This window comes from Paenibacillus sp. VCA1 (assembly GCF_031583795.1).
Taxonomy (GTDB): Bacteria; Bacillota; Bacilli; order Paenibacillales; family Paenibacillaceae; genus Paenibacillus_AQ; species Paenibacillus_AQ albilobatus.
Genome location: NZ_JAVLSX010000008.1, coordinates 57,672 through 115,342 on the forward strand (window position 1 = coordinate 57,672; position 57,671 = coordinate 115,342).

Below are 57,671 nucleotides of genomic sequence, written 5' to 3' on the forward strand. Positions count from 1 at the left end.
TTCTTTTATTTGTCATCCCTTTGCAGCTCCTGCTTATTTTCGATAACTACTATGCGATGAAAGTCGTTCGCGAGCAAGTCGCCAACTCCAATCGGCATTTGGCAGCCTTATACATGGATCAAATCGACAGGAATTTGGAGGAGATCGATAAGTATTTGCGGACTATGGTCGCTTTTGAGAACGATTTGATTGTGCTGGACAGGCCTGCTGACGTGAATATGGACGAATATTTTTTGGCGAAGATCAATCTGTTCAATAAATTGGAAAGGGATATTCATACATACAAAGAGATGGATTATCTATTCGTTTATTCATCCGTCAATGAAGAGCTCATCACGAATCAGCCGCCCGAGGCGACGATGGCTGAACTGAAAATGATCCGGCAAGGCATGATTCAGATGCTTCAGGAGAGAAAGGGCTTGCAGAAGCAGGCGTTCGAGAAATGGTTTCCTTACAACATGAACGAAGAGTACTATATCGTGAAAATACAAAAAATCGGAGATGTATATGTCGGGGGATGGGTGAAGGCATCGAAGCTGATGATACCGCTCAGCTTGCTGGACGTCCGGCCGGAAGGGAAATCAGTACTTGTCACAGAAACGCTCAAACCGATGAGCGGCAATACACCAATCGATAACAACAATGATTATTTGCAGGTCAGCACCCATTCCAAGCAGGGGAAATTCTCCCTGTTGTTTTTGATCCCCTACAGTGTCATCTTGGAACGTCTCCCGCTTCTCCAGCGTCTTTGGTACCTGCTGATCCTGGGAGCCCTCATTATTCTTCCGATTTTTTATATCTTCCTGCGGCATATTATCCTGCTCCCGATCAACCGGATCGTAAAAGTCATGAGACGGGTACGCGACGGGAATCTGGAGCAGCGGGTCGAGCCATATCCCGTTTCCTATGAGTTTGAACTGATGAATGATGTATTTAACAGCATGGTTTCGGAGATCAAAGCATTAAAAATCACGGTCTATGAAGAGCAGCTGCTCATTCAGAAGGCAGAGCTTAAACATCTGCAGCTGCAAATCAATCCGCACTTTTTTTTGAATGCGCTGAATACCATCTACAACCTTGCCCAATTCCAAAACTATCCATTGATCCAGGCCATGTCGGAACATTTGATCAACTACATGAGATTTATGTTTCAGAATAACCTGAAGTTCGTCACGCTGGAAGAAGAAATCGCTCATACCCGCAACTACTTGCAGATCCAGGCGCTGAGGTTCGAGGATGCGTTTACTTATCAGATTAATAGCGACGAATCGCTTTCCCAAGCCTTAATACCTCCGCTCATGATACAGACCTTCACAGAGAACACGATTAAGCATGCGGTTACGATGGATGAACCGATCCGGTTAAACGTAGACATAAAGCTTAGCGGGGATCAGGAGCCCTATCTATGCATCGTGATTCAAGACACGGGTAAAGGATTCTCTGAACAAGCGTTAAGTGAATGGCAATCAGAAGACGAATCAGCCCATGGTGACAACGGGCATATTGGCATATGGAATTCCAGGCGTCGATTACGGTTGATTTACGAAGACAGGGCAAAGTTGATCCTATCCAATCACCCGGACGGGGGAGCGAGGGTTGAGGTTTGGCTCCCGTTCCAGCTGGGAGATCTATCGGAGGAGGGATGGCATGTATCAATTGCTGATCGTTGACGACGAGATCCATGCGGTGAGGGCCGTACAAGCTGCAGTGGATTGGGCAGAGCTGTCGATCTCCCGTATCCATGTGGCCCATAATATCAAGCAGGCCATGGGGATATTTGCTGAACATCCGATTGACATTATGATTTGTGATATTGAGATGCCCCAAGGCAGCGGGATTGAATTGTTGTCATGGGTTAGGGAGCGACATTTGCTAACGGAATCCATATTTTTGACATGCCATTCGAACTTTGCCTATGCGAAGGAAGCGATTCAACTCGGAAGCCTTGATTATATACTGAAGCCCGTCAAGATGAATGAGCTGCGAGCCGTCGTTTTGAAAGGCGTAGAGAAAGTGAATGAAAAAAGGGAGCAGCACATCAGCAAAGCAGAAAGCCAATATTACGCCAAGCTTTGGCATACGAACCGTTCCATCTTAATGGAGCGGTTCTGGCAGGATGTGCTGAACCAGCGGGATGCAAGCCCGAAGCGGATACGGGATGTTCTGCAAAGCAGAAACCTTCCCATCCGGGAGACGGATTCCTTCCTGCCGATTTTGATTTTCGTTCAGCGCTGGGCGGAGAAGCTGAATACCCAAGATCGGAGGCTTATGGAATATGCAGTTATGAATGCCGCGGACCATATGATTCTGCGCGGAGATGAACAGGGCCAATTGGTACGGATCACCAGCGATATGTTTGTGGCGATCCTGCCTGAAGGGACACGGGCAGAAGACCACGCGAAGAATATTGAACAGATGTGCAAAACTTACATCGAGTCATGCAACCGGTATTTCCGCTGCGATATTTCGTGTTATGTGGGTGAGCAGGGGATGATCCATGAGATGGCAGCCCGCTATAATCGCTTGATCTGCTTGAAAGAAAGCAACTTGAACCGGAATAATCACGTTTTTTTCGTGAGCGAGGGCATCAACACCGCGCAATCCGTCGCCGTCATCCAAATGAACGTCTGGTTAAAGATGCTCGAGCAAGGTGCATATGACGCCGTTTATTCCGAATCGGAACGTTATTTGAACTCGCTGAAGGATGTCGTTGGATTGAATGTAGAGGTTCTGCGGCAATTTGTGCAGAAATTCCTGCAAAAGCTGTATTCCTTTATCCAGTACAAAGAATGGCAAGCCTATGAGGTTCTGGGGGAAGCGATAGCTACGGAGCAGTTGTCCCGGGCTGTACGTTCTGTGACCGATCTGCATGCTTGGGTGAAGTATGCGTTGGATCAGACCACTCAGTTTTGTTATGGAGCCGAGGATACGAAGCCGTTAATGGATCGAATCATAGCCTTTATCAAGGAGCATGTGGATCAGGCGATTTCAAGAGAGGATATTGCCCGACATGTCAATTTGCATCCGGATTATTTGTCGAGACGGTTCAAAAAAGAGACAGGCAAGTCCATTGTGGAATTTATTGTGGAAGAGAGAATTTCCATGGCCAAGGAGCTGCTCGTAACAACCCATATGTCCGTCAGTGAAATTGCACTATGTGTAGGGTACTCGAATTTTTCGTATTTCTCCAAGATCTTTAAGCAAGAGGTAAAAATGAATCCACAACAGTACCGCAAATCCCACAGGTCAGAATTGTAATAATATGAGGTCAGTATCGTGGTGGTTCAGCCGGAGCGCTGTTAGCTACAATGGAGCCAGTCAATGAAACAACAATACGCTGACGGAAAGGAGGAACACCACCATGTCTTCGCGGGTAAGAGGCATGAGCTTAAAGAAGCTAAAGAAATACAAAATGCTGTATCTTATGCTGATCCCAGGAGTCGTCTATTTGCTCATTAACAATTACGCCCCCATGTTCGGCATCGTGATTGCTTTTAAGGACGTTAACTTCGCCAAGGGGATTTTGAACAGCGATTGGGTCGGGCTCAAAAACTTTGAGTATTTGTTCAAAACAGAAGACGCCTACATTATTACGAGGAATACCATTTTGTACAACCTGGTGTTTATTGCCCTGAATCTGGTTGTCGCCGTGGCACTCGCAGTACTATTGTACGAATTGAAAAATCGTTTCTTACCCCGGCTTTATCAAAGCATTATATTGCTTCCGTATTTAATATCTTCCGTTATTATCGGTTACCTTGTTTATTCGCTGCTCAGTATGGAAACGGGACTTATCAACAATACGATTCTCCCGCTCCTGGGACGGGACGGTGTCATGTGGTACAACGATCCCAAGTATTGGCCCTACATTTTAACCCTGGTCAAAATATGGAGTACAGCAGGGTACTTGAGTATCGTTTACTTTGCGGCCGTCGTCGGAATTGATCACGAGTACTATGAGGCGGCGACGCTAGATGGGGCCAATAAACTGCAGCAAATTTTCAAAATCACCATTCCTCTCATCACGCCCGTTATTATTATCATGACTCTGCTCCAGATCGGCCGTATTTTTTATTCGGATTTTGGTCTATTCTATCAGGTCCCGCTTGACTCGGGCGTCCTGATGCCCACCACCAATGTGATCGATACTTACGTATACCGGGCCCTGATCAAGAACGGAGACATCGGCATGTCGTCAGCTGCAGGGGTATACCAGTCCATCGTTGGATTTATCATCATTCTCATTTCTAACTATGTCGTTAAAAAAATCAATCCCGACAATTCACTGTTCTAAAAAAGGAGTGAGATCACATGATGTCCAGGAAAACGGAGCAGTGGGTGATTAACATCGTTTTTATCGTAATCTCATCCCTTTGCCTGATTCCTTTCATCCTGCTTGTCGCATCCTCCGTTTCGAGCGAGGCTTCGATTATCCAAAACGGCTACACGTTGTTTCCGACGGAATTCAGCCTGGAGAGCTACCGTTATTTATTGAAGGAACCGGCTATGCTGATCCGGGCCTATGGAATATCGATTTTCATAACCGTCGTCGGGACCGTTACAAGTTTGATCGTGATGACGTTACTGGCTTATCCGATCTCAAGAAGAGATATGCCGCTGCGAAATGCAGTTTCTTTCTTTATCTTCTTCACGATGCTCTTTCATGGGGGACTTGTTCCAACCTACTTAATGTATACAAACGTCTTCCACATTAAAAATACGCTGTTTGCCCTCTTGATTCCCGGATTACTTGTAAGCGCATTCTTTGTGATTCTGATCCGGACCTTTTTCACCATGAATATTCCGAACGAAGTGATCGAGTCCGCCTATATGGATGGTGCCAGCGAATTCAAAATTTTTGCCCGAATCGTTCTTCCGTTGTCTACTCCCGTATTGGGCGCGGTTGGCTTGTTCCAATTGATCAATTACTGGAATGACTGGTTCAACGGGCTCATCTATATCACGGACAGCAAGCTGTACAGTATCCAAGTGCTGCTCAATACGATTCTGTTGAATGCGCAATACTTGGCCAGCAACACGAATTTTGTGGAAGACATGGTCGCGGCCGATGACATACCTAATCATGGTTTGAAAATGGCGATTGCCGCCATCGGCGTGATCCCCATTCTGGTGACCTACCCGTTCTTTCAAAAATATTTTGCCAAGGGGCTTACCGTTGGTGCAGTCAAAGGCTAAAGCAGTCATCCGTCTATCATGGATCGCAAATGATTACAATGGGAGGGGCATATATATGCGTAACAGGGCAGGTATGATGTTATGGATCATGACAATGTTGACTTTGCTGCTGGCAGGCTGCGGCAAAGAATCGAATACGAATACGAAGGATGCGGTTGCGGGAGAGGAGGGTGCCGCCGTAACCGGTGACGGGAAGCTGCCGCCATATGAGGTAAAGCTTGTCTTTTATGGACCGGCTCAGAAGGATTTGGAACTCGTTGAAAAAGAGATGAGCAAAATTACGCTCGAAAAAATCAATGCGACCGTGAAACTGGAACGAATTGAACCGGCGGCCTGGGATCAGCAAACCATTCTCATGCTCACCGGAAATGAGCAAGTCGATTTAATCGTGACGGGAGGCACGGATTTTTCAAGACAAGTCGCGCAAGGGCAGCTGCTGCCGCTGGATGATCTGCTTCAAAAGCATGGTCAAGACATCACGAAAGCCTTCCAGCCGGAAATACTCGAAGCTACCAAAGTTGACGGCAAAATCTATGCCATTCCAAGCATCAGGGATTTTGCCTCGAATACCACCGTGATGATGCGCAAGGATCTGCTTGATAAATATCATCTCGATGCAAGTAAGGTGAAGACGCTGGACGATTTGGACCCGATTCTGGAGACCATTCACAAACACGAGCCCAATATTACGCCGCTAGGCAAGCCAGGCGCCTCGGCTTCTATCGTGGATCGTGTTTTGGAAAATAGCTGGGACATTCTGGGGGACTACATTGGCGTGTTGGATGATCTGGACGAACTCAAGGTCGTGAATTTATTCGAAACCCCGGAGTACGAGAAGCTGATAAAAACGGCCAGACGTTGGTATGAAGCGGGTTATATCAGCAAGGATGCGGCGACGAGCAAGGAAACGGCGGTCGATTTAATCAAGGCGAACGTCGGTTTCGGAGTCATTCAAAAAGGCAAGCCAGGTGTGCTGGCGCAGACGGAACAACGTGTTGGTACGAAGCTTGAGATGATCAATCTGGGCAAGCAAATTACAAGTACAACCAATATTACGGCGATTATGCTCGGCATTCCGGCCAATTCCAAAGATCCGGAACGTGCCATGATGTTCTTGAACCTTCTGAACTCGGATCGGGATCTGATCAACCTGATCGACTGGGGGATTGAGGGCAAGCACTACGTGAAGGTCGGCGAAAAGCAAATTGATTTCCCGCCTGGCGTCAATGCGACAAACAGCGGTTACAACATGCGCCAAGGATGGATGTTTGGCAATCAGCTTCTGTCCCATACTTGGGTCACAGACAATCCGGATCTGTGGGAGGAGATGGATCAATACAATCGGGAATCCAAAAAATCCGCAGCCCTCGGTTTCACCTACAACCCGTCGCCGGTGAAAACGGAATTGGCAGCGATTACAAACGTCGTTCGTCAATTCCAAAGCGGCTTGGAGAATGGTGCTCTGGATCCGGAAGTCAATCTGCCTAAATTCAATGCTGCCCTTCGCGCTGCCGGCATTGACAAGGTGATAGCAGAGAAGCAGAGGCAATTAAATGAATGGGCGAAAAAAAAAACAATAAGACAGGGAGTTGAGCTAAAGTGAAGATATCGATTGGAGGATATTCGTTTCAAAACACATTTGTACAAGGTAAAATGGACGTTTTTGGCTACCTGGAAACGGTAAAATACCGTTACGGTCTGAACGTTGTTGATCTGTATAACGGTTTCTTTGTGGATAAAAGCGGGCCTGTATGGGAATTGGCGGATGATGATTATCTTCGCAAAATTCGCGAAGCCTTGGATGAGAAAGAATTGACCGTCGTTAACTTCGCCGTTGATACGGCTTCCTTATGGGATCAAGACGAAGAGAGACGCGAGCTGCAATATCAAAATGCGTTAAAGCATTTGCGTGCAGCGGAAATACTGGGTGCTCAGACGGTGCGAATCGACACAGGCGGCTCGTATTCGAATGATCCCAATGGTGATTTCTTCGATATGAGTCAGGAACAATTTGAGCATATCGTACAAAGATATCAGGAGTATTGCCGGATCGCTGCCGATTTTGGCAGTAAGGTTGGCCCGGAGAATCATATGGGGCCGTCACTGAATCCTCATTTTCTGAAGCGGATCGCAGAGGCCGTGAATCATCCGAATTTCGGTGTTCTGCTGCATGTAGACCGCTGGAAGGTTGACCCTGAACTTGGAGATTCGATGATCGCGCCGTGGGCATGCCATGTGCATTTTGGAGGCAATACGCTGGCTGCGGAAGACCGGGCGATTCGAATTGCGCAAACGCTGCATGACAGCGGCTTTAAAGACTATTGGGCCGTTGAACATAATGCGCCGGATAACCAATATGTGGAGGTTGGGTGGGCCGTTGCCGCCATGAAAAAAGTATTGTCGAAAGTAAATTAACAGGGGAAGAATAGCTTTCGAAAAATTTGGGCTTAAAGGAGCGAATACCAATGGGTAAAATTCGAATCGGGATTGTCGGAGTCGGATTAATCGGCATCACGCATCTGAAAAACTATGCGGATATCGCGGATGCTGAGGTTGTGGCTGTCTGCGATATTAATGAAGAAGCCGCTCGACAAGTGGCCGGCGAATTTCAGATCAAGGATGTTTACACCGATTTTAGGGAGATGCTGAAACGCACGGACATCGATGCGGTCGATGTTTGCCTCCATAACAACTTCCATGCTCCTGTAACCAATGAAGCGCTTGAGGCAGGGAAACATGTCTATTGCGAGAAGCCGATCGCCGGGACCTATTATGACGGCAATTCGATGCTGGAAACGGCCAAAGCCTGCCATAAGATGCTTCATATTCAACTGAACACGCTGTATAGAAAAGAGACGAAAGCCGCCAAAGCACTGATCGAAGAAGGAAGCTTGGGCAAGCTTTATCATGCCAGGTCAACGGGGTTTCGGCGCAGAGGACGTCCATTTGTCGATGGCTATGGCACCAAATTTTTCAACCGGAAGGAAACCGCGGCAGGGGGCGCCTTACTTGACATGGGGGTTTATCACATAGCTCAGATGTTATACCTTATGGATCTTCCGAAGGTGAAAAGCGTATCCGGCAAAGTCTATCAAGAAATGGATATGGACGCGGCGAGAAGAGCGGAATCCGGGTTCGACGTCGAAGAGCTGGGTCTTGGATTTATCCGGTTCGAAGGCGGGGTAACGCTTGATCTCATCGAGGCGTGGTCCATACATATGGGAGGTTTTGAAGGGTCCAGCCTGGTGGGCAGCAAAGGCGGGATTCGGCTCCCTTCGTATTCTTCCATATCTCAGAACAGCGGCATGAGCTTTCATACGACCATCGCGGACATGGACCTGGACAGCAGCGTGAACCTGGACGATATGGAGCTTCGTTGGAGCAGGCTCAAGGCGGATTATGACGCTTACCGTTCTTCGCAACATCATTGGATCGCAGCCCTGCAGGGAAGGGTTCCCCTCCTGCCGACAGCAGAGATTGCGCTGCAAACCATGCTGATCAGCGAAGGCGTGTACCTGTCCGACCGGCTGGGACGCGAAGTAACCGCAGAGGAGATCATCACGCATTCTGCGTCGACCAATGTCAAATTGTAAGGGATGAAGGAATCATGTCGGATCAAATGATTAGCCGGAATATGCTTGGCATGCTGAAGGTGTTCAACTTTGTGCTTTATGGGGCTCTGGCGATTTATAGCACGTTCTTCGCGTTATATCTGAAGGATACCGGGTTTTCCAATGTGCAGATCGGACTTCTGGTAGCCGGCGGTCCGCTCATCGGGCTGGTAGCTAATCCATTCTGGGCGTATTTTGCAGACCGGTTTCGCAATAACAAGCGCATTCTGATTATTTGCCTGATCGGTAATTTCACATGCATGCAATTTGTATTTATGACGGAATCCTACACATTGATTTATAGTCTGATGCTGGTTTATTTCATGTTTCAGAGTCCGCTGTTCACGCAAAGCAACAGCCTGATCCTGAACGTCATCGAAGGAACCAATCGTAAGTTTGGGGAGTTTCGTGCGTGGGGGTCGCTGGGGTGGGCGCTGATTGCGGTCGCAGCCGGCCCGGTCATCGGTTGGCTGGGAATAAGCAAGCTCTGGATCGTATTCGATGCGATGCTGCTATTCGCCATTTTCTTTACCTTCCTGATGCCAAGCGGCAACGAAAGAGCACAGACCGAGAAGTTTACCAACAAAGGATATTTTATGGTGTTTCGAAATAAATATTTTTTGATCTTCGTTTGTTTGGGCGTGCTCATATCGATCCCCAATTCGATCAATTCGACCTTTCTCAGCATTTACATCAAGGGCTTGGGCGGCTCGGACACGGTTGTCGGTTGGTCCGCCTTTGCCACGGCTATTTTGGAAGTACCCGTATTTTTGTTGCTGGATCGGTATTTGAAGAAAAATTCGCGTACAATGCTGACCTGGTTGACCGTCATCTGCCTGCTTTTTTCGGCACGCTGGTTATTGATGTCCGTAGCGGTTTCAGCCATACAGGTGATATTCATCCAATTGCTGCATTCCATTACATTCGGAGGTTATTACTACATTGGCACCCAGCTTACGTCTCACCTTGTGCCCGGCGAATATCGCTCCAGCGGGCAGGCCGTTTACGGTCTGACATGGGGCGGTGTATCCGGCATTGTAGCAGGCATACTCGGCGGCTGGATGTTCGAGAATCTGGATGCTTCCGTATTGTACCGGATTTGTTGTGTGGGCACGATCTGCGGATTTATCGGTTTCTTCTTGTTACGGCATTCGTTCCGGACGAGGAAGAGTCAAGTGAACACACAGAGCGGACAATTTAATTAGTCGCCATATTGCATAGTGTCACTGAAAAAACGCCGTTATTTTGAGAGGCAGCGTCGTTGAAGTAACGGGCTAGAACAACAAATCAGCAAACTGAAGATGAGTCATATAAATGACAAAAAGTCCGCGAAGTTCGCGGACTTTTGTGCGCTTGGCAGCGCGCCGAATAAGGAGTGAAGGTCTGCAGCATACCGCGAGGTCCGTTTATTCATTCCTTTCAATTTCTAGCAAGTTTCGAAAAAATCCGAGCCATTATTGGCCCGGATTTTTCTTTTGGAATTCATTATTTAGAAATTTAGATTGGGTTTTTCTAAATGTTTCCCAGTGCTTGCGTCAATGATAAATGGAGTTTCCTCATATGTCTGTTTATAGATCTTTATGGACTCTTCTCTAGAAGGGGGGATAAGTACATCCGGATTATTTATCGAACCAATCTTTCCATTCGACGCTGCCAGGGCTACAGAACTTGTTGCAATGACGGAAATGGCTACTGACAAAATAACGATTGCTTTCTTTTTCATGAAAATCACCTCTGTCTTAGCTTTTTAAACTCAACGGTTCGATCATTTTGTAAGACAACAGTTGAGTGTTGGCATACAATATATAAACACCATGAACACCCAAAAAGTTACATTAATAATATAAAATGTCCAATAAATAATAATTGAGAGGGAAACAATTAAGGACATTAATAGGTCTTAACTACATCCACACAAAGACCATTTTTTGGCAATTCAATCAAAGTGAATATGGAAATTTTATCCCTTGCTGAGCTTCACCCAAGTGTAGCAATTTCAGTCGTCTGGTCAATGATAGGAAAAGGGAATTTGCAAATACAATGAAAAAATTGGCTATTTCACCAGATTATCCGCCTTATAACTCTGCACTGAAGAGTTATTTATCTTCGATAAGCTCAAAGTCAGGTTTCAATAAATAGCTCAATGGATAAAGCTCTGGTTTCGCTGAGATAAGACCCTTGATCAGAGCGATTTTCTTTTCTTCCGATGGGTAGAAGGTTACTCCGAGTGCCGCAGGTTCAACGAATTGAATAATGAGATAAGCGTCGTCCTTTTGGTTCATGGGACAAATTATATTATTTTCAGAAAATACCGAATCATATTCATCAAATAAGAAGATATGGCAGGTTTGATTTTGCCAAGCCGATTCGTATAGCCTGTATGATCGGCTTTCAATGAGTTTTATAAATTTCGTTGGAGACAACCCGATTTCATAGCCGGTAATATATCCGGAATTGTCAAAGTCGACCCCATATTCAGTTTCAAACTTCTCTTGTACATATCCGCTTCTAAACGAATAAGGGAGCATAGTCATGTTGTCGAGGTAGGTTCCCAGTTCCGGTTTTCTCTCAAAAGGGATTTGGATCTGGGAATTATCAATGGACTGATTTAATTTGAAGTTGGTTTGATGGGAGATTTTCTCGGATGGTGGTTGTAGATACACATAACCAATATGAGCATAGTCCGACTCCATGCAAGTAATCTTCATAAGAGCCTCCTTTATGAACTTAAACTCCAATAAGGTATATTTAGTTTCTTTCAGTATAAACAATAGTCGAAGGTTCGCCATCATCGCCTTTTAAGCTACGGGCAGGATAGTTAAATCGTTTCTCGAATATTTTATCAGTTGGATAATTTAATGAACGTTGTGAATATAACGTTGTCTGAATGATACTCAAATCTTATATGTGAGGGTGAATTCGTTTGAAGCAAGGACTTATTGTGTTTTTGAACGGAACTTCAAGTTCAGGAAAGACTAGTATTTCTATGGAACTGAAAAATCAGAAAGAGATTCCTTTTCATCATTTATCCATTGATGATTTTTTTCATAATTACAATGATTTTATCGATAATAAATTTCCGGATATTGAACCTACAAGAGAAGTGGATAATCAAGTTGTCGGACAAATCCTTTTTGATCCCATAATGTCAGTGTATTATGCAACAATTAAATTGTTTTCAGAAATGGGTCTGAATGTCATCGTTGATACCGTAATCGACAATGACAAGCGGTTTAATGATTATCTTGACGTGCTTTTTGACCATCCTACATTATTTGTAGGTGTACTATGCTCGAAAGAAGAACTCACAAGAAGAGAGCAAATAAGAGGAGATCGGGAGATTGGACTAGCAAATTCCCAGTTTAACAAAGTATATTGCTTTAATGAATATGACCTTGAAATAAATACTGAAGAGTTGAATCCAGCAGAATGCGCCGAAAAGATATTAAGTTTTATTAAGTCCGATCAGGATTACTCGGCATTTAAGAAATTAAGTAAAAGAGAGATTAGTGTTTCATAGAAGGCGAATCTACCAGATAACAATTAAAGACAAATCAGCAAGCTAAAGACGAGTAACATAAATGCCAAAAAGTCCGCGAAGTTCGCGGACTTTTGTGCGCTTGGCAGCGCGCAGACCCGTTTTAGTTTTCTTTAGCAGAACTGCCTTCGTCTTTTGTATCTTCTTTCTGTGATATTTTCATCGGTTTAATAAAGAATGACAATACTAAAGCAAAGAATGCCAAAACGGTGGAGAACGTAAAGGCAACGGAGACCCCATGAATCATTGGATTGGGAAGTTGTTGCTGAACGGCAGCCGTTGTATTGTTCGTCATAACCGTAACCAGCAAGGCTGCTCCAACGGAAGCGGCCAATTGCGTCAACGTGTTACTCATTGCGGTTCCATGTGGAATCAAATGGTCAGGCAGTTGGTTTAATCCGGCCGTCATGACTGGCATCATCATAAGAGATATTCCGAACATTCGTATGGCGTAAATCACCATCATATAGATGTATGGCGTTGAAGCGGTCATGTTGCTGAACAAGAACGTCGTACCTACTAAGATAACCGAACCGATAAGAGCCAACGGTCGTGCTCCAATCTTATCAAAGATCCTCCCGGTAATCGGCGACATAACCCCCATTACAATCGCACCCGGTAACAACAGCAAACCCGATTCCAGCGGTGTAAAGCCTCTTGCCGTTTGTACATAAAGCGGAAGAAAAAGCTCTACGCCGATCATCGTCACCATAACAGCCATACCGATGAATAAGGTCAATGAGAAGGTCCGGTTTTTTACTGCCCCGGATATGAGAGGGCATGGATTAAGCGGAAAGCCGGTAGCCAGATATACATCTCAGGAAATGGCGGAAGATATGATTGAACTGTTGAACCTTTTAAATATAAATTCTGCGATTGTGGTCGGACATTCCATGGGAGGGCGTGTGGCTGGACACTTGGCAGCGCATTACCCTGGACGCTTCAGGGCGGCAGCCATCATCGACATATCCGCGCGTGGCCCGGCAACGCCGAGCTCTTTGCTTCCGGAAGAAATTCCAAACGTGGACCCGTTCACCAAAGACTGGCCGTTGCCGTTCTCCAGTCTGCCCGAAGCCATGCAATTTATCAGAAATAAAACGGCTTCCGAGTATTGGTATCTCCAATCTATTAGCGGCCTAACCGAAACGACGGAGGGATATCGGCTTATGCATAGTCCGCAAGCGATGTCTGCCAACACGGCATATGATACGGCTTGGTTTGACTTGTTGCCGAATATACAGTGTCCCGTACTTTTGATCAGGGCGAAGGACAGCATGTGGCTTCCCGAGGAGGATTTTAAAAAGATGAGTTCTTTAATCCCCACATGCTGCTCTTATGAGCTGTCGGATACGGATCACTATGTATATCTGGCAAATACGAAGGAGTTTTATGAATGCATGAATGAGCTGTTGGAAGTGACAGTCGAAGTGCAGTTTGATTACGGGCCGCTATGGTATATGATGGAATAAATATGAAGATGATCAGGCAATAAATCTGTACACATAAGGAGATCAAACTATGGCCAAAAACAAATTACTAAGAATGGACAATGTAGGCATCGTTGTAGAATCCCTTGATGACGCCATCTCTTTCTTCGAGGAGATCGGCTTGAAGCTCGAAGGGCGAGCTACTGTCGAAGGTGAATGGGCTGGTCGCGTAACCGGGCTGGGTTCACAGTCTGTAGAGATTGCTATGATGGTTACCCCGGATGGCCACAGCCGACTCGAACTTTCGCGGTTTCTCACCCCACCTACGATATCCGATCACCGAACTGCTCCTGTAAATGCCCTCGGTTATCTACGCGTTATGTTCACGGTTGAAGACATTGACGAATTGGTATCCAGACTCACGAAGCATGGTGCTCAGCTCGTAGGCGAAGTGGTTCAGTACGGGGACTCGTATCGGCTCTGCTACATTCGTAGCAATGAAGGACTTCTAATCGGTTTGGCGGAACAACTGGGTAATAAATAAGTGACGTTTAAAAGAAGACTTAGTTGAAACACCGCATTCACGCCCCGGGTCTCGACTCTCGGTACCGGAACGAGGAAGTTGCCGGGACGCATCCGCACCGACTAACCGCATTGGGTCGGCAGCAAGCGGCTTTTAACTCGGTGGGACTTGGTGATGCATGAACTTTAACGGAAATCAATGCAAAACCAAATTAAAGGGACTCAACTAACGGGACACGTTTGTATACCTGTACCAGCATAAAGCAACTAAAAAAAGACGTTAGGGGAGATCAACTCAAAAAGATGAAAGCAACTACCGAAACACTTCTTCGTATATTGGGAGAACATCATCAGGAAGCCCACGGCATTCCGGAGGCAGACATCCGGGCCAAGGAACAAAGCCTGGGCTTTTCATTGCCGGCTGCACTGCGGGATTATTATAAGATTTTGGGACGATCACCGTATATCACCCAAAGATGCAATAACCAGTATGAACCACTTCCGTTAGAGGAAGTATTCATTCCTGATAACGATTTTTTTACGACGGATAAGGATTTTCTGGTTTTCTATCAGGTGGAGGAATCCGTGATCTATTGCGGGATTCGGATGCAGGATTTGCAGGAGGAAGACCCGCCGGTTTACCTATGCGCATGGAACTTGCCCGATTGGCAGCTGGAAAATCGATCGCTTCAACGTTTTCTGGCCGGCAAAGCACTTATTCAGTTGGGCGTTGAGGATCGGCTTCCGTATTGGGCAAATTTCGATGAGAGCATGTGGGGCATGTCGGACTATTGCAAATGCGTGCGTCTTGATCAGGAGAGTGAGATCGAAGAGGGTTCAGAGCTTAACGCATGGAAAATCTATGTGAAGGACGATGTGCTGATCGTGTTTGAGCTGGACGTATCCGAAGAGGGGACGGAGGAACCGTTGGCCGTATTTCTGGCGTCATTCCAGCGGTCGAGCATCGAAAACCTGCTGAACGAAATGGGGAGGGACACTAGCCTACCTTCGTTTCGAACGAATTTGTGAGAACTTTGATGAATTGACGGACGGAGCCAACTGGATGAGTTTTTACACAGTCCGAAATGCAAGGTGTATCGTAAAAGGAATTTTCATAAGGGACGGGCATGTGAATGAGTGCGGAAAAACAGCCATGGAAAGCACTTTCCATGGCCTTTTAGATATCAAGAGGGCCGCAGCAGTTTGAAGAAGGGACTCCATTATTTAAACTTTCCTGCTTCTAGAGATCCTTCTGCCAAAACTTCAACTATGATCCTCAATCACCGTAATTTTCCCATCCTTAAGCTCAAACACCGATTTCCCTTTTAGCTGCAGCGTTTCGCCGCTTTTTAACCCGTTAGGCAGATCGACGGCCAGCTTTCCTTCGTAATCAATCTGGATTTCTACTTTATCATCATTCATGCGATAATCCGTAATGGTCTGACGCCGACTGGAGAACATCTCGGTGGATTGTTCGGCTAGTTGTTTAAATTCTTCTTTTCCTTTCGTCTCCGTGTTCAGCTCGCCATTGGCAAAATTTCTGAAGACGATGTCTTCGTGCAGAAGGTTGAGCATCCCTTCGACATCCAATGAATTGTAGGCATTCAAGTACGCTTCAATGATTGCTTTAGTCTGTTCGCTATTCATGGGCTTCCTCCTTTCCGGATTTTTAGTGTTACAGTTACAATAAACACGGTTTAATGTAGTCTGATGTTAACTCCTTCAACATGTTTAACGCATCATTTTGCGACTTAAATACATTCCCCCATGAAGGAAAAGGAACCATGAAGATGTGCAGCGTTTTATGATCCAATGGTACGACGGCTTTGAATGCTTCCAAGGCCCCGCCCCTCCGGGTGCGCATATCGGCAGTATTAAATCGCATAGGCTCGAAGATTTCAGGCCCGAACATGATTTCCAGCGCTTGTTTTTTATAACTTTTGGCATTGGCTCCGCCGAGACATAAAATGATGTTTGCCTTTGAGGCGATAAACAGCGATTTTAGAATCTTGCTTCTTTGAACCATGTCATCATGAAAATGGCTGAACAATGGTTGTATGTATTTACTCGGTTTATAGGGTTTGGTTGGATGATTAAACGCGTCCAGATAAGGATTCTTTTTCAAGGATGCAGCTATGTTTCCATATTCGTTCGGGTCCCAGACGGACTCATTTTCTCTAGGAAGCGGCCTCCAGTCGGCCAATGCCGTTTGAATACCGTCTCGGGGTTTGTATAAGTCGTCGACGACAAAGCCTTTAATGGTTTCCCAAACGTCCGGGTTTTCTGTACCGCTTTGGTACCAATTTGTGGTGTTGCCCCGGTTCTCCAAATCCAAGCAAATCCGGGCCACGGCCGGGTTAAAAGCACCCCTAGCAAATCCCTTTTCTTGAACGGTCTCGTGATTCAGGAGGTATTTCTCTACTTTGCTTGCGCCGCCTTTTGAACTGGGTTCATAAAAGCCGTGCTTCCAATCCGTTCCGTGGATGCAATATTTGCGTTCCTCGTTAGGATCATCTTTTCCGTAAAGATTGACACGCGCTTTGACATTGGCCTCCACGCTGTACCCGCCCGTGCCTTCTTCATTTCCGAATACAATGATGTCTGCATCCGGGAAGTTCCCGCATCCCACATAAGAAAGCAGAATATCGTACTCCGGTTTAGATAACTTCCATTGGCTCATTGTATACCTCCTAATAGATGGCATGTACAAGAATCCACCAAATCATAGCATAGAAGTTTCTTCCGGCCTATCCTTGTAAACGTAAAAAACGAGTATTTTTTTAGGATGATTCATTCCCGTGCTTTTTCGGCAAAACCCGCATTCGCATCAGCTATGGCCGGATGTATTATTGACTGATGTGTGCACAGCCTATGAGGTAGGGCCGATCCCAAAAGACTGCGTCAATCGCAGCCTTCCAGGCCAGCCCTATTTAAAAATGACTTACGTTATATTCACCGCTCCAACTCAGAAAAAGACGGAACCCCCGGCACAAAACGCGGCTTTAACAGCTCCGTGCCCGCTGCGGCCGCTATGGATGCCACGCAAAGGAGCAATCCGGCGGCTGCCGCCATCGGCAGCGCGGTCCACTCGAAAACGGTGCGGCCTGCGACGGTCTGGATGGCTACGGCGGCGACGGCCGCGATCCAGGCGGCGCTGCCTACATGGAGAAGCATGCGCGCGCGCCGGGCTTCGGCGCTGGAACGCTCCAGCAGCCAGCCGAGCAGCGGCAGCACCTGCAGCGCATGGAAGCCAAGGCCATGCAGGACGATGATATTTCCAGCCGAGCCCGTAAAGCGCCCGTTCAGGGCGATCATCCACAAGCCGGCTGCAAAGCTGAGCGTCACCGACAAAAAGGCATAGCGGATGCCGAGGATCAGCAGCGGCCGTTTAGCCATTAGGCTGCGGCGGAAGAAGGAAACGGCGACGACGATCGTCACGATAATGAGAATGATGGATGCAAGGCCAAACGCTGCCCCGGCGATCGTATCGATGATGGAACCGGATTGCGAGAACCGCGGATTCACGCCCCGAAAATGCTGGATTGTCTCCACGCCGTAGGCATAGATCGTGATCGGAACATACACCCATCGGATAGCCGTCCGCGATCTTGCCTTAAAGCCGGACAGCGGCAGCAGGATGGCGATCGACAGCAAAAATATTCCAATCGCCGCATCGAACGAAAAGGCGCTGGCGATGTCGCCCTCCGGCGGCACAACCGATCCGAACATGCTCATATATAGACCGATGCCCGCGGCAAGCACAAACCCCACAAAACCAAGCCAAGCCAGCAGCCTTTCCTCCGCAAATAAGCGTCCGGCGCCCCGTAAAGCCACACGAATGAGTCCATTGTTTTCCATTAACCTTCATACCTCCTGATTTTTTTATTTATTAGTCAATAAAAATAATGCCTACAAAAAAGGCAGCCTGTAACTGCCTTGTTGTAATCCCGTTTTTGAACCAGGACGCCCACTTACGTTGGATCAATCTTGAAGCGTATCGTCCTTCATGCCCTGAAGTTCGTCGCGATAACAATCTTTGAAGCTAAGCATCTGAGGCAAATCCAGCACTTCCGCCACCGTAATCAAAAAGCCCATGCTCATAAACTGGCTTGCCGCGACTTCAGGCTCCGGCAAACCGGCTGTGGTAAACTTCTTTATTATCCAATTAAAAATAGTGGAGAACCGTTCACGCATATGCTCGCGGATCGCCGGTTCGGCGATCGTATACGATTGCATGACGAGCAGCGTTTCAGCACGGTAGGTGTGCATCAGGTTTTCGAATGCAATCCCCATCGTTTCCATCAGCTGATCGGCGGGAGCTTCTACCTGTGAAAAGGCATCGGCGATCCGGCCGACGGCCCGGTCGACGACGGCGATGAACAACTCTTCCTTGCTGCTGAAAAAATGAAACACGTACGGCTGCGTAACGCCAGCTTCCTTGGCTACCCGCGCCGTCGTCGTTTTGTAATACCCGAGTTCGGCGAATATGTCGACAGCTTTGTCTAAAATTTGTTCTTTGCGATCTTGCCGGACGACCATCTTTGTTGCCCCTTTATTTATTGGTAAATAAATAATATCTTCGATTTTCCCGGATGTCAATGATTTCTATTGTTCGTTTTTTATTTGACCCGCAGATCAAGTGATCCATGGATGCTTTGGGTGGACCCGCCATCGAAAAAGAACAAGGCCGACCCGGAAGGGGAAATTTCCCTTCAAGTCAGCCCTGTTTTGATTGCTCTTTTTATTATCCAAGAGACTTGTTTGAACCGACTCCCAAATTTAAAAGCCTCGTTTCTTAAGATGACTTCCCGCTAGGCAGCACCTTATTGAGCACAATCGCCGCAATCGACGCGGCCAAAATCGGCGAGCCCAACAGATATTGCACAAACGTAGGCAAAGAATGTAGGAAATCTTGCGGAATCATCACCAGAGCCAGGGTGAGGATCATCGGGATGGCGATGATGTACATTTCTTTTTCGGCGATTTTGACGTTTTTCATGACCTGAATGCCATTGATGGCAATGATGCCGCAGACGATGGTGAAAACGCCCCCGATGACGGCCGTTGGGATCGAAGAGATCAAGGCGGCCAGTTTGCCCGAGCAGCCAAAGATGACGAACCATACGCCAACCGCCAGGAAAACGCGACGGCTCGCAATGCCCGTGATGGAAATGATGCCGGCATTGGTGGAATAACCCGTCACCGGCGTCGAACCGAGCAAAGAGGCGATCAGGCAGCTGATGCCTTCCCCGATCACGCCCCGGTTGAGGTTTTTGTCCGTTAACGGTTTGTCGATGACGTTGCTGACGGCAAACCAAGTGCCTGTCGTTTCGGCCAGCAGAACGAAATAGATAATGACCATGGTGATGATCGCCGAGAAGTTAAAAGAGAATCCGAAATCGGCAAAAGGGAGCTGCGGCATGCTGAACCATTTGGCGTTGCTCACCGCGGAAAAGTCCAACACGCCCATCACATTCGCCGAAATGCATCCGACGATTAACGCCACCATGACCGAAATGATGCGGAAGATGGAACCTTTGTTGCGGAACAAGGAACCCAGGATGACGAAAAGAATGAGCACGGCGCCCGAAATAAGGGCAAGCAGCACGTTTTGGTTGATCGTCGCGTCCTTGGCACCGTAGATATTATCCCGGATCGCCACCGGCAACAAAGAAAGGCCGACAATAAAAATGATCGTGCCGCCGACGATCGGCGGAATAAACGTTTTGACGATTTTGTTGAAAATGCCGGTAAAGCCCAAAACGATCACTAAAACCGCGCCAACAAAGCCGGCGCCTAACACGGAATTCCAGCCCAATTGCCCGCCGCCGCTGGCGGCATAGATGCTGACGATCGCGCCAAGCGGAACATACGAAGGACCTTGGGCGACAGGCAGCTTCATGCAAAAATACGTTTGTACGATCGTGGCCAGCCCGGCCGCAATAAAGGTCGCTTGGATCAAAGCGCTGGATTGGCCGGAAGATAAACCGATCAACATCGCGATAAGAAAAGGCACGACATAGACGTCCATGGCGACGACGTGCTGCAAACCGAGGATGATCGATTTGCCGACCGAAATTTTTTCGTCGGGTGAAACGGTTAGCTGTGGAGCGTGATGTTGCGTATCTGCTTGTGTTTTCACTCAGGAGCGCACCTCGAATTTTTTGGATTGGTTCCCGCACATCGCGGTTTGTCTTGTCTTTAGCAGAAAAAACGTCAATCAGAGCACGGGCTCTATGTTTACCGCGAATGCACTTTTTCGCCTTGTACCCAGACTTCGCGGATATTTTCCGGCCGGGTCAGGTACATGATTTTTTGAAAAATGTCATGCAAATCTTCGTTTTCGTTAAAAATCGGCAGTTTGGCGGATGGCAGCTTGGTATCGATGATCTGCACGTCCCAGGCGTAGTTTTCTTGAATGCGGCCGATCGGCAGACTTAAGCTTTCACCGCCGCCGACCGTCGCCAGATAAAACGCCTCGTCCACCGTAATGCGCGATCCCGGTACGCCCCGATTGTTGGCAGAAAGGGCGGGGTTCACGCCATCTTCCAGCATTCTGGAAGACATGACGGCTTGTCTGACGTTATCGAACAGGCTCGGCGAAAAACCTCCCGAAATGTCGGTCCCAAGGCCGATCTCCACGCCTTTCGCGTGGAAATGGGCGACAGGAATGACGCTGTTGGCAAAATAGGCGTTGGATATCGGGCAGTGGGCAATCGCCGTTCCCGTTTCGGCAAACAAATCGGCGTCATCGTCGCTCAGAAAATTACAGTGGGCCATGACGGACTTGTCGCGCAGCAGCCCAAAATCATGCAGGGCAAAAGCATCGTTTTTCTGGAACCGGTCTTGCACGTAACCGTGGGCCCAGTCGCTTTCGCTGCAGTGGGATTGCACGTATGCGTCGTATTTTTTCGCCAGCTCCCCCAAACCTTGTAACGCCTCATCTGTGCAGCTTGGAATAAACCTTGGCGTCACGACGGGGAAAACGCCTTGTTTGGTCGTTTTGGACAACTCTTTGACGGCGAGAATAAATTCCTCCGTGTCGGCCAATGCCGTTTGGGTGTCGGCGTCGCGATAGGTTTCCGGATTTTGCTCCGGATCGTCCATGACGACTTTCCCGACGAGTCCGCGTTGGCCTTTGTCGGCGCAAATCTGGGCCAGCAATAAACTGGCTTCTTTATGAACGGTGGCAAAATAAAGGGCGGTCGTCGTGCCGTTGGCGAGCAGGGTACCGACCAAATCGTCGTAGACCTGCTGCGCAAAATCGATATCCGAAAACTTGGATTCCAGCGGGAAGGTGTAGGTGTTGAGCCAATCGTAGAGCGGAATGTCCAATGCCGTTCCGGATTGGGCCCATTGCGGCGCGTGAACATGCAAATCGACGAAGCCGGGCAGTATGTACTGGCCTTCGGCGAGCTGATGGAAGTTGTCTTTTCCTTCATATGCATCCAACAAAAGTTGATAATCGGCATCCGCCGGCGCTACGACCTTTTCAATCATGCCGTCCGGATTGACGCAGAACAGATGGTCTTTTAAGATTTCGATTTCTTTGGAGGATTTGCTAGAAAATGCCGTCCCTCGAAACAATTGCATATATTTATCCATATTTACCGCCTCAATGTTCGTATTTAGGTGATATGGTTGTTATTATATGCGTTTGAAAATGATAAGTCCATAGCAAAATACGAATGTTAATTTTACGGCATGCGACGATCGTCACCTTCTATTTGAAGGCGCTCAACATTGATTTGCCGATCCAAATTTTTTCTAATGGATGACATGATTTTTTTTGCAATATCCCTTTACAGGTATATTCCGAATATGGTATATTCTAAATAGAAAATAATTCCTTAAAAGGAGGTGAGGAGTCGCAATGAATGAAGAAGTAGCCTGAACGGAAATGTTAAAGATCCGTGAAGGCGATTCGCCGGATTACGTTCTTTTAGGTCAATGGCTTGAAAAGGCATCCAGTTCGCTCTAGTGACTGATCGGAGGGGATGACATGGACATTACAACTTTGAGCGCACTAGCGGATCCCACTCGATTACAGATCGTCGAATTGCTTCGTGAAGGCTCGCTTACAGTAGGGGAAATCGCAGACAGGCTTCATATTCGGCAGCCACAGGTGTCGAAACATTTAAAAGTATTGAATGAATCTCATATCGTCGAGGTGCGTCCAGAGGCCAATCGCCGTTTCTATAAATTACGTCCCGAGCCTCTTCAGGAGATGGAGAGTTGGTTGAAGACGTTCCACAGCTTGTGGGAAGACCGTTTGGATCGGTTGGATGATTATTTGCAGGAACTTCAGAAGGATCATTTGAATTAAGAAATCAAGGAGGAGTTAGCATGGCGAAAAATCAGGTTGAAAACAATGAATTGTTACTGACCCGTGTCTTTGACGCTCCACGTGAACTTGTATTCAAGGTATGGACGGATCCGGAGCACTTCTGCAAATGGTGGGGACCGAAAGGATTTTCGTTAAACGTCAGCAAGATGGATGTACGCCCGGGAGGATTATTTCTGGGCAGCCAGACATCTCCCGAGGGGCATGTCATGTGGGGCAAATTCGTGTATCAAGAAGTGAATGCACCGGAAAAACTGGTATATGTCCAATCTTTCTCGGACGAGGAAGGCAACACGGTTCGGGCGCCTTTTAACCCGAATTGGCCGCTTGAAATTATCAACATCCTGACGCTTACGGAGGAAAATGGGAAAACCGCCCTCACGCTGCGCGGCGGTCCGGTTAACGCAACCGAAGAAGAGCGCGCGGCATTTAGTGGCATGGCACCTATGCTGGAGCAAGGCTTTGGCGGGACATTCGATCAACTTGCCGATTACCTGGCCAGCCAGCAATAATATATTATTACATCGGAAAACACCCGTAGCGGTAGCTCCGAGTTCATTGGCACCGGCACCTTTGGTTGCCTGAGTTTCGAAACGAAGAGAAGAGCAGGTGTGTTGCGGCCTGGAGGCTGCATGCAGCTGCTCTTCTTTTTTTGTCCGGCGGTTGATGCGTGGGCTTCTGGTACGGCTGCAGGCGAACAAATCAGAGATGGTATAGCATAAAGGTTTCCATCATGCAGGCGGGAAAACAGCTTCAAGATTCCGTTCAAGTAGTACCCCCAACCGAGCCGCCATGTAGGAAGGAGGGTGAGGTTTTCCATTCTTGAACCACCATTCCACTACCCCTACGATAGCCGCTCCTAAAAATTGAAAATCAACATCCTCACCGTCAGTTAATTCTTGATTACTCCCTTCGGGCGTGTCATTCTCTTTTTTCTTTAACTCTTGGAGGAAAAACTCAAGAAATCGATTGCGGAAAAAAGGACTTCCTTTACTCGCTAGCAATGCCGAGAAGAATAAAGAATGACTTTCGAAATACTCGAACCATATCAACCCCATATCCATATAATCGGCGTCATCGTCTGTTGAATTACAGAGTTCCCGCATCTCGTCAATATGTTCTTCAATGAGCTTATCCAGAAGATCAAATTTATCCATGTAGTGAAGATAGATGGTTCTTCGGCTGACATCTGCCCGGTCGGAAATATCTTGTACCGTAATCTGGTCAAAATTTTTTTCAATCATCAGTTCAATCACAGCCATTTTTATTGCTTCCTGGGATTTGCGTATCCTTCGATCCACCTTTGACACTTGAGAAACACCAGCTTTCCTGAAAATAAATACACAATGATAAAGGATTTGTGAACTAATGCACGGAACCTGCCTTTTTAACAATTGTGGACTTTCTATTTCCGTTTACAATTATACATAGTTGCTTCTTAATATACTAATGTGCATTATATGTGCATATAAAGGGGATAGATTTGATCATGGTCACCAATCGAAGGGGAACATTCCAATGAAAATTGCGATTATCGGAGCAACAGGGGGAACGGGAAGGAAAGTGATGGAGCGGGCACTCGAATTGGGACATGAGGTTGTAGCCGTGGCTCGCCGACCGGAAGCCATTCCCCCCGCTGATCGGCTCAGCACCCGGCAGGGGGATGTACTCGACGCATCGAGTTTAGCCAAAGCTATTGCCGGTACTGATGTGGTCATCAGTTGCATCGGTCCAACAAAAACCTTCCCGCCGGGTACCTTCATGTCGAAGGGAATCCCGAATATGCTTGCGGCCAACTTCTCGCCGGGTACCGTCGTGTCGGAGGGAACTTCGAATATCCTTGCGGCCTGCCAGCGTACAGGAGTTAAGCGCCTAGTCATGCAGAGCGGCATTGGTCTGAGCGACGGGAAAGAACTTTCTACAGTCCATCGGTGGGCAATGCGCATTCACCAGCGCATCTTCTCGAAGGCGGTCAAGGACAAAGCCATTGCCGAGCGTGCGGTGCAACGGAGCGACCTGGATTGGGTTATTGTACGACCGGCAGGACTTCGTGACGGTTCTGCCACTTTGAAGTATATTGCAGGTCCATCAGCCCGCATCACTCCATTCCTGCCGATTACCTTCTCGGACTGTGCCGACAGCCTCGTACGGGCGGCGACAATTGAGCCAACCTGGGTCAGGAAGATCGTTAATGTTGGACGATAACTTCATCTTTTCCATTACATATTTTTGCATATATTTGCGGGTGGTATCAGCGACGCTGGTACTTCCCCATGTAGTGGTGGCTACGATAATTACAGACAATGGAGTGGTATCTTTGGATATCGTGAGAACCTCTCTATTCATTTAATGTTTGAATAAACTCCAAAATATGTTTTCTTACCTGTTCCGACTCGGCTTTTGTTAGTTTCTTCGGTTCTCCCGGTTGACCTTTTTTCATCGCAGGAGCAAGAATGGTTATTGGCTTATTCATCTTCTTTTTGTTTTCTTTTGGTTTTTCAAGTCCGGGGGTAAGCAGATTCTTTTCGAGTTCTGAATAAACGATTATACTTTCTATAAATTTACCATCCATATCGAAGTAATCTTCTAATATAGACAATCTAGTTCTTTCTAAATGATTTGATTTTTCAAAATAAGTTATAGAATTAACCTTTTTATACCCGGTTTTCACATATAGCCCCTCATGATTAGGAGTATCAGTAAAAACCTCTACGGAGAAAACTTCAACCGTTTCATGGACTTCTTTATTTGAACAACCCACTGTAACGATTGTCAGAATAAAACACAAAACCGCCATATATTTTTTCGTGTTTATTACCGTTCTCTCCCTCCTTGGAAGTGCCTACGGCGTATCTGAAAACGACATCCTAATTCTGCAATTAAGTTGGTTTTCTTTTGAGTGATATGTAAATTAATACTATTCCTAGTATTGCCGAGATCACTGCTATAGTAATAGGCATGGTTCCTATTTCCATTAGAGCAGTCTTGAAAATACCGTAGTCAGAGCTCCACCCTATACCTTCTTTTACCAAAACTTGGGAGTAAATAGCTGCAGAAATTAAATCGGAACCATAGATTATGGCACTGAACAACAAAAGGGTCAAACCAACGTATAATTTCTTCATTAATCGATCCCCCCCTAAATATTTCAATATATTGAATTATACCCCCGATTGTTGTCGTTCTTTTTGGCCTTAAACAGCGGTTGTTTTTGAAAGGCAACAAGAAAGGAGCTTTGAATCCGGAAAGGCTGATTTGAAAAGAAAACGGTGTTCTAGGATTTTTTGTTTGATTTTTTTTCGAAATAATCCCAAATATAATACACGACCCAAAATACTAACATGACAAGTACTGCAAGCGGTCTTAGTGTTTGGGGTAAAGTAAAAGCCAGTATGACTGCAATGACCAAAAATGGAAGGACAAGTATCCAATATTTTTTATCACGGTACATAAAATGATCCTCCTTATAAATTCACCTTAGGGGCTATTGTTTACTTTAAGTGTTTAAAGCCCTGCTGATGCAGTTGCTAATTTAACCGACAACAAGCCTGACAGGGGTACACTGTTCCTAGTGGTGATTGCAACATAGAATGTACCAGTTGACCAAGCTTTATTTCCAGGTACGGCCAATTGACCATGGGCAGGTACTGTAAACATCATTTTCTCTTGACCCGTAAGACTTTCTTTAGTGACTCGGACTATCATTTCTTCATTGGTATCATTTTTAACCCATACCTTGACCCATCCGTAGCCGGTGTCGATTAAAAAAGCTGGTTTTACGCCATCTCTAAGTTGAGTGTTATATATCGGGTTTTTAGTATCATATGGTGTAATTGCAGGTGGTGTAATTTCGCTCTTGTTTTGAGCGGTGACGCTTGGAGTAAGGCTTGGTACATGAGAAACTACATTGTCAGCAAATGCAGACACTCCGATCACCAATAGAGTAGCAGTCATTGCTGCAGTTGTTGCAAATACTACTAATCGTTTCATATTAGAAACAATCCTCTCTGTTAAAAAAGTAGATCGTAAGTATTTTTTTTAATTCAACCCCACAAGATACGATTTATTTGTTAGAGATTTCTAAACATTTTTTTTATTGAATAACATGTTTTTTCAAAAGATCAGCTCATTTTCTAAACAAAGATTCTATTACCGTTCCTCATTAAATTTGGGGCTCTTATATAATAAACAACAGAAAAGGGAGAAAGTAATATCCAAATGGTAGGATTATTCAAAACAATGAGGTGGCATTCGGAATCGCGATGCGGCGAAACGTAGCAGAGGGGGTGGCATTTTGAAAGGTAACGAGAAAGGAGCTTTTAATTCGGAAGGCTGTCCCCGGCATAAAGGAACTACTCAACACGCTCCGACATAACCCCGTACGGAATGTATTACAGGTGTTGGTTGATTTTTATCAGCAATTCTTTGAGCGTTTGCATCTCCGCTTCTGTCAGAGGTTGAACAATATCGTCCTCCACTTTTTGAAAGGATTCATGAAAGTCTTCAATTATTCCTATGCCTTTCGGCAGAACATAAATATTTTTTTGCCGTTCATTATTCGCCGGAATTTTACGCTCGATAAATCCTCTTTTTTCAAGGCCCTGCAGCATACTTGTTATGCTGGCGCCGCGCAGATGGAACCGATCGGCCAGATCCTTTTGAATTAATGCTTTATCCTGATTCTCATAAATATAGCTGATTATTTTGCCTTGATGAGCATTTAACCCCAGCTCTTTAATGCTTTCATCTGCTCTTTTCTTTAACTTAAGGCCAATAACCTGAAACATATCCAAAAAAGGTGTATCCTTACCGTTCATTTGTAGATCCTCCTACATCCAACGATTAGGTTTCTAACCGTTCATAAAACTAACTATACAAAGAGCCCGCTAGCCTGTCAATGCGCGTGTACGCGGCCAATGATGCAATGAAGTTAAGCCATGAATAGCAATAAACAAAAAGATAGATCATTGACAATTAGTTTTCTAACTGTTAGTCTTTAATCATTCCGAATTAGGAGGACAAATTTTATGACAAATGAAAAACAAAACCTTTCATCCGAAAAGATTACGGCTATTACTAATGCTTGTATTTTTGATGGGGAAAATGTCATCGATGCAAGAACGATTGTCATCAAAGGGGAACAAATTGCTTCGGTGGGAGGAGATATTCCGGCAGGCGCCACAGTGATCGATGCGGAAAATGCAACACTGCTGCCGGGGTTGATTGATGCGCATGTTCATACTTCCATCGGCGGATTACGGGATGCGTTAAAATTCGGTGTCACGACGGAACTCGAATTGAATGGTGATTTTACAAAAAGAGGCCGCGAGATACAGTTGAAAAATTTGCATGATATCGCGGACGTTCGTTCTGCGGGCAACGCGGTTACCGCTCCCGGGGGGCATCCTGATGAATTGCTGCCGGATGACGGCGAAATCCCTGAGTTTGTTATGAAGGAACTGCAGAAACTGTCAGAGGAAGAACGGGAAGCGATGCTTGCCGCCTATGCTCATGACCACGAAGAAGTGCCGCAGGTTACAACGATTGAAGAAGCGATCAAACATGTCCGCACCCAAGTGGAGAATGGCGCTGACTATATTAAAATCATGATTGAAGAAGGGACGGTCATGGGTGCGCCCGGATTGCCTGTATTAAGCGACGACATTTTAAAAGCGGCCGTGGACGAAGCCCACAAGTTTAATAAACAGGTCATTGCGCACGTATTGACCGCCCGGTCCTCGCAAACCGCGATCGATCTTGGGGTGGACGGACTGGGTCACCTGTTTATGGATCGGCCCGGGTCAACACCGGAGCTGGTACAATCCATCGCAAATGCCGGCGCTTTTGTTATACCATGCCTGGTATTAAATTCATCCATCATTGGCAATTCGGCATCGGAGTTGGCTGATGATCCTCGCGTGCATTCCAAATTAAGCCCGGAATGGATCGATATCCTGAACTCCAGCTTCAACACCTTTCCACAAGGAAGTATGGAGAACAGCTTTAAAAACGTAATGGATCTGCACCAGGCGGGAGTCGATATTTTGGTCGGCACGGATGTTTCACCGGTTCCCGTACCACAGCTTGGCGGTCTTGCCCACGGCGCCAGCGTTCATCATGAAATGCAATTGCTGGTTAAGGCAGGTTTCACTCCGCTGGAAGCACTGCGGTCGGCTACCTCTACAACAGCCCGCCGCTTTGAACTTCATGACCGCGGCCGTATTGCCGAAGGGACTCGTGCTGACCTCGTACTGGTCGATGGGGACCCCACAACCAAAATTTCGGATAGCTTGTCAATTAAAGCCGTGTGGCTCAAAGGTGTCCAGCAACCAATCAGCTAAATATTAAAAAAGTGAAAGGGATCACTTATGAAAACCGCCTTTTCGTGATCTGCACCTCAACGACGGATGGTGTCTAACTCTTGGGATGCACTTCATCGAAGGCGGTTTTATTTTTTCATATTCCATTCGTTCAGCCGATTGCGCCGTTAATTCAAAACGCCTTTCATTTTCACCAGATGATCCGTTTCCTGAATCAGATCACGCAGCATTCCAAGCGCCTGTTCTAAACCGGTTTGATCTTCCGTGACCAAGGTGATGATGTCATTGACTCTTTGAGCGTACCGGCTTGGCACCGTGGAAAAAGAATCGGCGATGGCCGCAGCTCCTTTTTCGTTCATCCAATACGTTTCGTTCAGGGCAAACAAAACCTGATTCAAGCAGGAGACGGCCCTGAAGCAGCATCCGGCGATATAAGATAAATCTTTTTTAGGAATGCCTTTTTTTCCGATCTCCAGCGAAAAGCTTGCTTCCCACAGAAATTTTTCGATGATCGCCTTTCGAAGCGCATGCGGGTAGGGGTTCATTCTGCTCTTCATTTCACCAACAAGTCCCGATGGATCCCATAACACCTTGCACAACGCTGCTTCAGCTGCATAAATCGCATTCAGGAATCCATGGGGATGCCCCGGCTGATAGTCGATCGTGAGATGTCCGGCGTGGCACTGCTCAATGACTTGGGACACTTTGCCGAGGTCGCGGTATAAAAAATCAACCGGCATTTGCTTCACCTGCAGCCAGCCGCCGCCATTGATCCAGGATCCCCAACCGCCGATGTCCGTCATGACGTTGTCTCGATGATCGTCGTCCAAATCCGAGGCTGCGCGGCGCAGTTGGGCAAGGTCCAGCCCTTTGCCGGGATCATAATAAATGCCGATATCGATATCGGAGCCGGGATGATGCGTTCCCTTCGCCCTTGAACCGCCCAATACCAGAGCTTGGACGCCGTCGACTTGCTTTAGAACTTTTACGATGTTTGAAATGATCGCTTGCGCATCCATGTTTTTTCACTCCGTTCCAAGATTGACTTTATCTCATCATAAACGATTTTGCTCTTTAGCAGATAGGTAGTAGATCGTTTAAAAAATACTGAATTCCCTAAAATTTTTCTTTCCCAAATTTGAACCTTTTTCCCATGTCTATGATCTTTGTTACATCCAAATCCTTGAAAATCAGCTACGCTTAGCATGTAATAGATTTCACAATGTTGCACGGGAGGCGTGGCAATGAAAAAAAGATTGGTGATGATTGGCAACGGGATGGCGGGAGCACGGTGCATCGAGGAGATTCTACGCCGCGACCGCGAACGCTTTGATGTGACGATGATCGGAGACGAACCTTATCCGAACTATAACCGCATCATGTTGTCACCTGTGCTGCAGGGCAAAACGACGTTCGAGGAAATTACGATCAACGATTGGGATTGGTATCAGTCCAATGACATACATTTGCTGGCAAATGAGCATGTGGTAACGATCGACCGGGAAGCGAAGCAAGTCACGACGGATCGGGGAAGCGTGGTGCCTTATGACGAGCTGATTATCGCGACGGGGTCCAGCGCGTTTATTCTGCCGGTACCGGGGCATACCCTCGAGGGTGTGATCGGCTTCCGGACGATTGACGATACGAAAATGATGCTGGAAGCGGCCAAACAGTACAAAAAGGCGGTGGTCATCGGGGGCGGACTTTTGGGCCTGGAAGCGGCACGCGGGCTGATGAACCAAGGGATGGAAGTGCATGTCGTTCATTTGCTCCCTTACCTGATGGAAATGCAGCTCGACCCGGCAGCCGCGAAGCTGCTGCAGCGGGACCTGGAAGCCCAGGGCATGAAGTTCCTGATGGAGAAAAAAACGACGGAAATCTACGGCGACGGCCGGGTGCAAGGGCTGCGATTCGAAGACGGCACCAGCGTCGAATGCGATCTTGTCGTGATGGCCGTCGGCATCCGGCCGAATGTCGCGCTGGCGCGCGAAGCGGGGTTGGCGGTGGGCCGGGGCATCCAGGTCAATGACGTCATGCAGACGACGGACCCGAACGTGTATGCGGTCGGCGAATGCGCCGAACACCGCGGCATCGCTTATGGATTGGTAGCGCCGCTTTATGAGCAGGGCGTCGTGCTTGCGGATCATCTGACAGGCCAACCGACGGAAGGGTACCATGGCAGTGTGTTGTCGACGCAGTTGAAGGTGGCAGGCTGCGACCTGTTCAGCGGCGGGGAAATTCATGCAGACGAAAATACGAAAGCGATCGTCGTTCAGGACGAATTTGCCGGAGCCTATAAAAAAGTGCTGGTCCGTGACGGAAAGGTCGTTGGCGTCGTTCTCTACGGGGATGTTTCGGATGGCAACAGGCTGTTCAATATGCTGAAGAAAGGAAGCGACATTCAGGAATATACGAGCGCATCGGTGCTGCATAAAGCCGGGGATGACGGCGGGATGGACGTGGCGGCGATCAGCGCGGACGAGACGATTTGCGGATGCAACGGCGTGACGAAAGGAAGAATCGTCGGCGCGATCCTCGAGCATGGATTAACGACCTTCGATGAAGTCAAATCCTTGACGAAAGCGGGCGGCTCGTGCGGCAAATGCCGAGGCATGGTCGAAGCGATCCTTGCGCATACGCTCGGCGATAAATTCGATGCCTCGGCGCAAAAAGCGGCCGGCATGTGCGGCTGCACCACGCTTTTCCGTGATGAAGTCGTCGCCGCAATCCGGGAGAAAGGGCTGCAGTCGCCAAGGGAAGTGCGCATCGTGCTTGGGTTTGCGCATGAGGAAGGCTGCTCGAAATGCCGTCCGGCTTTGAACTACTACTTGCGGATGCTGCGTCCCGAGACGTATGCCGACGACAAGGCTTCCCGGTACGTCAACGAACGGATGGAAGGCAACATCCAGAAGGACGGCACCTTCTCCGTCATTCCGCGGATGTATGGCGGAACGACGACGCCGGAGGATCTGATCCGCATCGGCGAAGTGGCGAAAAAATACGAGGTGCCGCTGGTCAAAATCACGGGCGCCAGCCGCATCGGCCTGTACGGTGTGAAAAAAGAGGATGTTCCTAAAATATGGGAAGAGCTGGAGATGCGTTCGGGGTATGCCTACTCGAAATCGCTGCGCAACGTGAAGTCGTGCGTCGGCTCGAGATTTTGCCGCTTCGGCACGCAGGATTCGTTAGGGCTTGGCATTCGGCTCGAGCAGGAAATAGAGATGGTCGATACGCCGCACAAAATGAAAATGGGCGTCACCGGCTGTCCGCGAAACTGCGCCGAGGTGCTGACGAAGGATTTTGGCGTGGTGTGCGTGGAGAACGGGTATCAGCTATATTTTGGCGGCAACGGCGGCACCGAAGTCCGGGAATGCGACAGCTTGACGACCGTAACGACGGAGGAAGAAGTGATTCGACTGGCCAAAGCCTATGTGCAGCTGTACCGGGAAACGGGCATTTACGGCGAACGCACGGCCCCTTGGGTGAACCGGATGGGCGCGGATTGGGTGCGCCACATGCTGGCGGATGAAGCGGAAATCGAGATTTTGGTTGACCGGTTCGAGGCGGCAAAAAGAACCTACCGCGAAGCCTGGAAGGCCGCGCTCGATAACGAGGAACGCCGCAGCATGTATACGGTGGAAAAACCATAACGGGGAGGGAACCGCATGAGCGCTACAAAGGAACTGGTGAAAGTGATGAAGCTGGAGGACCTGAAGCCGCTGATCGGCAAGGAGGTCCAGGTGCGGGACGAAACGATCGCATTATTCCGGTTGTCAAACGGCGAGGTGCGCGCCGTCAGCAATCGGTGTCCGCATAAAAACGGGCCGCTTGCCGAAGGGATCGTGTCGGGTGAGTACGTATTTTGCCCGCTGCATGATTGGAAAATCTCGCTGACGACGGGCGAGGTGCAAAAGCCGGACGACGGCTGCATCGCGACCTACGAGACCGCCGTGATCGACGGTTATGTCTATGTTGGGGGGCTGAAGCACCATGAAAAACACGATCTTAACCGTTGAAAACGCAGGCGTCGGCAAGGTTAACTTATTGAACCGGAGTTTTGGGAAATATCTCGTCTCCTCCATGCTGGCGGGCCTGTTCGTTGGCTTTGGCATCATCCTGATCTTTACGATCGGCGGATTATTGTCCCCGGCCCATGCTCCCGCCACCAAAATTGTAATGGGGGTCAGCTTCGGCATCGCCTTGAGTCTTGTTTTGATGGCCGGATCGGATCTGTTTACCGGGAACAACTTCGTCATGGTCGTCAGCACGCTAAACAAAAAGACGACCTGGCTGGATACGGTCAAAATATGGCTTTACAGCTATGTCGGCAATTTTGCCGGATCCATGCTGGTAGCGGCGATTTTCGTCTTTACCGGTCTTGCGAAGGGCGGCACGGCCGATTTCATCAACAGCGCGGCAAGCGCGAAAATGAATGCGCCGTTTATGGAGCTGTTCATGCGCGGCATTTTGTGTAATACGCTCGTTTGTCTCGCGGTTTGGTGCTCCATGAAGCTGAAAGAAGAAATCGCGAAGCTGGTCATGATTTTCTGGTGCCTGTTCGCCTTTATCACTTCCGGGTTCGAGCACAGCGTGGCGAACATGACGCTGCTGTCGATTTCGCTGTTCATCCCGCATCCGGAGACGGTTTCGTGGGCGGGAATGGCCGCGAATCTGATCCCGGTTACGCTCGGCAACATGGTTGGCGGCATTTTGTTCGTCGGCATCGCTTATTGGTATATTGCGAAGGATTAGGGGGCAGAGGAAACAGGATTGCTCCGTAGATAAAAAAACGCAGGCAAGCCGCCTGTCAGCCGACCGGCATATCGACAGTGAATCATTTGGGAGACATTTGATGACATTGATTTCGGGTTCATCTCTCCAGTAAACGGGGCAATCAGCTGGCCAAAAATAAACACCTCCTCATCCCGGACGGGTTACTTGCCAACCACGATCCGGCGATGAAGAGGTGTTTTTTCATTCAGTAGACGGTATATATTTTTTGTATCAGCAGCTTCTTATTTCATGTCCTGCCAGCTTTTGAAATCGTGAATGGCGAAGCCGCCGTAACTTGCGTAGTGCGCCAATTGATTATGGGCAGACTGGAGTTCTTTTTCCATCACCTCGTTGCTCATGGAAAAGAATGAGACCCGTGGACCCTCGGCGCTTTTGACCGTTTCTACAGCAACCACAATTTTCTTCTTGAGCGTGGAGGCTTCCCTCAGCATGGCCTGTGCATTTTCCACAATCCCATTGCTGCCTGACGCATGATTCCGATAATTCATGATGACGAGGCAGTCGAACTTTTCCAGCAGCCATGCGCTCATGCTGTAATTCTTCCCGGGGACATGAATCGTATTCAGCCAATACGGAACGTCCATCGCAATGTTCAAGCCGCTGCCTTTGGTTTCTTTTTCGATCAGCCTCAAATTGTCCATCCAGCTTTCGAGAATCGACTTATTGTCCTTGGTCCATTCGCTAAGCGCATAAGGCTCGATATCGAAATGCAGTCCCATAAAGCGGGCTTCCGGATGGGCGGAGGCATTATAGGTTTTAACCCAGGCGATGAATTTTTGTATATCCTCCTGCTTAGACTTATAGACCCATTCGGGGCGCCCCTCAAGGGCTTCCACTTGAATTCCTTCGCTTGTGGCTTTTCGAATAAAATCCTCATATATCGCTGGACCGAGATCCCGATCCACCTGAAGATAAATCGATGTTACACCCTTCGTTTTTGCGAAGTTTATGATTTTATCCTGATCCTGTTTGATGATGCGACTGTCCCATATCCATGTTCCTTTCGGAACATGGGCCACGGAGGTCATAATGCTCACCAGATGGCGCGCGGGCTGCCAATCCACATTGGCGTGCAGGGCTTCACTAATAAAGCGCAGCGGAACCATCGTGCGGCCGTTTTTGAGCACCGCGGACCCTTCAAAGTCGACTCTTTTTCCATTCACCAGTGCATGATGATCGCCAATCACCAACATAACGGTGTCGCGGTTAAGCGTGATCGTAATTTGCTTTAATGTTCCGTCCCATTTCGTAGCGGCACCGAGCTTGTCGGATACAAAAGCAAGCGGAACCATCGTAAGATTGGATCGCTGATCGACATAGGGGGGCTCATCCGGGAATTGTACATCACGCCCATTCACGGATACTCGAACTTCAGCAGCGTAAATAGCGGGGGTGAACGCAGCGAAACTTAGCATGATCGCTAAGGTGCATACTAGCCATTTTTTCATGGGTGATTTCCTTATCTTTTTGAATTTGTTCTTCTGTGCATCATTGCCGCACATTGAAATTATACGGTATGTAATAAATGGCAACAAGGTCAGTAGGTAGGAGGTGGAGAATTTGAATGTGGAATAGAGAGGGGAACCGGGACTATTTGATGCGGGTTTTTTAAGACGGACAACTGATTCTCCTTTCAAAGTATCTTAAAATTCCCTCATCCCCTTAGGAATGAAAAGGTAGAAAATTTTTACTGTTGAATCAATTTATGTATAAGAAAAATGAAGAGAAACAGGTCATGATAGTGTCTGACCATAATTGACCTGTTTAATGAACTCTTTAGAGTTATACAGGTACTACAAAAAGTTTTGTTATAATAGTGAGTCAGTTATTAGTTTTTCAAACATTTCATCAAAGGTTTTAAATTTTAGCATTTCTCTACCAGATGGATTATCTAATTCTAAGTACTCCTTTACATTGATTTTATATACATACCAACTAATATTACTCTCACCTAAAAACAAATAGTCTTTTTGGGATTCATTTTCATACCAGATTTGATTTAGAGAAATAAGTCCAGTAATTTGTTGATTTGGACTTTTTTCTAAATATTCCTCATCAATTCCATATAAAATGAAACAATTAAATTCCAATCCGTTAACAGTTTTCAATGCAGTAATATATTCCTCGGGTAATTCAATATTTAATTTTTCTTTTACAGCTTTACCAAAATTCGATAACTCTGCTTCTAATGCTCCCGAATTGATAAGTTCTCCATACATTAATTTTTCATTTCTCAACTCTTCCAATTTTGAATACCACATCTAATTCACCGCCTAATGTGTTTTAGGATAGATATTACCATCTGGAACAGGCCAATCTACTGTTTTTGATTCTCCAGTTTTTAATGATTTGGCAAAGCTATTTTGAAAGTTAGTAATTACCTTATGGTATGGTTCATTTTTGATCAGTATTAGATTATAAAAAGCATTTGTTCCACCATCATCTATGGGAATTTTATGATGAACTTGCCATCCATCGGGAACCTTTCCGTTTACTATTTTGAGTATATCTGTATCAGTAAACCCAGCTTTCTTTAAGTAATCGGTATTCTTGGCCAAATTTTGTAGAAATTCTTTTCTTACTTTTGAATCGAATTCTTTTCTTAAACCCTCTAATTCTTCAGAGCTTCTTTTCACATAATCTATTTGTTTTGTCTTAACATCTGATAATGTAACTTTTTCACCTCTAAGGGTTCCCGTAAAATCATCAGTCCCCTTACTACCCCTACCCGTATACTCCCCTGATTCTAACGCATCGATCTGTTTTTGTCTTTCAGGCGAAATATGCGGGCCTGGGCCTTTGGAATGTGGGGCATCAGGACCAAGGCATGGAAGCGATAGTAGCCTCCTTCGGCAGTGCCGAGAAGGGGAGAACGTTTCGTTATACTAATATTCATCTTTGGCGCTATACTTTGCAAGTAGCTGCTTAAGGATGCGATATTGGTCGGAAAACGGAGGGCGTTCGTTTTGAATTTTCCATCTCCCGTCTTCGCTAGAGCGGAGTCGGCTTTTGCTGTATCCCCAAATAGTTCAGGTACTGGTGTTCCACTTTTTCCGGTGTTCTTTTCTTCAGTCTCTTTGAGTTGTTTAGAAGCAGAAGCTTCTTTTTTGCCTAGCTGAATTTTTTTAAGTCCACATTTTTTGCATGCAAAAAGACTCATTCCACCTCTTTGTTCAAGTTGGAATAAGCCCTTGAAATTTTATTAAGTTGTTGATTTACACGAAAGTATTGACAGACCCGGTGGGAGCCATTTTCCCCCCCGTATTCATACCAAAGATCGAAAAAGACTACAACACAGGCAGTTAGCTGGTATTGTGGCTTCGTTGGTTGTATTGTACGACCATGTTGTTGAGACAGTAAAGAGCTTACATAAAATTCTTGACAGACCCTATCGCCTCTCTAGTTCATACACCTCAATGCATTTTTTATTTATCCAGTCTACTGCTAATTCTGCTTCTTCTCTTAACATAACGCCTCGCTTGCACTTATACTGAAAATTTTCTTTTGCCCAGACCAGTATGATCTTTGCATATTCTGAAGTTTCAATTTTACATGTACTGTCCTCTTCATCTTCTTCAGCAAAGATATCTTCAATGGTTGTAAAAAATTTGTCTGATTTTATTAAGTTTACATTCCCCCCACCTTCGTATAAAGTTATCTTTCCTGCTAGTAATTCAAGTAATTTTTCGATTTCATTCTTTACGGTAGCAAGATCGCCGAAAATATCCGAACCTAGCGAATTACTAATCAGATAACCATTCTTTAATGATGAATCTATACCAAAATCCAAAATAACCTCATTAAAATCTTCATTATATTCAGTTGTATACAAATATTTAATCATATTGTTATCTCCATTCTTCTTAGTACAACGGATATGCTGACGTAATTTTCCCATTTTTTATAACAGATTCAATCGAAAGACTGTGCAAAAATATGTAATTCTTTAAATCAATTTATAGATTTATCTTTTGTGACTCCCCGGGACGGAGGCGGATTCCCTGAATTTCACCGGCGACATGCCATAGTTTGCGCGGAAGACGCGGTGGAAATAGGAATAGCTGGCGAACCCGGAGGTTTCCGCGATTTCCTCCAGCGTCATCGTGCTGTATTTGATTCGCTCAACGGCGGCGTTGAGACGGATTTCCAAGGCATATTGAATCATCGTCTTGCCGTAATACTCCTTGAATAGCTTGACCGCACGCGACAGGCTTAAACCGACGTGCTTTGCCGCATCCTCCAGTTTAAAGGTAACCGTGGCATGCTCCTCTACAAACCGCTTCAGCCGGAGGGCCGTAGAGGCAAGGCGGTCGGCAGGCTTGGTCTCGGTTATGGCCCGGTCCAGGCTGAGGCAGAGCCCGCGCAGCAGGTAGCTTGTCAGTTCATCGTTTTCCCCATCCATTCCGCGCCGCTTCTCCAGGAGCAGATGCCTCCATAATCCAAGCAGATGATCGTCCAGTCCGATCCGACTGACAACCGGGCGCTGCATCCGGCCCCACCACTCGTCGATCCAAGCCCCGTCGCAAAATATAAAGTAATCTCCGCTGGATATGCGGCCTTCCCCGCCGCCATCCTTGACACGCAGCTCGTATTTGTCACCGGGCCTCAGCAGCAGCAGATCTCCACCCTGTACATGGTGCACGGTCCCGTTGGAGTACACCTCACAAGAGCCTTCCGTCTGCAGACGGAACAAGTAGGTCGTCAAGCCGCCCCGATGGCTGTTGCTGAATTGCTGGAAATGGTACGAATAATCGCAGATCAACAGTCTTGCATCCATAATGGCCAAAACCTCCAATAAAAAAATATAAGCAGATAGTTCATGTTGCAGCCATATTGTTTATGTTCATTCTAGCCTACTTCCTTGTATGATAGTAGCAGATTGAGCAGTAACTCTAATTTTGAATCGAGGTGCGCCTAACATGAGAAGAATGAATATCGGTTTGCAACTGTATACGCTGCGCGACGAGACGGCACAGGATTTCCGCGGTACACTCCGTAAAGTGGCGGAGTTGGGTTATGAGGGTGTGGAATTTGCAGGCTACGGTGACATTCCCGCCGAAGAAATGAAAACGCTTCTTCAAGAGCTGGGACTGAAAGCGATCGGCAGTCACGTTGGCCTGCATCTGCTGCGTGAGGATCTGCAGAAGGAGATCGATTACCTGAAAACGATTGGCGCGAAATACATGATGTGTCCATACGTCGCTCCGGAGGACCGCGGGAATGCCGAGGATTGGAAGAACCTGTTCGCGTTCCTGGAAGAGGCAGGTGCGGAAGCGCACAAGCAAGGTCTCATCTTCGGTTACCATAACCATGCATTTGAATTCGAAGATAAAGTGGACGGAGAGTTCGTATTCGACGCGATGTATGCGGCAACTTCTCCTGAAGCCGTACAAGTGGAAATGGACGTATGCTGGGTGCAATTCGCCGGACAGGACCCGCTTGCCTACATTCCGAAATACGCCGGCCGTCTGCCGCTTCTCCATCTGAAGGACTTCAGCCGGGATGAAGAGGGCAACATGAAGACGCTGGAGCTCAGCCAAGGCAGCGTGAATTTGCCGGGGGTCATTCAGGCTGCATCCAACGCAGGCACGGAATGGCTGATCGTGGAGCAGGACGTATGCCAGAATCCGCCGCTCCAAAGCGTGGAGAACAGCATGAACTGGCTGAAGCAGAACTATTTGAACCAATTTTAATTCGTAACCGAGAATGAGGAAAAAGGAGAATTATTCATGAGCAAAATTAGAGTAGCTGTATTCGGCTGCGGCGCGATTGCCCAGCGCAGACATATTCCTGAGTATGCCAACAATGAGAACGTGGAGCTGGTAGCTTTCGCTGATCCGGTTAAGGAGCGTGCCGAAGCAATGGCAACTCAATATGGCGGTACGGCGTACACGGATTACCAGGAGCTGCTGAAGAATGAGAAGCTGGATGCCGTGAGCGTATGTACACCAAACTATCTGCATGCCCCAATGACGATTGCGGCAGCTAATGCCGGTCTGCATGTACTTGTCGAGAAGCCGATGGCTTCCAATGCCGAAGAAGGGGAGCAGATGATTGAGGCTGCCCGCAAGAACGGTGTTTATCTGATGGTCGGACACAACCAGCGCCTGATGCCACCGCATGTGAAGGCAAAGGAAATTCTGGACTCCGGCAAGCTTGGCAAAGTGCTGACCTTCCGTACATCCTTTGGCCACGGCGGACCGGAGGGGTGGAGCGTGGACGGACGCGACAGCTGGTTCTTCCGCAAGGAAGAAGCAGTGATGGGCGCGATGGGCGACCTTGGCGTGCACAAATCCGACTTCATCCGTTATTTGCTGAACGATGAAATCGTGGAAGTTGCCGGCTTCATCGGTACGGTTCATAAAGAAGGCACCGACGTGGATGACAACGCGACTTGCATCGTGCGCATGAAGAGCGGGGCAGTAGGCACGTTGATGGCGAGCTGGACGCATTACCGGTCGGGCGACAATGGAACGGTGCTCTGGTGCGAGAAGGGTGCGATGAAGATCGGTACGGTCGACGGGGACGAAGTCATTGTCGAACTGACGGACGGGACGGTTGAGACGTATAAGGTCGGCGCGATGGCAACGAACGAGAAGCAGGTGCCGAGCGGCGTGATCGACGAGTTCGTAGAATGCATTATGACCAAAACGCCTCCGCGGATTTCCGGCGAAGAAGGTCTTCGTTCGCTCAAGGTAATTCTGGGCGCATTCGAATCCCAGGCCAGCGGTAAAATCGTGAAGTTGTCATAATGAAATCGAAAAAGGACTGTCCTATAGGATCTTAGATCCGAAAGACAGTCCTTTTTTTTGTGCTCCTGGAAAATGCTCGCCATTGCCTCCGGGGCTGGTGATGCGAAATATGACGTTTAACGCGCATTCTGACGACGATTAGTAGGACTAAAAAGCTTATAGGTAAAAAGGCCGACTGAGAGGCCTATCCCCAAATCGACAAAAAAGAGCGGCAATACTTCCAAAGAAAAAAACCGCAGGCCTTTTGAGTACGGGAACTCGTACAGGGGAGGGGCCAGAAAATCGGTAAAGCTAAAGGGAAATGGATCTTTAGGAAAAAGAGATTATTTTTCCTTTTCTTGATTGACATCGTGAAAGCGCATTCATATACTGAGGCTTAAATTTGTTAGTTATTTTAACTAATTAAGGTGGTGAAGCAAATCGTGATCGGTCGGGGGAAAACCGGGAATACGAAATTTATGAAGCAGATGAATCGGGAAGGCATATTGCACCAGCTGCGACAGGAGCCCCGCTTGTCACGGGCCGAACTGGCAGCAAAAACCAAACTGAGCCGCCCCTGCGTCTCGGCGCTGGTCGAAGAGATGATTGGGGAAGGGTTGATCCTGGAGGTTGGAACAGGAGAATCCAAAGGGGGACGCAAGCCCATCCTGCTTGAATACAATGTGCAGGCCTATGCGGTTGTAGGCGCCGTTTTTGAGGGAAGCGAGCTCGAAATGGCGGTGGCCGATATGAAAGGCGAACTGATCGCACAAGTACATACCCGCTTGAACCGGCCGGTGGACGGGGAATCGGCGCTGCATGCGCTCGAAGCGACTCTTGCGCGTCTGCTTGAGACTAGCGGCATTGCCCGCGACCGGGTGATCGGCATCGGCGTCGGCTTGCCGGGCATTACGCAGCGGCTGAGCGGTACCGTGAGCTATGCCCCAAGTACGGGCTGGATGGATCTCCCCGTAGGCAAGGAAATCGAAGAACGCCTTCACTTGCCGGTCGTGCTGGATAACGACGTGAATATGATGACGCAAGGCGAATTTTTTGGCGGAGCCGGATCGGGCGTGTCCAGCCTGGTGTACATGTATGTCGGAACGGGAATCGGGGCCGGCATTATCATCGACAAGCAGCTGTACCGGGGAAGCAGGGAAGCTTCCGGGGAAATCGGTTATATGCGGATCGGAGATTCGCCGGGTCGGCGGAAGGATGAATTCGGCGTGTTTGAGAAAAATTTCTCGGTTGCCGGCATCCACTGGAAAGCGAAAGCGCTTGGTCTTCATGTGGACCCGGAGGCAAGCATACTTAAGCAGTTGATCAGGCTGGGCGAGGAAGGCCATTCGCAAGCGGAGGTGCTGCTCGATGAAGTGTATCACGGCTGGGCATCGGGGATCGCCAATACGGTCAGCGTACTCGATCCCGAAATGCTTGTCTTGAGCGGCGAAATGGTGCATCTGAACGAAACGGGACTGGATCGGATTCGCGAGTTGTTATTCGATTGGGTGCCTGTGGTGCCGGAAATCCGTCTGGCCGAGCTGCGCGAACGCGCGGGTTTGCTGGGTGCGGTGCACAGTGTTTTGGAAGCGCATTCTTCAGCGGCGATGGGGGCTGGAATCTAAAATTCCCAGTTTTAAAATTTGGCCCAGCGCATAATTAGTACTTAACAAGAAGCGGAGTAGCGGAGGGGACGGAATCGATCCGAAGAAGCGACAGCGATCGGAAGAACGATCCGGAGCCGTAGCGGTCAACACGCATCATATCAAGATCTAACATCAGCATTAAACCTAAAAATTAGGGGGAATCAAAATCATGAAAAAGAAATTTTTGAGGCTTGGCATGTTTTCTATGGCGCTGGCGATGACGGTCGGTCTGACGGCTTGCGGCGGGGGAGAAAAGGAGCAACCGGCAGCCTCCGGCGGAGACAGCGGGAAAAAAGGATCGCAAAAGCTGGTCATCTACACAGCCCGCGACAAAAATGTCGTCGAGCAGATCTTGCCGAAGTTCGAGGAGCTTAATCCGGACATCGATGTCGAAGTGATGACGATGGGCGCCCAGCAGATCATGGAGCGGGTGCGCGGCGAGAAAGCCAATCCGCAGGCCGACTTCTGGTGGGGCGGCACGCAGTCCTCTTTTATTACGGCGGCGAATGAAGGGTTGCTGGAATCGTATAAACCGAGCTATGCGGACAGCATTCCGGCTGAATACAAAGACGCTCAGGATCGCTGGTACGGTGAGATGCTGCTGCCCGAGGTGATCATGTACAACTCCGAGGCGGTGAAAAAAGAGGATGCGCCGAAGGATTGGGACGATCTGCTCGACCCGAAATGGAAGGACAAAATTTTGATCCGGGGCGTCATGGCTTCCGGGACGATGAGAACGATCTATGACGCCATGATTTACCGCCAAGACCCTGCAAATCCGGAGAAAGGTTATGAATGGCTCAAAAAACTCGATGCGAACACCAAGGAATACACCCAGGATCCGACCCAGCTTTACTTGAAGCTCGCCCGGCAGGAAGGAACGCTGTCGCTTTGGAATCTGCAGGACATCCTGCTCCAGAAGGAGCTGCAGAAGCAGCCGTTTGACTACATTTACCCGGCAAGCGGAGCCCCGATTCTGGTGGATGGGGTCGGCATCGTGAAAGGCGCCAAAAACATGGACGCCGCCAAGAAGTTCTTTGATTTTATTTTTGACAAAGATCAGCTGAAGGAGAAGGCGGATAAATTGTTCCAGATTCCAACCCGGACCGATATCGACAAAAACGAGTTCCCGGACTGGTACAAAAAACTGGATACCAAGCAGCTTGATCTGGACTGGATAGTTCTGGCGGATAAAGAGAAGGAATGGATGCAATATTGGGATGAAAATATCAAAGGCAAAGGCGGAAAGTAAAATCCGTACCATCATTGGTTCAATGATCTAGCGTCGAACGAAAAACCGAAAAAAATGGCAAAGCTGGCGGGGGCAACCCCGCCCGGCCATTCGGCTTGCTTGAATAAACAATCATGCCTGCATCTTACAGAGAATGACTTGAAGGAGGACTCATTATGATCGGAGTCACGCTGGATCGCGTCAGCAAAAAATTTGGCGCAGCCAGAGGTGTGGAAAATGTCGACGTACATATCAAGCCTGGAGAGTTTTTTACTTTTCTTGGTCCGAGCGGCTGCGGCAAAACGACAACTTTGCGCATGATCGCCGGATTTTATTACCCGAGCGATGGACGGATCCTGTTTGGCGAACAAAACGTCACCAACATGCCGCCCAACAAACGCAATACGGGTATGGTGTTCCAAAACTATGCCTTGTTCCCGCACATGACCGTGTTTGAGAATATTGCTTTCGGTCTCCAAGTCCGTAAACAGGGAAAGGCGGAAATTCATGACAAAGTGACGCGCGCCCAAAAGCTTGTGCACCTGGATGGCTACGGCCAGCGCCGCATCGACCAGTTGTCGGGCGGGCAGCAGCAGCGGGTAGCGCTGGCGCGAGCTTTGGTGATCGAACCGAATATTCTCCTGCTCGATGAGCCCTTGTCCAATCTCGATGCCAAGCTGCGCGAAGAAACAAGGCAGGAAATCAAAAGGCTCCAGCTTGAGCTCGGCATCACGACAATCTACGTTACGCATGATCAATCGGAAGCGATGTCGATGTCGGACCGCATTATGGTCATGAAGGATGGCGTCGTGCAGCAGATCGGTGCCCCGCATGAAATTTACAACCGGCCGGTCAACCGTTTTGTCGCCTCGTTTATCGGCGAGTCCAATCTGTGGGAAGGAACGGTGGAACGCCTGGAAGGCGGCATGGTGGACGTTCGTTTAACGCCGGATGTGCTGCTGACGGGCCTGGCCGAAAACGCTTCGCCGGAATGCAAGCTGGCGGTCGGGCAAAAGGTAACGCTGTCGGTACGGCCCGAAGCGATCCGGGAAGCCGGCCCGACGGGATACGGCGAGCCGAATACCATGGCGGCCAAAGTGCTGCTGTCGGAGTTCACCGGCATCAGCGTGAATTATATTGCGCAAGCCGGACCGCTGTCCGTGAAGGCGATGTTCGTCGGGCAGGGGCACCGGATGCGGAATCGGGATGAGGACGTTTGGTTTACCGTCGCCCGGGACAGCATTTATTTTTTGGAATAAGGGGGTGAGCCGAAGCGATGAACAAACCAGAGCCTCAATTGACACCGCGGGTTATTCGTCCGAACAGCCGCTGGAATTCGGTGACGGCATCGCCGCATTTTGTATATGTGCTGATTGCGCCGTTATTTCTCATTCTTTTGGGGTATGTCATCTATCCGTTTTTCCAGACATTCCTGCAAAGCATCAAGGCGGACGGCAGCTATTCGATCCAAAACTACTCCCGTTTTTTTAGCCTCGAACATACGGCCAATTTGGAGGCGCTTTGGACGAGCGTGTATATCTCGGTGCTAAGCGTGGTCACCTGCGGCATCGTGGGGGTAGGGATGGCATTCCTGCTGGAAAGGTACGAGTTCCCGGGGCGCAAGCTGCTGTCGGTGCTTGTCCTTGTGCCGATGGCTTTGCCGCCGCTGATCGGGGTGCTTTCTTTTGAATTTTTGTACGGCTCGAGCGGCATCATTCCGCGCGGATTGCAGCATTTGCTTCATTTGGAAAAGCCGCCTTTTACCTTGAAGGGCATCTGGGGCGTGCTTGTGGTCCATACTTTTACGATGTACACCTATTTTTATATGACGGCATCTTCGGCGATCCGGGGACTTGATCCGTCGCTTGAGGAAGCCGCGGCCAACCTGGGAGCGAACCGGTTCACGGTCTGGCGCCGGGTGATTCTGCCGATGCTGACGCCGGCCATCGTTGCGGCATCGCTGCTCGTCTTTATGATTTCGATGGCGTCGTATACCGCGCCGCTCATTTTCGGGATCGAACGGACGATGACGATGCAGATTTACCTGTCGCGCACCAACGGCGATCTGGACATGGCTGCGACGCAATCAACGCTGCTGTCGGTCGTGTCCATCCTGTTCCTCATTTTGATGAGATGGTATCAGGGCGCCCGGAATTACCAAAACATGAGCAAGGGCGTCAGCGTGCATCGCACCGAAGTGAAAAGCAAAGCAGGCAGAAACACCGCGATGGTGTTGTCCTTTCTTGGGGTGCTGGTGCTTATGCTGCCGATTCTCGTCATCGTCCTGCTGGCTTTTTCTGAAGACGGGAAGTGGACGACCCAGGTTCTGCCGCCGTCTTATACGCTGGATCATTTTAAAGATTTGTTCACCGACAGCAAAACATGGCGTCCCATCGCCAACAGCTTCAAGATCAGCATCGCGGCGACGATCGGCAATCTGCTGTTTGGGGTTGCGGCGGCATATGCCGTCGTACGCATGAAATTTAAAGGGAAGACGCTGCTCGACATTTTGATCATGCTGCCTTGGGCGCTTCCGGGCACGGTCGTTGCCGTCAACCTGATTACGGCATTCAGCGAGCCGAATGCGTTCTCCTTCGGCCAGGTGCTGATCGGCAGCTTCTGGATTTTGCCGCTCGCCTATTTTGTACGGCATCTGCCGCTGATCTTCCGCTCGACTTCGTCGACGCTGATGCAGACCGACCGCTCCGTGGAGGAAGCGGCCCGCAATCTGGGGGCATCCTGGTGGTATACGTTCCGCCGCGTCGTATTTCCGATGGCGCTGAGCGGCATCCTTGCCGGCACGCTGCTGGCCCTGGTGGAAGGCATCGGCGAGTTTGTCGCTTCGATTCTGCTGTATACGAACAAGACGACACCGATCTCCGTCGAAATCTTTCAGCGGATGTACGCGTTCGAATTCGGCACCGCCTGCGCTTACGGCGTGCTGCAAATCGTGATGATCATTTTCGTTCTTTATGTTTCCCGCAAGCTGACCGGCGGCAATGCCGGATCTGCCATTTGACGATAGATTTTTCCTGGAATAAAGCGACGATAGACGAATCCTTTCATTGCGCGCGGATGCCCTGCAATCCATCCGGACGTCCCGCGATAATGATACAGGCCGGCGCCGGCTTTGACCGGTGTCAGCCACAACTACGCTTGAAGGAGAGATGCGATTTGAGTCAATTGAGCACAAAACGCAGGACGAAAAAGTGGGTGGCGGCTTCGCTCAGTCTGGTGCTGGCCGGAACGATGGCTTTTCAAGCCGGTCCCCAAAAAGCGGCTGCAGACAGAGGGGTGGTTGATTTATGGAAAGCGATAAAGCCTCTGACCACCATTGCAAGCGCGATGAATACGGGGGCTCACCCGGATGACGAGCACAGCGCGACACTGGCGTATCTTTCTTTGGGACTCGGCGTGGATACATACAGTGTCATAGCCAACCGGGGAGAAGGCGGACAAAACGAAATCGGCAGCGAGCTGGGCAACGCCCTCGGTATCATCCGCACCAGGGAGCTGCAGGAAGCGTCCAAAATCACCAACGTGACCTTGGCGAACTTGAGCCAAAAGTTGAACGATCCGATTTATGATTTCGGCTTTTCCAAAAGTCCTGAAGAAACGCTCGCCAAATGGGGCGAAGACGTCGCCTATGAACGGCTGATCCGTCAAATCCGGGAAAAACGTCCGGATGTGCTGATTCCGGCCTTCCTGAACGAACCTTCGACGCACGGACATCACCGCGCCGTGAATGTGCTGACCGTACGGGCGTTCAAGGATGCGGGAAATCCGCAAGTTTTCCCTGAGCAGATCAAGGAAGGCCTTCAGCCATGGCAGCCGAAGAAGCTGTATGTACCGGCCTCGGATAAAGATTATGACGTCTCCTTGCCGGTAAAAGAATATAGCGAATTGTACGGCGCTTCCTATGCCCAGCTGGGCGAAGAATCCCGGTACATGCACAAGAGCCAAGGGATGGGAAGACAAATCGACGAAGGTCAGGGAACGGCGTATTACAAGCTGCAAGAATCGGCGGACGGCAAAAAAGCCGGCGGTAAGCCGGAAACGTCGCTTTTTGGCGGAATTGCCTTTACGTTCGAGGATTTGGCGCAAGAGCTTGATGTGAAAGGAAAGGACAACAAAGTCGTCAAGCAACTGAAAACACTGCAGCAAGACGCAAACGAAGTCATTGCCGCGTACCCATCATTTGCGAAAGTGGCCCGCGAAGTCCATGAGATGAAGGCGGACGTAAAAACAGCCGTAGAGCTGGTAAAGGTGTCATCCTTGGAGCAAACGGCGAAAACCGATCTGCTGCACCGGTTAGCCGTAAAGGAGAAGCAGCTCGATAAGGCAAGCCAGGAAGCGACATCGACCGTGGTTAAAGTGAAACCCGAGACCGGCGAGCTGATTCCGGGGCAAACCACGAAAGTGACGGTGACCGCTTTTAACGGCGGCGAGGTGGACATCAGCAAAGTCAATCTGAAGCTGAATGTGCCGGAAGGCTGGACCGCGAAGGCGGCTGGAGCGGACAGCTTCGATAAGCTCGCTAGAAATCAGACGGTCAAAACGGAGTTTACCGTCACGGTTCCCAAGCAGGTGGAGGACTTTAATCCTTATGCCCTTCCGCTGATTTCCGCGGATATCCGGTATGAAGCGTTCGGGACGGAAGCGTCGCTGCATGCGGTTCCGGACAATGCGGTGGCGGTGCTGCCTCCGGTAGCATTATCGCTCAGCCCGGAAGCGGCGGTATTGAATACGCTGAAGCCGGAGGATCCCGTATCGGTGAAGGTTACGGCGACCAATTATGCGCCGGGTCCGGAGAAAACCAAGGTTTCACTGCAAATGCCGGAAGGCTGGACCGTGGAGCCTGCGGTTCAGGAATTGAGCTTCGCGGCTAAATACGAGACCAAGACGGCTGAGTTTTCCGTCAAGGCACCGGCCAATGTAAAAGCGGGAAGTTACAACCTGGCGGCTATAGCCAACGACGGCATGTCAGACAGCAGCAGAACGGTGCAGGTGATCCAGTATCCGCATATCGGCAAAACCTATTACGTCAAACCGGCCAACCTGGCCATCCAGGCGTTTGATCTGAAGGTGCCGCAAGGACTGAAGGTCGGATATGTGTCCAGCGGTTTTGACAATATCGATCAGGTATTGCGTCAAGTGGGTGTCAATGTGACCAATCTGGACGCTAAAACGATCCAGTTCGGCGATCTGTCGCAATACGACACGATCGTGCTTGGTATCCGGGCCTATGCCTTCCGTCCGGAGCTGATTCCAAGCAATCAGCGGTTGCTCGATTATGCCAAAAACGGCGGCAACCTGGTTGTCCAATACCATAAGCCGGAGGACAAATGGTCGCCGGATCTGGCCCCGTATCCGATCAAGATCGGCGAGCCGCTCATCCAGTGGCGCGTGACGGATGAAAATTCCAAGGTTACGATGCTGGCGCCGGAGCATCCGATCTTTAACACGCCGAACAAGATTACGGACGCCGACTGGCAGAATTGGATTCAGGACCGTTCCGCGTACAACCCGTCCGAATGGGGCAAGGAGTATACGGAGCTGATCTCGAACGGAGACCCTGGAGAGAAGGAATTTACCGGCACGTTCCTGACGGCGAATTACGGCAAAGGCACTTACACGTACAGCTCGCTTGTTTGGTACCGCGAAATGCCAAGCCTTGTGCCGGGTTCGATCCGGATGTTCGTTAACATGATCAGCCTGAAGCAGGATGGGGCGGCGTCAGCCGGGGTGACTGCTCCTAAGCAGTAACACCCGAACGGGAATTTGGGCAAGTAATTATAGAAGTCGACAGGTTTTATAAGGTGGAGGCGGGCACGGCGTAAAGCCGAAGCAGCTTCACGGCGTGTCCCCTGCCTTCTGGCTGATGGATTACAGGTTCGCTGTAAGACGTGTGAAGGTACATAGGGCAGGATTCCAACGTGATCGGAATTTATTATGAGATGAAATAAGGCTAAATAACAATTTGACAATAGGCGAGGTAGCGGGGGGACGGAATCAATTCTTACGAAGCTAAAAGCTTTTTGAAAAAAAGCTACTTCGGAAGCATATGCTGCGTTCGGCTGAAAGCTTTTCGAAGAAAAGCTAGCATCGGAAGCATAAGCTGTCTCCGAATTTCTACACCTGTGGAAAATAAAATCACTGAAATTTGGAGACAACAGCGATCGGAAGAACGATCCGTAACCGTAGCGGTCAACCGCATAATGTCAGTAGCCTCCAACCGTACAGTTCAACTGAAATCACAAGATCATTACGGAAAGGATCTGAACAACATGAGAAGTCGGGAACAAATTTTAGAGGAGGAAGGGAAGGTTTTTCCGGGCTGCACCTATACGGAAGTCGTGCTCGCGCCTGCTTTTGACGAAGCGAAAACCAGCCTGCTTGCGCCGATGATGGCGATCAACAAAGCGCATCTCATCATGCTGAAGGAGCAGGGACTTGTCACTGAAGAGGAGGCGGGGCAAATTGCGGCAGCCATTCGCGGCCTCGATCTGGAGAAGCTTCGCCAGGCCGAATATACCGGACAATTCGAGGACCTGTTCTTCCAGGTCGAGCATGAGCTGCATGCAGCGGCCGGAGACATCGCGGACAATCTGCATCTGGCTCGCAGCCGCAACGATATGGGCATCGCGATTTACCGGATCGTCCTGCGGGAAAAGCTGCTGGTGACGCTTCGCAGCGCGCTGGCGCTAAAGAGCCAGCTGCTTGCGTTCGCCGAGGAGCATGCCGGTACGATCATGATCGGATATACGCATACGCAGCAGGCGCAGCCGACGACGCTCGCCCATTACATCATGGCGATGGCGGACTCGCTCGACCGCGATATCCGCCGGATGCAGGCGGCTTATGCCAACTGCAACCGGAGCAGCATGGGGGCGGCGGCGCTGACCACTTCCGGTTTTGCCATCAGCCGGGAGCGGATGCAGGAGCTGCTTGGTTTTGACGAACTTATATATAATTCATACGATGCGATCGGCGGTGCCGATTATATTGGCGAAATGATGACGGCCGTGCAATTGGCGGCCATTAATTTGGGCCGGTCGTCGCAGGATTTTCTGCTGTGGTGCACCCAGGAGTTCGGCATGCTGCGCGTCGCAGATCCTTATGTGCAGATCAGCTCCATTATGCCGCAAAAACGGAATCCGGTTTCGTTCGAGCATATGCGTGCGCTTCTGTCCAGCTGCGTCGGCAACACCCAGACGGTGCTGATGATGATGCACAATACGCCATTCGGCGACATCGTCGACACCGAAGATGATATGCAGCCTTATGCCTGGAAGGCGCTCAAGGTGCTGGACCGGATGTACCGCCTGCTCTCATGCGTCATCGGGACGATCGATGTCAACAAAGAAGTTCTCCGGAAGCGGGCCGAAGGCAGCTTCGCCACGGTGACCGAACTGGCGGATACGCTAGTACGCACCGACGGCCTGTCGTTCCGCAACGCCCACCATATCGTGAGCAATGTGGTGAAGCTCTCCGCCGCCGAAGGATTGGCGGCAAACGAAATTACGCTCGATCTCGTCAATGAGATCGCGCTTCAGGTCATTGGCCGAAAGCTGTCGCTGACTGCCGAGGAGCTGCGGTTGGCGCTGGATCCGGTTCACTTTGTGGATATCCGGACACTGCCGGGCGGACCTGCCCCGGCGGAAATTTTACGCACCATCGCCAAACGGAAAACAAGCCAGCAGAGCCAGGAACAATGGCTGGATGCAGCCCGTGCCCAGGTGGAAGGAGCGCTTGCCGAGCTTGACCGCACGCTGGCCGGCTGGGGCGGCGGCTTATGATGACGGCGAGGGTCCCTCTGCTGGCCGTAGACGGCGGGGGGACGAAATGTCTGGCCGTGTTCGCGGATATCGAGGGCCGGATGCTGGCGAGCGGGAAAGCGGGTTCATGCAACTATCAGGGAACGGGCCGGGAAGCGGCAGCGCTAGAGTTGACGCGGGCGATCCGGGAAGCCAAGCGGCGGTTGGCTGCATCTGCCACAGGATGTAAACCGCCTGCGTCCGAAGCGGAATCTGCGTCCCTCGAACAGAAGGAAAAGGTCAACACCGCGGAAGACGAACCGCTTCACGTAACCTGCGCGGTGTTTGGCGTAGCCGGCCTTGATACCGAATATGATCGTCAAGTCATCGAAGGGATGGTAAGGGAAGCGCTCGCGCAAACTCAAGTGACGGCGGACCGCATCGTTGTCGAGAATGACGGCGTGGCCGCCTTGCTTGGAGCAACGGGCGGAGCGCCCGGCATCCTCATTATTGCGGGCACCGGTTCGATCGTGTACGGGATCAATGCCCAAGGCCAAAGCGCGCGGGCAGGCGGCTGGGGCCACCGTGTCGGCGACGAAGGCAGCGGTTATTGGATCGGCAAACAGGCCATCCATGCGGCCTTGCGCGGATTTGACGGACGGGGCGGCCATACGGCCTTAACCGGCAAGCTGCTCTTGCATTTGGGGCTGCGGAATGAAGAGGAATTGTTCAACTGGGTGTATTCCGCCGAATATAGCGTGGACAAAACAGCCGAACTCGCGAGGCTCGTCACCGTAGCGGAACGGGAGGGGGACGAGACCGCGCGCTTGATTCTGGAGACGGCGGCGGACGAGCTGCTTCTGGGAGCAAGGTCGGTTCTGAATAAGCTCGGCATGGCTGCCGCGCCGTTCACGGTGATTTTGCAGGGCGGCGTGCTGCAAAATAACCTGCTTGTCAGAAATCGATTGGCGGACGCCTTTCGGTCCGTTTCCCCTCTGTCGCAAATCGATGAGGCGAAAAAGGAGCCAATTTACGGCGTCATCGCGCAGGGTTTGCGGCTTTTACCGCATGGTAATTAAAAGGATAGAGGTCAAGCCTCGAAGTAACATTTCACCCGGCTGATTTCATCCATGCATATCATTGGTTCATTATATAGCTAGGTGATGAGACTGGGACTTGCGTATGCATGTCCCTATTCTGATTTTATAAGAATATAAAATACGGCGAAAGACGTTTTATTTTTCATAGGATCGGGATGGTTTTTTCGTTCATACGACAGGAATCTATGGCGGCAGCATGAAATAAATATAAGAGGGGGGAGGGGGGCAGCCAGATGAAGATGAAAAAGGCGGAGATAGATGAATTGACCCGTTCCGGGGTCGTTTATTTCAACTCCAAGCTGGAGATGCTGGAAGACCTGTCGTGCAAAATGTATCGAATGGACAAGCTGACCAGCTTGTGGTGCCATTTTCATGATTATTTTCAAATTTGGTACGTATCCAAAGGCGAATTCCTGCATACGATCGGCGGGCAGCAGTACCGGATAACAAAGGGAAACCTATTTGTCGTTCCTCCTTTTACGGTACATCGAGTTGAGTCCCCGCCCGAACAGGAGGTGGAAATATGGGGGTGCGAATTCCTTCCGGCATTCATTAATGAGCGTTTTGACGATCCGGCGGGGGAGCAGTTCTTTTTTGACGTCAGTTATTTAACCTATTTTGCGCATGCCGAAAACGCAACTTCAAATCAATTGATCTTCGATGGGGTTAGGGATAACCGGATCCGCGGTTTGATGCAGGAGATGTTTGGGGAGTACGAAAGGCGTGCGCCGTTTTTTCAAATCGTCCTGAAGGCCCATCTGCTGCTGCTGTTATCAATCATCATTCGCCAGGTGAACGGAGAGCTTGTCCAAGCCGGTTTTGAGAAATCGGAAAAATATCGCGATACGATGACGAAGGTGATTGAATATATTCAGAAAAACGCGCATGAAGATATTAAGCTGGAAGATGTGTGTGCCATGTCGAATTTGTCGAAATCGACGTTTTGCAGTTTGTTCAAAGAATGGACGGGCAAAACCTTCAACCGTTATCTCATTGACCTCCGTATCTCTAATGCGCTTAGGCTGCTGCAGCATCCATCCTTAACGGTCACCGATGTGTGTTTCGCGGCGGGATTTAACGAGGTGTCCTATTTTTGCAGAATTTTTAAAAATTATACCGGCATATCACCCAATCAATTCCGCAAACAGGCGGCATCAAAACGACCTCAAAATTAATACGATAATCCTATTTTCACATACGATATTAAAATTAAATCTTTCGCTTGCATGATAACATGGCAGTAGTTGGTCGAGAACTGGTCACGAATGAAAGGAAGCCGCTTTGAAAAGGCGATGGCGTTTATTATTCGAATGACGCTGCTCGGTCAAAATATTTTATGCAATCCGGGTCTGGCTTTACCGGGTTCAAGTAACCGGAGGGAATTTGCGATGACAAAAACGATTGTAGCGGTAATCGGCTGCGGGACCATTGCCAATAATGCCCACATCCCGGCTTATATGGCCAATAAGGACGTAGAGATCAAGTATTTCTGCGATATTCGCAAGGAGCGTGCCGAAAAAGCGGTAGAGCAGTATGGTTGCGGCACAGCGGTGGAGGATTATCAGGTCATTCTGGACGATCCTGAAGTGATGGCGGTGTCGATTTGTACCCCGAACAATGTTCACGCTTCCATCGCCATCGACTGCATGCGTGCGGACAAGCACGTGTTGTGCGAGAAGCCGGCCGCCAGAACGTACAAGGAAGCGCTGGAAATGCAGAAGGTGCAGCATGAAACCGGCAAAACGCTGAATATCGGTGTGGTGAACCGCTTCAATAAAGGCGTCAACATTATTAAGCAGATGATCGAAAGCGGAGAACTCGGCGAATTGTATCATGTTGTCGTCAGCTTCCGCTCTCATCGCGCGATTCCGGGACTCGGCGGAGACTTTACGACCAAGTCGGTTGCGGGCGGCGGAGCGCTCATCGACTGGGGCGTTCACTTCCTGGATATCGTCATGTACTGCTCGGGCGATCCGCAGCCGAAGACGGTATCGGGACAGGCGTATTCCAAGCTTGGCAAGGATATGCCGAATTACGCTTACCTGAACATGTGGGCAGGTCCTCCAAACTATGAGGGCAGCTATGATGTGGACGATTTCGTAACGGCGATGATCCGGACGGAAGGGCCGTCCATAACGGTAAATGGCGCTTGGGCGCAAAATATCGGCGTCGATGAAATGTATATTGATTTTCTTGGCGATAAAGCGGGCATTCGTCTTCAATACGGTAAGGAGTTTACATTGTATTCGGCGAAGCACGGCGCTTTGCTGGAAAGCACCCCGAAATATCCGCAGAACAACGCTTTCCAGGATGAGGTTGACCGCTTTATCGCCGGCATTCATTCCGGGGAAAAGCTGCCGTCGCACATTGATACGGTGATTATGTCGTCCCAAATTATCGAGGCCATTTATCAATCTTCTGATGAAGGTCGTGAAATATCGCTCCGCGAACAGGGAGTGCTGGGATGAAGAAAATAGGCTTTATCGACTACTATCTGGATGAATGGCACGCGAACAATTACCCTGAATGGATTCGAAATGCTTCAGGCGGCACGATGGAGGTCGCTTTTGCTTATGGCATGAAGGATGCCGAGCAGGGACTTAGCAATACGGAATGGTGCGCGAAACATGGCGTGACATGGTGCGGAACGATTGAAGAAGTGATCACCCAAAGCGATTACTTGATCGTGCTGTCGCCTGACAACCCGGAACAGCACGAAGCGCTTTCCGAGCTGCCGCTGGCTTCGGGAAAGCCGACCTACATTGACAAGACGTTTGCTCCGGACAGAGCGGCGGCGAAACGTTTGTTTGAGCGGGCTGCGAAGCATCAGACCCCGCTGTATTCTTCATCAGCGCTCCGGTATGCCGCGGAATATGCAGAAGTCGAGCGCGCAGGAATCAAGGTGATCTCCAGTTGGGGACCGGGTGCGCTGGAAAACTACTCGATCCACCAGTTCGAGCCGATCATTGCCTTGATGGGCGAGGATGCGAGGCGCGTTATGTTCATCGGTACGGAAGCTGCGCCAGCCTTGTTGATCGAGTTCTCTGACGGCCGGCAGGCAACGATCCAGCAGCCGGGTCAAGGCTCTCCGTTTATGATGTCCATCAACTACGACTCGGGAGCCTGCCGCATCGTGCAGCCGGCGTCGGATTTCTTCCAGAGCTTTATCCGCGATTTGGTGAGATTCTTTGAGACCGGAGAGGCGACTGTGCCGTCCTCCGAGACCATTGCCGTTATAACTATTATTGAATATGCTCTTATTGCCGCCAAGCAGCCATATCAGTGGATCGAGCTGCCGGCGAGCTGATAAAGCGGCCTGCCAAAAATATTTTTTATGCTCAACAAGCCTTGATATCCCCCTAAAACGGGATGTCGGGGCTTTTTTCGTTTTACATGTTCTGTTGAAATCGGACGATAATCCAAAAACTTCATACAAAATTATAAAGAGGATAAAAAAGGAACTGTTATACTTTACTTCATCAGGAAGTTGGGAATAGGAAAAATGAAAGGTTCCCAGCGGATTGAAGAAGATGCTTGAAGGAGGCTGATCGGAAGGGGGAATTACCGCTAATTGAAAACGCTTACAAATAAATGGTGAAAATATTCAGCCGATTTGGTTTTCATGGCGGATTTGAACGCGAGGAGCAAGATGGTAAACATAGGATCAAACGAAGAGAGGAGTATGTATCATGTTCAAAAGGAATAAATGGATGCCGATACTTTCGATTCTGATGATTTTTACATTGTTGTTTACAGCTTGTGGTGGAGGCTCCAAACCGACCGCTGCCGATACGGATACAAAAACTGCCGAAGAGCAGCAGCCTAAAGAAGAAACCGCGGATCAGACTAAAGAAGAAGAAAAGGCATCAGAGCCTGAGAAGCCGACGATTGATATGAAAGGCAAGCCGGTACGGGTCGTATCCTGGGGGTATGCCGGTGGCGAGGCAGGCACGGAAGCCGGTGATAAACGGATTGAGCTTGAGAAAGAGCTGGAGAAAAAGTACAACACCAAGTTTCAATTTTCGCAAATCCCGTGGGACGGCATTCAGGATAAAGTGACGGCGTCCATCATGGCCGGCGAGCCGATTGCAGACGTTTTCCTGCTGGATCGCTACCGGGCGATTCCAACGATGGTTCAGAAGGATTTTCTGATGCCAGTGGATGACGTACTGGACATTGACAGCGGTAAGTGGCCGAAGAATCTTCGCGAGATGGGCGGATTTGGCGGAAAGGTCTATGGATTCGCCACCTCTCTTGGAGGAGGCGGAGGCATTTATTACAATCGTAAAATTTTGAAGAATGAAGGTTTGCCGGACCCACAAGAGCTTGATGAAAAAGGGGAGTGGAATTGGGACACTTTCCTGGACATCGCCAAAAAGGCGACCAAGGATACGAATGGCGACGGTAAAATCGACCAGTATGGTTTGGCGCTCAGCCACAAAAATTTTGTGCCAGCAATTATCGCTTCCAACAACGCAGATGTTACCAAAGAGGAGAACGGTACGCTGACTTTTGACGGCGACAGTCCGAATGCCATGGAAGCGCTTCACTTTGTCAGTGACTTGTACAACGTTCATAAAGTGGTGAAGCCGAATCAGTCCGGCAACTGGGACGATTATATCACGTCATTCAATCAAGGCAATATCGCCATGCGTTACGGTGAAGGCTGGGAAGGCGGAGGTATTAAAGAGAACCTGGGCAAAGACTATGGCTTTACTTACATCCCTAAAGGGCCGAAAGCGACCGATTATGCCAATGTGACCACTCCTTCGTTCTGGTTTGTTCCAAAGGGTGCTAATCCGGATGCAGTCCGCATTTACGCGGAATATATATTCGGTTACATGCCGCCGGAAGGCGAAGTGGATGAATATGTTGAGCAGCAATTCGCGGATGAGAAGAGCCTACAGGTGTATGAAGATCTCGGCAATATCATGAAGCCAAAGAACTACGAGGGTATTCCAAACTTTGGCGACAAGATCAACGATGCTTGGGCCCAAATAACTGCCGGCAAGGAATCGCCTGAGACAGCGATGAAAAAGGTTCGTCCGGTGCTGGAAGGACTGCTGAAGGAATCTTTGAAATAATACGCGATTTGTCACATGCGGCATATGGAATACGAATGAACGGTTCCCTATGCCGCCTGGTTCAAAGACAAAGGGGAGAAACGAATGAACAACCGATTTGGCGCGAACTATCGTTTCATACTCACCCTGCTTGCGACCTTGGGAATCATCGCTCTGGTGTCTCTATGGTGGTCTGGTGCTCCGTCTGCCTCCCGGATCGAAGCGAATAGTCAGGGTGCAATTCCGGCCGGCTTGATGATTGCTGAAGATCCGAACGGCTATGCTCATTACCTCAAAGAACATGCACAGGCAACTCTCCCCGCCGAAGCGATCCGGATGGATGCAGTACGTGATTTGGCCCCTTCGAAGGAAGCCGTGAAGACGATGGCTT

55 protein-coding genes (2 of these 55 cut by a window edge) are annotated in these 57,671 nt (G+C 49.0%); 33 read left to right on the forward strand and 22 right to left on the reverse strand.

What is annotated here, in order from left to right; genetic code table 11:
- The 8 genes from RJP21_RS18795 to RJP21_RS18830 all read left to right on the forward strand — a co-directional run.
- Positions 1-1,670 carry the 3' portion of a sensor histidine kinase gene (locus RJP21_RS18795; protein WP_310860669.1) on the forward strand. Its footprint begins 58 nt before the window's first position, so 1,670 of the gene's 1,728 nt are visible here — the last part of the coding sequence; its start codon lies beyond the left edge, outside the window; it ends in the stop codon at positions 1,668-1,670.
- On the forward strand, positions 1,648-3,258 hold the full coding sequence (locus RJP21_RS18800; protein ID WP_310860670.1) for a response regulator transcription factor: 1,611 nt from the start codon (positions 1,648-1,650) through the stop codon (positions 3,256-3,258). The genes RJP21_RS18795 and RJP21_RS18800 overlap by 23 nt, the downstream gene beginning before the upstream one ends.
- Before the next feature lie 103 nt (positions 3,259-3,361).
- A complete protein-coding gene (locus RJP21_RS18805; RefSeq protein WP_310860671.1) occupies positions 3,362-4,294 on the forward strand; it encodes an ABC transporter permease in 933 nt (310 codons plus the stop codon).
- 17 nt (positions 4,295-4,311) lie between these two features.
- Positions 4,312-5,196 carry a carbohydrate ABC transporter permease gene (locus RJP21_RS18810; protein ID WP_310860672.1) on the forward strand — a complete coding sequence of 295 codons (885 nt, stop codon included), beginning with the start codon at positions 4,312-4,314 and terminating at the stop codon, positions 5,194-5,196.
- A 55-nt stretch (positions 5,197-5,251) separates the two neighbouring features.
- A complete protein-coding gene (locus tag RJP21_RS18815; RefSeq protein WP_310860673.1) occupies positions 5,252-6,799 on the forward strand; it encodes an ABC transporter substrate-binding protein in 1,548 nt (515 codons plus the stop codon).
- Positions 6,796-7,611, forward strand: coding sequence for a sugar phosphate isomerase/epimerase family protein (locus RJP21_RS18820; protein WP_310860674.1), 816 nt, complete (start codon positions 6,796-6,798; stop codon positions 7,609-7,611). Before RJP21_RS18815 ends, RJP21_RS18820 begins: the two co-directional genes overlap by 4 nt.
- A gap of 50 nt (positions 7,612-7,661) precedes the next feature.
- Positions 7,662-8,789, forward strand: a complete 1,128-nt coding sequence (locus tag RJP21_RS18825; RefSeq protein ID WP_310860675.1) for a Gfo/Idh/MocA family protein — start codon at positions 7,662-7,664, stop codon at positions 8,787-8,789.
- Between the two features lie 14 nt (positions 8,790-8,803).
- Positions 8,804-10,012, forward strand: a complete 1,209-nt coding sequence (locus RJP21_RS18830; RefSeq protein ID WP_310860676.1) for an MFS transporter — start codon at positions 8,804-8,806, stop codon at positions 10,010-10,012.
- Positions 10,013-10,296: 284 nt separating this feature from the next.
- On the opposite strand, the gene RJP21_RS18835 is transcribed toward RJP21_RS18830, so the two are convergent.
- Positions 10,297-10,530, reverse strand: a complete 234-nt coding sequence (locus tag RJP21_RS18835) for a hypothetical protein (protein WP_310860677.1) — start codon at positions 10,528-10,530, stop codon at positions 10,297-10,299.
- 373 nt (positions 10,531-10,903) lie between these two features.
- On the reverse strand, positions 10,904-11,515 hold the full coding sequence (locus RJP21_RS18840) for a hypothetical protein (RefSeq protein ID WP_310860678.1): 612 nt from the start codon (positions 11,513-11,515) through the stop codon (positions 10,904-10,906).
- Positions 11,516-11,730: 215 nt separating this feature from the next.
- Here RJP21_RS18840 and RJP21_RS18845 point away from each other — a divergent pair, with 215 nt between their 5' ends.
- Positions 11,731-12,327, forward strand: a complete 597-nt coding sequence (locus RJP21_RS18845; RefSeq protein WP_310860679.1) for a chloramphenicol phosphotransferase CPT family protein — start codon at positions 11,731-11,733, stop codon at positions 12,325-12,327.
- Between the two features lie 121 nt (positions 12,328-12,448).
- Here RJP21_RS18845 and RJP21_RS18850 read toward each other — a convergent pair whose 3' ends face one another.
- Positions 12,449-13,057 carry an MFS transporter gene (locus tag RJP21_RS18850; RefSeq protein WP_397386244.1) on the reverse strand — a complete coding sequence of 203 codons (609 nt, stop codon included), beginning with the start codon at positions 13,055-13,057 and terminating at the stop codon, positions 12,449-12,451.
- 13 nt (positions 13,058-13,070) lie between these two features.
- Here RJP21_RS18850 and RJP21_RS18855 point away from each other — a divergent pair, with 13 nt between their 5' ends.
- The 3 genes from RJP21_RS18855 (at position 13,071) to RJP21_RS18865 (ending at position 15,323) form a co-directional block, all read left to right on the forward strand.
- Complete coding sequence (locus RJP21_RS18855) at positions 13,071-13,814, forward strand: alpha/beta fold hydrolase (RefSeq protein ID WP_310860680.1); 744 nt, start codon at positions 13,071-13,073, stop codon at positions 13,812-13,814.
- A 49-nt stretch (positions 13,815-13,863) separates the two neighbouring features.
- Entirely contained in the window at positions 13,864-14,316 is a 453-nt protein-coding gene (locus RJP21_RS18860; RefSeq protein WP_310860681.1) for a VOC family protein, read from the forward strand.
- A gap of 281 nt (positions 14,317-14,597) precedes the next feature.
- The gene (locus RJP21_RS18865) at positions 14,598-15,323 is read left to right on the forward strand and encodes an SMI1/KNR4 family protein (protein ID WP_310860682.1); all 726 of its coding nucleotides are present in this window, start codon (positions 14,598-14,600) and stop codon (positions 15,321-15,323) included.
- A gap of 234 nt (positions 15,324-15,557) precedes the next feature.
- Here the strand turns inward: RJP21_RS18865 and RJP21_RS18870 are convergent, their stop codons facing one another.
- The 6 genes from RJP21_RS18870 to guaD form a co-directional block, all read right to left on the reverse strand.
- Positions 15,558-15,941 carry a nuclear transport factor 2 family protein gene (locus tag RJP21_RS18870; RefSeq protein ID WP_310860683.1) on the reverse strand — a complete coding sequence of 128 codons (384 nt, stop codon included), beginning with the start codon at positions 15,939-15,941 and terminating at the stop codon, positions 15,558-15,560.
- Positions 15,942-15,975: 34 nt separating this feature from the next.
- Complete coding sequence (locus tag RJP21_RS18875; RefSeq protein ID WP_310860684.1) at positions 15,976-16,974, reverse strand: hypothetical protein; 999 nt, start codon at positions 16,972-16,974, stop codon at positions 15,976-15,978.
- 272 nt (positions 16,975-17,246) lie between these two features.
- Entirely contained in the window at positions 17,247-18,152 is a 906-nt protein-coding gene (locus tag RJP21_RS18880; protein WP_310860685.1) for a hypothetical protein, read from the reverse strand.
- Positions 18,153-18,275: 123 nt separating this feature from the next.
- On the reverse strand, positions 18,276-18,833 hold the full coding sequence (locus RJP21_RS18885; RefSeq protein WP_310860686.1) for a TetR/AcrR family transcriptional regulator: 558 nt from the start codon (positions 18,831-18,833) through the stop codon (positions 18,276-18,278).
- A 256-nt stretch (positions 18,834-19,089) separates the two neighbouring features.
- The gene (locus tag RJP21_RS18890; RefSeq protein ID WP_310860687.1) at positions 19,090-20,436 is read right to left on the reverse strand and encodes a uracil-xanthine permease family protein; all 1,347 of its coding nucleotides are present in this window, start codon (positions 20,434-20,436) and stop codon (positions 19,090-19,092) included.
- Between the two features lie 98 nt (positions 20,437-20,534).
- Complete coding sequence (gene guaD / locus RJP21_RS18895; RefSeq protein ID WP_310860688.1) at positions 20,535-21,899, reverse strand: guanine deaminase; 1,365 nt, start codon at positions 21,897-21,899, stop codon at positions 20,535-20,537.
- Between the two features lie 397 nt (positions 21,900-22,296).
- Here guaD and RJP21_RS18900 point away from each other — a divergent pair, with 397 nt between their 5' ends.
- Together RJP21_RS18900 and RJP21_RS18905 are read left to right on the forward strand one after the other, a co-directional pair.
- Positions 22,297-22,620, forward strand: a complete 324-nt coding sequence (locus RJP21_RS18900; protein WP_310860689.1) for an ArsR/SmtB family transcription factor — start codon at positions 22,297-22,299, stop codon at positions 22,618-22,620.
- A 20-nt stretch (positions 22,621-22,640) separates the two neighbouring features.
- A complete protein-coding gene (locus RJP21_RS18905) occupies positions 22,641-23,150 on the forward strand; it encodes an SRPBCC family protein (RefSeq protein WP_310860690.1) in 510 nt (169 codons plus the stop codon).
- A 219-nt stretch (positions 23,151-23,369) separates the two neighbouring features.
- Here RJP21_RS18905 and RJP21_RS18910 read toward each other — a convergent pair whose 3' ends face one another.
- Positions 23,370-23,948 (reverse strand): TetR/AcrR family transcriptional regulator, encoded by a 579-nt coding sequence (locus RJP21_RS18910; RefSeq protein WP_310860691.1) that lies wholly within the window; start codon positions 23,946-23,948, stop codon positions 23,370-23,372.
- Between the two features lie 208 nt (positions 23,949-24,156).
- Here RJP21_RS18910 and RJP21_RS18915 point away from each other — a divergent pair, with 208 nt between their 5' ends.
- Positions 24,157-24,843, forward strand: a complete 687-nt coding sequence (locus RJP21_RS18915; protein WP_310860692.1) for an NAD(P)-dependent oxidoreductase — start codon at positions 24,157-24,159, stop codon at positions 24,841-24,843.
- A gap of 133 nt (positions 24,844-24,976) precedes the next feature.
- Here RJP21_RS18915 and RJP21_RS18920 read toward each other — a convergent pair whose 3' ends face one another.
- From RJP21_RS18920 to RJP21_RS18940, 5 genes are all read right to left on the reverse strand, one after another.
- A complete protein-coding gene (locus tag RJP21_RS18920) occupies positions 24,977-25,435 on the reverse strand; it encodes a hypothetical protein (RefSeq protein ID WP_310860693.1) in 459 nt (152 codons plus the stop codon).
- 82 nt (positions 25,436-25,517) lie between these two features.
- Positions 25,518-25,763 (reverse strand): phosphatase, encoded by a 246-nt coding sequence (locus RJP21_RS18925; RefSeq protein ID WP_310860694.1) that lies wholly within the window; start codon positions 25,761-25,763, stop codon positions 25,518-25,520.
- A gap of 149 nt (positions 25,764-25,912) precedes the next feature.
- Positions 25,913-26,089: a hypothetical protein gene (locus tag RJP21_RS18930; protein WP_310860695.1), complete on the reverse strand. Its 177-nt coding sequence runs from the start codon at positions 26,087-26,089 to the stop codon at positions 25,913-25,915.
- Between the two features lie 53 nt (positions 26,090-26,142).
- Entirely contained in the window at positions 26,143-26,628 is a 486-nt protein-coding gene (locus RJP21_RS18935) for a hypothetical protein (protein WP_310860696.1), read from the reverse strand.
- A 401-nt stretch (positions 26,629-27,029) separates the two neighbouring features.
- On the reverse strand, positions 27,030-27,455 hold the full coding sequence (locus tag RJP21_RS18940) for a MarR family winged helix-turn-helix transcriptional regulator (RefSeq protein WP_310860697.1): 426 nt from the start codon (positions 27,453-27,455) through the stop codon (positions 27,030-27,032).
- 210 nt (positions 27,456-27,665) lie between these two features.
- On the opposite strand from RJP21_RS18940, the gene RJP21_RS18945 reads away from it, so the two are divergent.
- Positions 27,666-28,979, forward strand: a complete 1,314-nt coding sequence (locus RJP21_RS18945) for an amidohydrolase family protein (RefSeq protein WP_310860698.1) — start codon at positions 27,666-27,668, stop codon at positions 28,977-28,979.
- Positions 28,980-29,125: 146 nt separating this feature from the next.
- On the opposite strand, the gene RJP21_RS18950 is transcribed toward RJP21_RS18945, so the two are convergent.
- Entirely contained in the window at positions 29,126-29,977 is an 852-nt protein-coding gene (locus tag RJP21_RS18950; RefSeq protein WP_310860699.1) for a nucleotidyltransferase domain-containing protein, read from the reverse strand.
- Positions 29,978-30,202: 225 nt separating this feature from the next.
- Here RJP21_RS18950 and nirB point away from each other — a divergent pair, with 225 nt between their 5' ends.
- The 3 genes from nirB to RJP21_RS18965 are packed head-to-tail and all read left to right on the forward strand — an operon-like array spanning position 30,203 to position 33,710.
- Complete coding sequence (nirB, locus tag RJP21_RS18955) at positions 30,203-32,608, forward strand: nitrite reductase large subunit NirB (RefSeq protein WP_310860700.1); 2,406 nt, start codon at positions 30,203-30,205, stop codon at positions 32,606-32,608.
- Between the two features lie 15 nt (positions 32,609-32,623).
- Positions 32,624-32,974, forward strand: a complete 351-nt coding sequence (gene nirD / locus RJP21_RS18960) for a nitrite reductase small subunit NirD (protein ID WP_160043628.1) — start codon at positions 32,624-32,626, stop codon at positions 32,972-32,974.
- Positions 32,949-33,710 carry a formate/nitrite transporter family protein gene (locus tag RJP21_RS18965; RefSeq protein WP_160043627.1) on the forward strand — a complete coding sequence of 254 codons (762 nt, stop codon included), beginning with the start codon at positions 32,949-32,951 and terminating at the stop codon, positions 33,708-33,710. Before nirD ends, RJP21_RS18965 begins: the two co-directional genes overlap by 26 nt.
- Before the next feature lie 263 nt (positions 33,711-33,973).
- On the opposite strand, the gene RJP21_RS18970 is transcribed toward RJP21_RS18965, so the two are convergent.
- From RJP21_RS18970 to RJP21_RS18995, 6 genes are all read right to left on the reverse strand, one after another.
- Complete coding sequence (locus tag RJP21_RS18970; protein WP_310860701.1) at positions 33,974-35,200, reverse strand: copper amine oxidase N-terminal domain-containing protein; 1,227 nt, start codon at positions 35,198-35,200, stop codon at positions 33,974-33,976.
- A 360-nt stretch (positions 35,201-35,560) separates the two neighbouring features.
- Positions 35,561-36,013 (reverse strand): YrhA family protein, encoded by a 453-nt coding sequence (locus RJP21_RS18975; protein ID WP_310860702.1) that lies wholly within the window; start codon positions 36,011-36,013, stop codon positions 35,561-35,563.
- 12 nt (positions 36,014-36,025) lie between these two features.
- A complete protein-coding gene (locus RJP21_RS18980) occupies positions 36,026-36,388 on the reverse strand; it encodes an HNH endonuclease signature motif containing protein (protein ID WP_310860703.1) in 363 nt (120 codons plus the stop codon).
- A 110-nt stretch (positions 36,389-36,498) separates the two neighbouring features.
- The gene (locus tag RJP21_RS18985; RefSeq protein WP_310860704.1) at positions 36,499-36,912 is read right to left on the reverse strand and encodes a hypothetical protein; all 414 of its coding nucleotides are present in this window, start codon (positions 36,910-36,912) and stop codon (positions 36,499-36,501) included.
- Positions 36,913-37,140: 228 nt separating this feature from the next.
- A complete protein-coding gene (locus RJP21_RS18990; RefSeq protein WP_310860705.1) occupies positions 37,141-37,596 on the reverse strand; it encodes a hypothetical protein in 456 nt (151 codons plus the stop codon).
- Positions 37,597-37,716: 120 nt separating this feature from the next.
- Entirely contained in the window at positions 37,717-38,529 is an 813-nt protein-coding gene (locus RJP21_RS18995) for a helix-turn-helix domain-containing protein (protein ID WP_310860706.1), read from the reverse strand.
- A 142-nt stretch (positions 38,530-38,671) separates the two neighbouring features.
- On the opposite strand from RJP21_RS18995, the gene RJP21_RS19000 reads away from it, so the two are divergent.
- The 14 genes from RJP21_RS19000 to RJP21_RS19065 form a co-directional block, all read left to right on the forward strand.
- Positions 38,672-39,445, forward strand: coding sequence for a sugar phosphate isomerase/epimerase family protein (locus RJP21_RS19000; RefSeq protein ID WP_160043615.1), 774 nt, complete (start codon positions 38,672-38,674; stop codon positions 39,443-39,445).
- 36 nt (positions 39,446-39,481) lie between these two features.
- Positions 39,482-40,504, forward strand: a complete 1,023-nt coding sequence (locus tag RJP21_RS19005; protein ID WP_310860707.1) for a Gfo/Idh/MocA family protein — start codon at positions 39,482-39,484, stop codon at positions 40,502-40,504.
- Positions 40,505-40,926: 422 nt separating this feature from the next.
- Entirely contained in the window at positions 40,927-42,108 is a 1,182-nt protein-coding gene (locus RJP21_RS19010; protein ID WP_310860708.1) for an ROK family transcriptional regulator, read from the forward strand.
- Positions 42,109-42,298: 190 nt separating this feature from the next.
- Complete coding sequence (locus RJP21_RS19015; protein ID WP_310860709.1) at positions 42,299-43,381, forward strand: extracellular solute-binding protein; 1,083 nt, start codon at positions 42,299-42,301, stop codon at positions 43,379-43,381.
- 155 nt (positions 43,382-43,536) lie between these two features.
- Positions 43,537-44,619, forward strand: coding sequence for an ABC transporter ATP-binding protein (locus RJP21_RS19020; protein ID WP_310860710.1), 1,083 nt, complete (start codon positions 43,537-43,539; stop codon positions 44,617-44,619).
- 17 nt (positions 44,620-44,636) lie between these two features.
- The gene (locus RJP21_RS19025) at positions 44,637-46,379 is read left to right on the forward strand and encodes an ABC transporter permease (RefSeq protein WP_310860711.1); all 1,743 of its coding nucleotides are present in this window, start codon (positions 44,637-44,639) and stop codon (positions 46,377-46,379) included.
- Positions 46,380-46,609: 230 nt separating this feature from the next.
- The gene (locus tag RJP21_RS19030; RefSeq protein WP_310860873.1) at positions 46,610-49,126 is read left to right on the forward strand and encodes an NEW3 domain-containing protein; all 2,517 of its coding nucleotides are present in this window, start codon (positions 46,610-46,612) and stop codon (positions 49,124-49,126) included.
- 521 nt (positions 49,127-49,647) lie between these two features.
- A complete protein-coding gene (gene argH, locus RJP21_RS19035) occupies positions 49,648-51,159 on the forward strand; it encodes an argininosuccinate lyase (RefSeq protein ID WP_310860712.1) in 1,512 nt (503 codons plus the stop codon).
- The gene (locus tag RJP21_RS19040; protein WP_310860713.1) at positions 51,156-52,196 is read left to right on the forward strand and encodes a BadF/BadG/BcrA/BcrD ATPase family protein; all 1,041 of its coding nucleotides are present in this window, start codon (positions 51,156-51,158) and stop codon (positions 52,194-52,196) included. The genes argH and RJP21_RS19040 overlap by 4 nt, the downstream gene beginning before the upstream one ends.
- Before the next feature lie 254 nt (positions 52,197-52,450).
- Positions 52,451-53,392, forward strand: coding sequence for an AraC family transcriptional regulator (locus RJP21_RS19045; protein WP_310860714.1), 942 nt, complete (start codon positions 52,451-52,453; stop codon positions 53,390-53,392).
- Positions 53,393-53,605: 213 nt separating this feature from the next.
- The gene (locus tag RJP21_RS19050; protein WP_310860715.1) at positions 53,606-54,685 is read left to right on the forward strand and encodes a Gfo/Idh/MocA family protein; all 1,080 of its coding nucleotides are present in this window, start codon (positions 53,606-53,608) and stop codon (positions 54,683-54,685) included.
- Positions 54,682-55,524 carry a Gfo/Idh/MocA family oxidoreductase gene (locus RJP21_RS19055; RefSeq protein WP_310860716.1) on the forward strand — a complete coding sequence of 281 codons (843 nt, stop codon included), beginning with the start codon at positions 54,682-54,684 and terminating at the stop codon, positions 55,522-55,524. Before RJP21_RS19050 ends, RJP21_RS19055 begins: the two co-directional genes overlap by 4 nt.
- Positions 55,525-55,906: 382 nt before the next feature.
- On the forward strand, positions 55,907-57,301 hold the full coding sequence (locus tag RJP21_RS19060; protein WP_310860717.1) for an ABC transporter substrate-binding protein: 1,395 nt from the start codon (positions 55,907-55,909) through the stop codon (positions 57,299-57,301).
- A gap of 84 nt (positions 57,302-57,385) precedes the next feature.
- On the forward strand, positions 57,386-57,671 hold the start of the coding sequence (locus tag RJP21_RS19065) for an extracellular solute-binding protein (protein WP_310860718.1). It continues 2,600 nt past the right edge of the window; the window shows 286 of its 2,886 coding nt (coding positions 1-286); the start codon lies at positions 57,386-57,388; the stop codon falls past the right edge of the window.

Excerpts from the sequence above, each read along its gene's own strand:
- RJP21_RS18800 (WP_310860670.1), top strand. The coding sequence starts at position 1,648 with ATGTATCAATTGCTGATCGTTGACGACGAGATCCATGCGGTGAGGGCC.
- RJP21_RS18805 (WP_310860671.1), top strand. The coding sequence starts at position 3,362 with ATGTCTTCGCGGGTAAGAGGCATGAGCTTAAAGAAGCTAAAGAAATAC.
- RJP21_RS18810 (WP_310860672.1), top strand. The coding sequence starts at position 4,312 with ATGATGTCCAGGAAAACGGAGCAGTGGGTGATTAACATCGTTTTTATC.
- RJP21_RS18815 (WP_310860673.1), top strand. The coding sequence starts at position 5,252 with ATGCGTAACAGGGCAGGTATGATGTTATGGATCATGACAATGTTGACT.
- RJP21_RS18825 (WP_310860675.1), top strand. The coding sequence starts at position 7,662 with ATGGGTAAAATTCGAATCGGGATTGTCGGAGTCGGATTAATCGGCATC.
- RJP21_RS18830 (WP_310860676.1), top strand. The coding sequence starts at position 8,804 with ATGTCGGATCAAATGATTAGCCGGAATATGCTTGGCATGCTGAAGGTG.
- RJP21_RS18835 (WP_310860677.1), bottom strand. The coding sequence starts at position 10,530 with ATGAAAAAGAAAGCAATCGTTATTTTGTCAGTAGCCATTTCCGTCATT.
- RJP21_RS18840 (WP_310860678.1), bottom strand. The coding sequence starts at position 11,515 with ATGAAGATTACTTGCATGGAGTCGGACTATGCTCATATTGGTTATGTG.
- RJP21_RS18850 (WP_397386244.1), bottom strand. The coding sequence starts at position 13,057 with ATGGTGACGATGATCGGCGTAGAGCTTTTTCTTCCGCTTTATGTACAA.
- RJP21_RS18855 (WP_310860680.1), top strand. The coding sequence starts at position 13,071 with ATGAATAAGGTCAATGAGAAGGTCCGGTTTTTTACTGCCCCGGATATG.
- RJP21_RS18860 (WP_310860681.1), top strand. The coding sequence starts at position 13,864 with ATGGCCAAAAACAAATTACTAAGAATGGACAATGTAGGCATCGTTGTA.
- RJP21_RS18865 (WP_310860682.1), top strand. The coding sequence starts at position 14,598 with ATGAAAGCAACTACCGAAACACTTCTTCGTATATTGGGAGAACATCAT.
- RJP21_RS18870 (WP_310860683.1), bottom strand. The coding sequence starts at position 15,941 with ATGAATAGCGAACAGACTAAAGCAATCATTGAAGCGTACTTGAATGCC.
- RJP21_RS18875 (WP_310860684.1), bottom strand. The coding sequence starts at position 16,974 with ATGAGCCAATGGAAGTTATCTAAACCGGAGTACGATATTCTGCTTTCT.
- RJP21_RS18880 (WP_310860685.1), bottom strand. The coding sequence starts at position 18,152 with ATGGAAAACAATGGACTCATTCGTGTGGCTTTACGGGGCGCCGGACGC.
- RJP21_RS18885 (WP_310860686.1), bottom strand. The coding sequence starts at position 18,833 with ATGGTCGTCCGGCAAGATCGCAAAGAACAAATTTTAGACAAAGCTGTC.
- guaD (WP_310860688.1), bottom strand. The coding sequence starts at position 21,899 with ATGGATAAATATATGCAATTGTTTCGAGGGACGGCATTTTCTAGCAAA.
- RJP21_RS18900 (WP_310860689.1), top strand. The coding sequence starts at position 22,297 with ATGGACATTACAACTTTGAGCGCACTAGCGGATCCCACTCGATTACAG.
- RJP21_RS18905 (WP_310860690.1), top strand. The coding sequence starts at position 22,641 with ATGGCGAAAAATCAGGTTGAAAACAATGAATTGTTACTGACCCGTGTC.
- RJP21_RS18915 (WP_310860692.1), top strand. The coding sequence starts at position 24,157 with ATGAAAATTGCGATTATCGGAGCAACAGGGGGAACGGGAAGGAAAGTG.
- RJP21_RS18920 (WP_310860693.1), bottom strand. The coding sequence starts at position 25,435 with ATGGCGGTTTTGTGTTTTATTCTGACAATCGTTACAGTGGGTTGTTCA.
- RJP21_RS18925 (WP_310860694.1), bottom strand. The coding sequence starts at position 25,763 with ATGAAGAAATTATACGTTGGTTTGACCCTTTTGTTGTTCAGTGCCATA.
- RJP21_RS18930 (WP_310860695.1), bottom strand. The coding sequence starts at position 26,089 with ATGTACCGTGATAAAAAATATTGGATACTTGTCCTTCCATTTTTGGTC.
- RJP21_RS18935 (WP_310860696.1), bottom strand. The coding sequence starts at position 26,628 with ATGAAACGATTAGTAGTATTTGCAACAACTGCAGCAATGACTGCTACT.
- RJP21_RS18940 (WP_310860697.1), bottom strand. The coding sequence starts at position 27,455 with ATGAACGGTAAGGATACACCTTTTTTGGATATGTTTCAGGTTATTGGC.
- RJP21_RS18945 (WP_310860698.1), top strand. The coding sequence starts at position 27,666 with ATGACAAATGAAAAACAAAACCTTTCATCCGAAAAGATTACGGCTATT.
- RJP21_RS18950 (WP_310860699.1), bottom strand. The coding sequence starts at position 29,977 with ATGGATGCGCAAGCGATCATTTCAAACATCGTAAAAGTTCTAAAGCAA.
- nirB (WP_310860700.1), top strand. The coding sequence starts at position 30,203 with ATGAAAAAAAGATTGGTGATGATTGGCAACGGGATGGCGGGAGCACGG.
- nirD (WP_160043628.1), top strand. The coding sequence starts at position 32,624 with ATGAGCGCTACAAAGGAACTGGTGAAAGTGATGAAGCTGGAGGACCTG.
- RJP21_RS18965 (WP_160043627.1), top strand. The coding sequence starts at position 32,949 with ATGAAAAACACGATCTTAACCGTTGAAAACGCAGGCGTCGGCAAGGTT.
- RJP21_RS18970 (WP_310860701.1), bottom strand. The coding sequence starts at position 35,200 with ATGAAAAAATGGCTAGTATGCACCTTAGCGATCATGCTAAGTTTCGCT.
- RJP21_RS18975 (WP_310860702.1), bottom strand. The coding sequence starts at position 36,013 with ATGTGGTATTCAAAATTGGAAGAGTTGAGAAATGAAAAATTAATGTAT.
- RJP21_RS18985 (WP_310860704.1), bottom strand. The coding sequence starts at position 36,912 with ATGAGTCTTTTTGCATGCAAAAAATGTGGACTTAAAAAAATTCAGCTA.
- RJP21_RS18990 (WP_310860705.1), bottom strand. The coding sequence starts at position 37,596 with ATGATTAAATATTTGTATACAACTGAATATAATGAAGATTTTAATGAG.
- RJP21_RS18995 (WP_310860706.1), bottom strand. The coding sequence starts at position 38,529 with ATGGATGCAAGACTGTTGATCTGCGATTATTCGTACCATTTCCAGCAA.
- RJP21_RS19000 (WP_160043615.1), top strand. The coding sequence starts at position 38,672 with ATGAGAAGAATGAATATCGGTTTGCAACTGTATACGCTGCGCGACGAG.
- RJP21_RS19005 (WP_310860707.1), top strand. The coding sequence starts at position 39,482 with ATGAGCAAAATTAGAGTAGCTGTATTCGGCTGCGGCGCGATTGCCCAG.
- RJP21_RS19015 (WP_310860709.1), top strand. The coding sequence starts at position 42,299 with ATGAAAAAGAAATTTTTGAGGCTTGGCATGTTTTCTATGGCGCTGGCG.
- RJP21_RS19020 (WP_310860710.1), top strand. The coding sequence starts at position 43,537 with ATGATCGGAGTCACGCTGGATCGCGTCAGCAAAAAATTTGGCGCAGCC.
- RJP21_RS19025 (WP_310860711.1), top strand. The coding sequence starts at position 44,637 with ATGAACAAACCAGAGCCTCAATTGACACCGCGGGTTATTCGTCCGAAC.
- RJP21_RS19030 (WP_310860873.1), top strand. The coding sequence starts at position 46,610 with ATGGCTTTTCAAGCCGGTCCCCAAAAAGCGGCTGCAGACAGAGGGGTG.
- argH (WP_310860712.1), top strand. The coding sequence starts at position 49,648 with ATGAGAAGTCGGGAACAAATTTTAGAGGAGGAAGGGAAGGTTTTTCCG.
- RJP21_RS19040 (WP_310860713.1), top strand. The coding sequence starts at position 51,156 with ATGATGACGGCGAGGGTCCCTCTGCTGGCCGTAGACGGCGGGGGGACG.
- RJP21_RS19045 (WP_310860714.1), top strand. The coding sequence starts at position 52,451 with ATGAAGATGAAAAAGGCGGAGATAGATGAATTGACCCGTTCCGGGGTC.
- RJP21_RS19050 (WP_310860715.1), top strand. The coding sequence starts at position 53,606 with ATGACAAAAACGATTGTAGCGGTAATCGGCTGCGGGACCATTGCCAAT.
- RJP21_RS19055 (WP_310860716.1), top strand. The coding sequence starts at position 54,682 with ATGAAGAAAATAGGCTTTATCGACTACTATCTGGATGAATGGCACGCG.
- RJP21_RS19060 (WP_310860717.1), top strand. The coding sequence starts at position 55,907 with ATGTTCAAAAGGAATAAATGGATGCCGATACTTTCGATTCTGATGATT.